Genomic DNA, 56,887 nt, shown 5'->3' on the forward strand with positions numbered 1-56,887 from the left:
TCAAGGAGGGATGGGCCTGGCAGCTCGCCGGGAAGGCAGCCAAAGCGGACCAGGCACTTCACGGCGCAGTCGCCTGTGACAAACGCCTCGGAGCAAAGGACTTCGGAGTCGGTGTTTTTTTCGAAGCCAAAGGACAGTGGAGGCTCGCAGCTAATGCGTACGCCAAAACGCTGAGCATCAGGCCTGATTCAGGGGAGTTGCATTATCGGCTCGGGGTTGCGAGGCAAAAGATCTACGACTGGGCCGGGGCAGCTGAAGCGTTCCGAGCCGGGATCCAAGTCAGCCCGCGGTCAGCAAAGCTGTACTGGAGGCTTGGTCTGTCCCTCGAACGGCTGGGAGACCTGCAGGGGGCGGAAGCAGCCTATGGCCGCGTACTCGCCGACCCGGCACCGGCAAGCAAATACTGGAAATACCGGCTCGGGCACGTGCTCAGGCTCCAGGGGCAATATGAGGAAGCCTGTATTGCCTATTTCCTGTCCGTTGAGGACGGCAGCATGCCTCGCCCTGCGGAAGAGAACGCACATCGATACCTGACCAAGGCCTTGGAACGGGACCTGGCCGCGTTGAAGGCAGCACAATCCGGGCAGCTTCTCTTCGAGTTCGGCCAGCGAGCCGAACAGTACGGTTGCCACTCTGTCGCGGCTGATGCATATCTAGCCTCCGTTGAACGGACCAGTACCTATTCTTCCGAGCGGTACTTCAGGTTGGGCTGCGCCTTGATGCGGGCAGGGAACTACCAGGATGCGTGCGCCGCCTTCGCCGAGATCCGGCAGTTCAAGCGCGCTCACGGTGTTGACACGGCGCAGTACATGAAACAAAGGCAGCACCAGCTGGGGATGGCCTACACGGAGTACATGGAGACGCTGGAGATACGCAACCGGACGATTATGTATGAAAGCTCCCACGGAGCCGCTGCCTCCGGTAACCCCCTTCAGCTTTACCGTGCGGTCGTCCGCGACGCCCGCTTCGCTGGTTTCACACACGTCTGGGTAATGAACGACGACGAGGCCTTCCCCGCCGAGTTCAGAGGCAATCCGGACCTGATAGTCGTCCAGCGGGACAGTGACCTATACCTGCGCTACTTGGCGACCGCCGGTTATCTAATAAATGACAATACCTTTCCTCCGTATTTCATTCGCCGCCCAGAGCAGAAGTATCTGAATACCTGGCACGGCACACCGCTCAAAACGCTGGGACGCGACATTAAGGGTGGTGTGCTACAACACAAGAACGCCGCGAGAAACTTCCTTCATGCAACACACATGATTGCTCCCAATGACTTCACCGCCGACTGTTTATTGGATCGATACGATATCGCCGGCCTTTACAGCGGAAGATTGGCTGTCACCGGATATCCCAGGATTGATGCCACCCTCGGCGCCGGCAGCACACAGCGGGACGAACTAAGGCAGCGTCTGGGAATACCGGCCGATAAGAAAGTCGTTCTCTATGCGCCCACCTGGCGCGGAGACCTGGCAGACCGGAAGCTGGATAATAAGCGTCTGCTCAATGACATAGAGGCTCTTCGGTCGGAAAAGTGGCATTTGCTCTACCGCGGCCACGTCATGACAAGCGATCAGGCCAGCGGCAAGCTCCTGGCAGCCCATACGGTTCCGGCTGCGATCGACACCAATGATTTGCTGGCTGTCGTGGATGTGCTGATCACGGACTATTCGAGCATCTTTTTCGATTTTATTCCTACCGGCCGGCCCATCATCTACTACGCCTATGACCGTGAGGAGTACGACGCGGAACGAGGCCTGTACTTTGACATGGATGCCCTGCCGGGCCACGTCTGTTACAACGCCGAATCGGTGATTGAACACGTGACGCACGGATTGACCATTGGATCCTCTGCCAACGATGACGAAGTATGGGCCGCTGCGAAACAGAAGTTCTGTCCTCGCGAAGACGGCCAGGCTACCTCGAGAGTTCTGGAGTATTTCTTCTTTGAGGCCACCGGCTTCGATGTGCCGAACAAGCAGGACGCCAAGCGAAACGTGCTGCTGTTCCAAGGTTCCTTCCTCCCGAACGGCATCACATCCTCATACCTGAATCTGGCCTCGCACATAGACCGGGAAGAAAACAACGTATATGTGGTTGTTGATCCAGAGGCGTTGGCCTCGCAGCCAGCCCGTCTCGAAAAATTTGCGCAGAACCCGGAGCATGTCCGGGTGCTGGCACGGGTGGGAACCCACGTCCTGACGCCCGAGGAGCGCTGGGTGGTCGACAAGCTGAACACACAGCATGCCGTCGATAGCCAGGAGATGTGGGACATCATCGACCGGGCTTTTGCTCGGGAATTTCTCCGCGTGTTCGGATCGGCGTCATTCGATTCGGTGATCTGCTTCGAAGGATATGCACGTTTTTGGGTCGCACTTCTCGGGAGCGCACCGTTGGAATCCGCCAAAAAGTCGGTATACCTCCACAACGATATGTACCGAGAGTGGAAAAATCGTTTTGAATATCTTGAGGCGAATTTTCGTCTGTACGGCAAGTTCGACTCGCTGATCTCGGTGACAAAGAGCGTGGCAGAAGAAAACACACGCCAACTGGCTGGGCATTTCAACCTCGATCCGGCCGCCTTCACGTTCTGCAACAACCTGGTGAACCCATATGAAACCTTACGCATGGCTGAGGAACCTCTGGACCGGGATATTGCAAACTGGGTTCGGGAAGGCGATGCGCTGTTTGTAACCCTGGGGCGGCTGTCACCTGAAAAGGGGCATGCAAAGCTGATCCGCGCTTTCGCCGCAGTGGCCGCCGAACATCCGGAGGCCAAACTTGCAATCCTCGGCGACGGGCCGTTGCAGGACAGGCTGCAGCAGTTGATTGACAGCCTGGGTATCAGCCGGCAGGTTCTGCTCGCGGGCCGGCGTGCTAACCCCTTCGCGGTCCTCAAGAACGCCGATTGTTTTGTCTTCTCGTCAGACTACGAAGGCCAGGGGCTGGTTGTCCTGGAGGCACTGATCCTGGACCGTCCGGTGATTTCTACAGACGTGGTGGGTCCGCGCAGTGTGCTTGAGGGTGGCTATGGCCTCTTGGTGAAGAACAGCATTGAAGGTTTGGCGGATGGATTCAGGCGGTTCTTCAGGGGAGAGGTGCCGCATCACCCCTTCGACTATGAGGTGTACCAGAAAGAGGCCCTGGAGAAGTTCGCTACGGAAGCCCTCTAAGGATGCGCTGCCGTAGCGGTGCTCGTTCAGGCCCGGGAAGCCTGCTCTTCGTCCATCGGCGCCATGTGTTTTGCTGCTGTTCCCGGCTTCATGAGCGGGCTTATCCGGATATTGGCATCGCCGTGCTGTTCCGCCCAGAGCCTCGCCTCGGACTCGGAAGGGAACTGCACTACAAATACCTCGTCGCCGGATTCCACCACCGCAGCGAACGGGCCACCGTGGACGCCGTCTGCGGTTGTACTCCAATACGGAGATTTTGTGACAGTGCTGGCATCGGGCTTGTAGAACGGCCTCGCACGGGAAAGATGCGGCCGCTCCCAGGCCACATCCCGCCGGGTGACACGAGCGGGTATCCCGGCGGCGACGCAGTTGTTAGGAATCCTGCCTGTGACCAGGGAGCCGAAGCCGACAACACTTCCGTCACCCACCTGTGCACCGCTCAGCAGGACAGCACGTTTGGCCACCCAGACATGGTTGCCGATGGCGATGTCCTTGGACCAATTGACACGCTGTTCGGTGGCAACATCAAAAATCGCATGCCCGTCATCGGCCCGGATCTCGTTATCGCTTGCCAGCATGACATCGTTTCCGATCAGAACGGAGGTACCTTCGACAGCGGAAATGACGCAGGTATTCGTGGTGGTCAGATCCTGACCCAGACTGACCAGGGAATCCTGTCCGATGCGGATAAAGGCCGAGAACACTCCGAATCGGTTCCCTGCCATTTGAAGGGTGCCGTTATCGCAGTCGAAGGCAACATTGAGTTTTCCCAGCCTGACTTCGGACGCGATTTCGAAGCGGTTGCCGGACCCGGTGAATTCGATCCGGACATTGGGGACTTCGCGCCCCCCATAAATAATCTGGTTGCCATTCTCGTCACTGTACGGCGCGAGCGTATTCAGGATTACCATGGCCCGATCATAGTCCGCCCGCAGGCTTAGTCAACAGCAGGTACAAAGGAATATGCAGAAGCCTTGTGTATGCCAAAGCCTGAATGCGGCCGCCTCAGCCACTTCGGTCTCAGCACTTTAGGGAAAGGGATCCGGTTCAATGATAAATCGGGTATATGTCGTTATGTTCGGAGTGCTTCCGGGGAGGCCGACGGGCCTTGCCATGTCAGTCCTTCGCCGGGCAGAAGCATTTGCGGAAGCCGGTATTCAAACGCAGATTCTTGTCGACCATTTTTCAGCTGATTTCGATGCGGAAGTGCAGGAGCTGGGGCGCCGGGGAAGGATCGGAAAAGACATCTCTGTCCGGTACATGTATCACGACCTTGCCGGCCACGATAATTACCCTGCCGATGTCCACTACGAGAGCCCGCTGGGGACGCAGGGGTGGACCTACGTTTCCCCGGAGGAGAAGCCGGACATGCTGGTGGGAAGATTCGGTGGCGAGTACCGGCATCGGGTGTTGCTTCGGGATGACCGCGTGCTCTTCGTCGACCACCTAAACGCCGGAGTCTGGGACCGAAGGGTCTGGCACGACAGGGCGGGCGCTGCCTGCAAAGTGGAGCACATTGGTACAGCGGGAAAGCCGAGGGTGGTGCAGTATCTGGATCGTAACGGAACGTGCTATTTGGAGGAATCCCGCGAAGAAGCAACGCAGCGGGTCCTCGGATGTGAACTGTATCCGCGGTCGGCACGCAGTTTTATGTACCGGGACATGGTCCAGGTGTTCCGGTTCTGGATGCAGTCGCATGTGTTGTCCGGAGAGTCAGAGCCCGTCATAATTTCGGAGTACGGCGTGAGGCGTAAAGCTCTCGATGCCTTGGTGGACGAAAACAACGCCCGCGTTATCTATACGCTGCATAACAACCATTTTTCATTTCCGCACCGTTACGGGAGCCGGGTGCGGCCTGAAATGGCCGACCTGATGAACCATCTCAGCGACGGCCGGGATCTGGTTGTTCTCACTGCGGAACAACGCCAGGATATTTGGAAGCAGTTTGGCATGATGTCGTCGGTCCATGTCATACCCCATTTCGTTCCGCCCGTATCGCGCTTTCGCGAGCGTGACCCCAACCTTGTGGTTATGGTGGGGCGTTTTCATAAGATCAAGGGACAGCTGGCGGCCATCCGTGCCTTCCAGCGGATCGTGCATGCCGTCCCGGACGCCAAGCTGGTGTTTTACGGCCGCGGTGCCGAGGAGGGGGAGATGCGCAAGCAAATCGCGGACCTGGGCCTGGCCGGATCTGTATCGATCGCCGGCTTCACGGCAGACGCACAAGACGCCTTCCTCAGCGCGGCGGTGTCCATAGTCGCCTCGGACTATGAGGGGTTTTGTTTGTCCTTGGCCGAGAGTATGGCTGCAGGATGCATTCCCGTTGCGTACGACATCAAGTACGGACCGAGGGAGATGATCGATAACGGTATCAACGGATTTCTGGTTGAAGCCGGAAACGAGCGGGAGCTGTCGGATGCCGTGATTTTGGGTCTGTCGAATAAGTCCATGGCGCTGCGCATGGCGGATGAAGCCAGGCGTATTCAGGAGACATTGTCCAAAGACAGGTTCATGGGCGAATGGGCTGCGGTTTTGCAGGGAGTGGCTGGTAGGTAGGGCACAGGCATCAGCGCACAGCGTTTGAGAAGCGGTCACTGCTCACCAGTGCCTTGATGGCCTCGACACTCCGTTTCGCCGCTGTCCCGTCTCCGTACGGGTTGATGGCCTCAGCCATCGAATCGTAGTGCTCACGGTTGTGCAGCAGCCAGCCGACTTCGCTGACGATCCTGTCCTCACCGGTGCCAATGAGTCTTGCCACGCCTGCCTCCACCGCTTCAGGCCGTTCCGTGTTGTCCCGCATGACAAGCACGGGTGTTCCGAGGCTGGGAGCCTCTTCCTGTACTCCGCCGGAATCCGTCAGGATGATGTCGGCCCTCGACAGCAGCCGGATGAACTCTCCGTATGCCAGCGGCTCCGTGACAAGGACGTTGCCCAACGACACCAAATAGGGAAGCACTGCACCGCGCACCAGGGGATTGCTGTGGAGGGGTAGGACAATCGTCAGGTCCGGCTCTGCTGCGGCGATACGGGCGAGAGCCCGGCCGATGCTGTTCATGGCCGCACCCTGGTTTTCCCTCCGGTGGGTTGTGACAAGCATGACCCGCCGGCTGGAGGCCGCCAGGGACTCCAACAGTGGATTGGTGAAACGTACCTTTTTCTCGACCGTAGCCAGCAGTGCATCTATCACGGTGTTTCCGGTGACAACAATGTCGTCCGGGGGGATGTTCTCCGCCAGGAGGTTTGCACGGCTGCTCTCCGTCGGGGCCAGGTGGAGGGCGGCCAGCTGCGAGGTGATCTTCCGGTTGCCCTCCTCCGGGAACGGGGACAGGGGGTTACCGCTGCGAAGGCCCGCTTCAACATGGACCACTGGAATACCCCGGTGGAAAGCCGCCAGTGCCGCGCCGGTGGAAGTAGTTGTGTCGCCTTGGACCACCACGGCATCAGGCCGGTTCACGGCGAAGAGCTTATCGAGCCCGGTCACGGTGCGGCAAAGTATGTCATTGAGCGACTGCCCGGGCTCAAAAATATTGAGGTCGTGGTCGGGAATAATCCCAAAAACCGCGTTCACCTGATCCAACATCGAGCGATGTTGTCCGGTCACGGTTATGAAACATTCCAAGGCGCGGGCGCGCTTTAGTTCGGCAATGATTGGAGCGATCTTTATCGCCTCGGGACGGGTACCGTAGATTGGCATGATGACTGGCAAGGAGACCCCCGGCTACAACTCGCGCGCGAATTTGCCTTAGTTTATCCCAAATTCTTTCCTCGGCGTTTTCGAAATATCTCTAAAATCGTCTCTAATTACTTGGAAAGGGGCCGCTATATACCTAGGACATAAGGACGCCTTACGCGCGTCGTGTCGAGTGGATGTCCGAACGGCTGGCTGGTGACGAATGTGCCGGTGACAGACCGTTCAGCAGCCACGGAACGCAGCCGCTGCCGCAGCACCAACCGGCAGCAAATCGTTATCGGCTTCTGTCAGTGCCCTGCGGTAGGCTTCCTAATGACATAGACGGTTAGCGGCAATGACGGCGAAGACCGGACGGGACGGGCGCTAATGAGCGGCACCAGCACCACCAAAGGCACCTACGCAAGCAGGAATCGGGATTACTTTGCAGACTAAAATCACCGCCAACGCGCAAGCGCTGAAGCGATGGTTGAGCAACGCAGAGGTCTCCCTGGGCAACCACAGCGACCGCCTCAACGCCATCAATATCTTCCCCGTGGCCGACGGCGACACCGGCACCAACCTCTACCTGACGCTCCGTGCCGCATCCAAGGCCGCCGCAGAGAAAGACACTGCCGACATCGGTGCCCTGCTGGAAACCGCTGGCCGGGCCGCCATGGAATCGGCACGCGGCAACTCCGGAACCCTGTTTTCCGTCTTCCTGACCTCCATGGCGGAACCCCTGGCCGGCGCAACCCGGCTCTCCGCACCTCTCCTCGCCACCGCCCTGCAGCGTGCACAGCTGCGCTCCTGGTCCGTGCTCAGCGATCCGGTGCCTGGCACCATGCTCTCCGTCCTGGAAGCAGCCGCCCACGCCGCCTCGGACAGCGAAGCAGCCGTCACCGGCGACGACAGCAATGCCGGGCTCGCTCTGACCCTGCACGCCATCATGGACGCGGCCCTGGCCGCCGTCATCCATACCGAGAGCCAGCTCGATGCGCTCACCCGTGCCCGCGTCGTCGACGCCGGCGGTGTCGGCTTCCTGCTGGTGCTGGACGCCCTGCGCGCCGCCGCCCTCGGGGAGGAGCTGCAGGAAGAGCTGCTGGACGGGCTGCACGGCTACGACGTCCAGGACCCGCACATCCACGCCCACATGCCCCGCATGGAAGGCGTGGAAGTCATGTGCACCATCACTCTGAGCCCGCTGGATGCCGCAACCCTGCGGCTGCAGCTGGACGAGCTGGGCGACTCGGTCATCATGAGCGCCGTCAGCCCGGTAGGGGATGGCTACCGCTGGCGCATCCACGTCCACACGCCCGACGCCGGCGCCGCCATTGATCTGCTGCGCAGCCTGGGGGATCCCGTGAACCTGACGATTACGGAGTTGTCCGCGGACGGCCACGAGACCAATGAAATCCCCGAGGCCCATGGACTCTAGGCTTCCCGGCGAACTCGACTTTCCGCTGGACCGCCGGATCGGCAAGGTTACGGCCAATGCCATGGAGAAGCAGCTTGGCCTGAAGACCGTTGGCGATCTGCTCCACCATTTCCCGCGCCGGTACCTGGAGCGCGGCGAGCTCACACCCATCGCCGAAATACCGTTCGACGAAGACGTCACCCTGATAGCCCGGGTGCAGAGCAACAACCGCCGGCAGATGCGGGCCCGCAAGGGGACAATCGTCGAGGTGGTCGTCACCGACGACACCGACGGCAGCCTCGGGCAGCTGCACCTGACGTTTTTCAACGGATTCAATGCTTCCAAGGAACTCACCGTCGGCACCCGGGCCATGTTCTCCGGCAAGGTGGGCGCCTACCGGGGGCAGCTGCAGCTGACCAATCCCAGCTATGTTCTCCTGGATGAAGACTCGGTGGACGAGGAGGAGGCCAAACGGCCCATCCCCGTTTACCGGGCCTCGGCCAGGGTGGCCAGCCCGACCATCGCGAAGTCCGTGTCGATGCTGCTGGACAACATGGAAGCCGTCAGGCTGCGCGATCCGATCCCGGCGGCAATCCGGCAGCGGGACCGTCTTCCCGACATCACGGATGCCTACAACAAGATCCACCGGCCGAACACTATGGAGGAGGCCTACGCCGCCCGGCACAGGTTCCGGTACCAGGAGGCCCTGGTCCTGCAGACGGCGCTCGCCCGACGTCGTGCCCTCACCGCCGAAGAGGAGGCCACCGCGCGCCCGGCCGTCCCGGGCGGCCTGCTGGACCGCTTCGACGCCTCCCTTCCCTTTACCCTCACCAACGGGCAGGCCGAGATCGGACGGGACCTGTCCGCCGAACTCGCCGGCGACCATCCCATGAACCGCCTCCTGCAGGGCGAGGTGGGCTCCGGCAAGACGCTCGTTGCGCTGCGCGCCATGCTGCAGGTCATCGACGCCGGGGGACAGGCCGCCCTGCTGGCACCCACCGAAGTCCTGGCCTCCCAGCACTACGAGTCCATCAGCGCGATGCTCGGCCCGCTGGGCCGCGGCGGACAGCTGGACGGAGACCCGGACGGCACCAAGGTGGTGCTGCTGACCGGGTCGATGAACACCGCCGGGCGCCGCACCGCGATGCTGGACGCCGCCAGCGGTGCCGCCGGCATCATCATCGGCACCCACGCCCTGCTGTCGGAGCACGTCTCCTTTGCCGACCTGGGCCTGGTGGTGGTGGACGAACAGCATCGGTTCGGCGTCGAGCAGCGCGATGTGCTGCGTACCAAGGGCCACAGCACCCCGCACCTGCTGGTCATGACGGCCACCCCCATTCCCCGAACCGTCGCGATGACCGTCTTCGGTGACTTGGAAGTCTCTACCCTCACCGAGCTGCCGGCCGGACGCGCCCCCATCTCCACCTACGTCTCGCCGCTGGCCGAGAAGCCCCAGTGGGAGCAGCGGATCTGGGCCCGCGCCCGTGAAGAGATCGACGCCGGCCGGCAGGTCTATGTGGTCTGCCCCAAGATCGGTGCCAAGGAAGAAGAGCCCGGCAGCGACCTGGCCCTGTTCGACCCGAAGGAAGCCGCCGCGGGACAGGAACGCGCCCAGCGGCAGGAGCTGACGTCCGTCACGGAGCTGACCGAGTACCTCACCACCGTCCCGGCGCTCGCCGGCAAGGTCATCGCTCCCCTGCACGGACGGCTGGACCCGAACGACAAGCACGAGACCATGGCCGCCTTCAACCGCGGCGACATTGACGTGCTGGTCTCCACCACCGTCATCGAGGTGGGTGTGGACGTGCCCAACGCCTCGCTCATGGTGATTATGGACGCGGACCGGTTCGGCATCTCCCAGCTGCACCAGCTGCGCGGCCGGGTGGGCCGCGGCGGGCTGCCCGGCACCTGCCTGCTCGTCACGCAGCTGGAGCCGGGGCATCCGAGCCGTGAGCGGCTGGAGGCCGTGGCCGCCACCACCGACGGCTTCGAACTGTCCCGCAAGGACCTCGAGCTGCGCCGCGAGGGGGACATCCTCGGCGCCAGCCAGTCCGGTGGCCGGTCCACTCTGAAGCTGCTGCGCGCGGTCCAGGATGAGAAGCTCATCGAAAAGGCCCGCGCCGACGCCGTCGCGCTGGTGGCCGAGGATCCGGATCTGCGCGAGTACCCGGCCCTGGACGAAGCGATCGAGGCGTCCCTGAACCCCGAAGCTGAAGCGTTCCTGGAACGCGGCTAGCTGTACTCAGCCCCGCCCCCGGGCCGGTCCCGCTCCGGGCAGCGGATAAAGTGAAGGCATGAGCCGCATTATTGCCGGGGCTGCCGGCGGAACCACCTTGTTCAGCGTTCCCGGGGACGGAACCCGTCCCACCACGGACCGGGTGAAGGAAGCCCTCTTCTCCCGCCTGGAGTCCTACGGCATCCTGCAGGAAGCCCGCGTGCTGGACCTGTTCGCCGGGTCCGGGGCGCTGGGCGTGGAGAGCGCCAGCCGCGGAGCGACCGCCGTCGACCTGGTGGAACTCGCCGACAAGCCCGCCGCCACCTGCCGGCAGAACGCCGAGCTCGTCAACAAGATCCTGGCCCGGACCTGCGTGAACGTGCACCGGGCCAAGGCCGAAACCTTCCTGCTGCGCGTCCCTGCGGATGTGCGCTGGGACGTGGTCTTCATTGACCCTCCCTACGCCTTCACCGAAGCAGAACTGGCCACGGTGCTCACGCCGCTGGCGGGACACCTTGCCGTCAACGCCGTGGTGGTGCTGGAACGCTCCACGCGTTCGCCCGAGCCGGTCTGGCCCGAGGGCATGGAGCGCTTCAGTGAACGTAAATACGGCGAGACCACGCTGTGGTTTGCCGAGCCGTCCGACGATGACGCAGAGTCCGGCGAGGACGAAGCGGAAGCCGCGCAGGCCTAGCCGGCAAACACGTCCAGGTCCTCGCCGGTCAGTACCGCCGCCGGGTGCGGACCGGCGGCCAGGAGTTGCTGAGTCCACTCGGCGGGCCAGGGGAACGGTGTTGCCGCGAGCACGATGTTGCCGGGGTACCGGCCGGTGAACATGTCGCGCTGCGCCAGCGCCGCAACCTCGCCGTCCGTCCCGAGCGCCGCTTGCACTTCCCGCACCTGCCGGCGCGCGAAGGCCAGCGGCGGATCGTCGCCGACGTTGACCAGCAGTACGCCGGCGGGGGAGAGCAGCGCCGCCAGCTCGGCGTAGAAGTCCGACGTCGCCAGGTGCGCGGGTGCATCGGGGCCGGCAAAGATGTCCAGCACGACGGCGTCGAAGGACTGGCCGGCAAAACGGTCCAGCGATTCGCGGGCATCGCCGATCACCGTCTCCAGGGATGTCCCCTCCGGCAGCGGAAGATGGGCCAGGACAAAGTCGAGCAGCTCGCGTTCCAGTTCCACCGCCACCTGTTCGGACCCCGGGCGGGTGGCCTGCAGGTAGCGGGTGAGGGTCAGCGCTCCGGCGCCCAGATGCAGGGCGCGCAGAGGCTGCCCGGCCGGTGCGGCCAGATCCAGGACGTTGCCGATCCGGCGCAGGTACTCGTAGGAGATTTCCTGCGGACGGGCCATATCCACGTGGGACTGCTCCGCTCCGCCGATGCTCAGCACATAGGCGCCGGGGGTGAAGCCGTCCTCGCTGATGGTGGCGTGGGCGCCGATGCCCCGCAGCAGCCGGGACGCATTCACAGCACACCGCCCAGCCGCGCAAGGCGCTCGGAGGCCGAGTCCAGGACCTCGGTTTTCTTGCAGAACGCGAATCTCAGCAGGGACCGGGTCCGCCGGGCTCCTTCGGCGTGGCAGAACACGGCGACGGGAATGGCCGCCACCCCGATCAGTTCCGGCAGCCGGCGGGCCAGCTCCGTGGCGTCGGTGATGCCCAGGGGCGAGGTGTCGGCAGTGACGAAGTACGTTCCGGAGGACGGCAGGACGTTCATCCCGGCGGCTCTGAGGCCGGCGCCGAGCAGGTCCCGCTTGGCCTGCAGCACCGCAGCGGCGCCGGTGAAGTAGTCGTCATCCAGTCCGAGGCCGACGGCGACGGCGGACTGGAACGGGGTGCCGGAGGTGTAGCTCAGGAAGGTCTTGACCGTGCGGACCGCGGACACCAGCGGTGCCGGGCCCGTGAGCCAGCCGATCTTCCATCCCGTGACGGAGAAGGTCTTCCCGGCCGAGGAAATGGTCAGGGTCCGGTCCGCGGCACCGGGCAGCGTTGCTACCGGGATGTGGACGGGCCCGAAGGTCAGGTGTTCGTAGACCTCGTCGGTGACGATCACGGCGTTGTGCTTTTCCGCCAGGTCCACGATCTGCTGCAGCACGCTGCGGGGGAGGACCGCTCCGGTGGGGTTGTGCGGGTTGTTGACCAGGACCACGCGGGTGCGGTCGGTGAACGCTGCCTCGAGGGCGCCGTCGGCGGGCAGGAAGTGCGGTGCCTCCAGGGCGACGGTGGTGTGTGTGGCGCCGCTGAGCCCGATGACCGCGCCGTAGGAATCGTAGAACGGCTCGAAGGTCAGCACCTCGTCGCCGGGGCCGGTCAGGGCCAGCAGGGCCGAGGCAATGGCCTCCGTGGCGCCGGTGCTGACAATGACCTCGGTGTCCGGGTCCACCCGCAGGCCGTAGAACCGCTCCTGGTGCGCCGCGACCGCATGGCGCAGCACCGGCAGGCCCTGACCGGGCGCGTACTGGTTGGCGCCGGAGGCAATGGCGGCCCGCGCGGCGTCGAGCATTTCGGCTGGGCCGTCTTCGTCGGGGAAGCCCTGCCCCAGGTTGATGGCGCCGTGCCGTCCGGCCAGGGCCGTGATCTCCTCGAAAATGGTCACGCCGAGGTTGCCGTCCGCTGCGAGCAGGTTGGCTCCTGCCGCTGTCCGCTGCCACGGCTGGGCTGCGGCTGTTCCGGTGCCGGTCTGCGCGCGGAGCAGGGACGCGGCTGTGCTGTTACTCATGCAACAAGTATTACCCGCCGGCACCCGGTAGATTCGACCTATGCGACGCGCTGTATGCCCCGGCTCCTTTGACCCCATCCACAACGGCCACGTGGAGGTCATTGCCCGTGCGGCAAGCCTCTTCGACGAAGTCATCGTGGCGGTGTCCACCAACTACGCCAAGAAATACCGGTTCAGTGCCGAGGAGCGGCTGGCCCTGGCGGCCGAAACCTTGGGCTCGCTGCGCGGCGTGTCCGTGGTTCCCATGGGGGAGGGGCTGCTGGCCGAGTTCTGCCGGGACCACGGCGCGTCCGCTGTGGTGAAAGGGCTGCGGTCCGTGCAGGACTATCAGTACGAACTGCCGATGGCCGTGATGAACCGACAGCTCACCGGCGTCGAAACCGTGTTCCTCGCCGCCGAAAGCCGGTACACCCACCTCTCGTCCTCCCTGATCAAGGAAGTGGCGGCACTGGGCGGGGATGTTTCAGAGTACGTGCCCGCCGCGGTCCTGAAGCAGCTGCAGGCAGGCTAGATCGGATTCGCGCAGGCCGGGCGGACCAATCCGGCCGCCACGCCGCCGGTTTCCTCCACGAAGCGGCCCAGCCAGTCTCCCGGCCCCAGGTCCGGCTGTGATTCCACCATGGTGACGTTCACCGAGCTGCACTGTTCGAGGTTCAGCTCCGCGCGGGTGACGTGGTAGCGGGACGTCACCACAATGATGTCCGTCCAGCCGCGGTCCTTCGCCAGGCGGGCGACGGCCCGTGCCTCGCCGCGGGTGGTCATCGGCTCCGGATTGAAGCAAACGATCAGCGGGTTCCGGTTGCCGGTGCAGACCGCATCGGTGCGGATGTTGCCGGGCGTGAACGTGGCGGACAGGGCCAGCACCGGCGCGTAGCCCTGCTTCACCAGGTCCAGTCCCACGGGCAGGCGTTCGCTGCCGGCACCGGCCAGGACGACGACGGCATCTGCGCGGGCGGGGTCGGCGGCACTGGCGGAGGGGTAGACAAACAGGATCGACGCGACCAGCAGCCAGACGGCAAAAAGGCACGCGGCCGCCGTCGTACTGTGCCGAAGGAGCCGGTGCCCCAGGAACCAGCGGAGGATTGTCACGTTCCAACAGTAGGGGACGGCTCCGCGTCCGGCGGGGAAGCGGCTCGGGACGCCGATTAGCCGGATGGCCGCCGGCGGGTAAACTGGGATGTGGAGCGCGTGCCCGCATGGGCTCCCTGGCTGCGGTGCAGCCGCAGTTTGAGAGATTCCGGCAAGTCAGGCTAAGATGATATGTCGGTCTATGTTCTACAGGAGTTCTCATTAGCGAATTTTCGCGGTCCAATCCGGAAACTCCCCTGGCTATCAACGTCAGGGACCTCGGGCGCAGCCCGGGAACGATGCGGACCTTGCATGAACATGTACCGGCACCGAAAGACTTCGGTGTTGCGCTTATCGGCGTTCCGGAAGGATCCAGCCTCGAGCTCGATCTAAGGTTGGAGGCCGTGCACGAAGGGATTTTGGTATCCGGCGTAGCAATTGCCCCCGTAAAGGGCGAATGCGGCAGGTGCCTGAAGCCACTCGCGTATGACCAAGAAGTCGATGTGCAGGAACTCTTCTACTACGAGGACGCTGAGTCCTTCGAAGAAGAAGATGAAGAAGAGCAGCACCGGATCGAGCGAGATGTCATCGATCTTGAACCGGTATTGCGGGACGCAGTGGTTCTTACCATGCCGTTCCAGCCGGTGTGCCGGGAAGACTGCCCAGGCCTTTGCTCCGAATGCGGAGCGCGCCTAGAGGAGGATCCGGGTCACCACCATGAAGTAGTGGATCCTCGCTGGGCAGCCCTCGCCGGGTTGACCGGCACGGCCGCAGAAGATACTGCGGCACCAAGTACAGATTCAGACGAGAGAGAAGAGAGTTAGCCGTGGCTGTTCCGAAGCGGAAAATGTCCCGCGCGAATACACGTGCACGCCGGTCCCAGTGGAAGGCGACCGCGCCCAACCTGGTGAAGACCGTGGAGAACGGCCGCGTCACCTATAGCCTGCCGCACCAGGCTAAGGTCGTCACCGACTCCGCCGGCACTGCGCTGTTCCTTGAATACAAGGGCCGCAAGGTCGCGGACGTCTAAGACCAGTGTTCGGCCCGGTTGTGCGCATCAGTAACGGTGCTGCGGACGGGCACATGAATACTGCTTTTCGGGTTTATCCAAAAAGTGAAGAATACTGAAGAGCTCATGAAGCGTCTCGGTGTCGATATCGACGCCGGGACGCTTCGTCTTGCACTCACGCACCGCTCCTACGCCTACGAGCAGGGCGGCATCCCCACGAACGAGCGCCTGGAATTCCTCGGCGACTCCATTCTGGGGTTCTCGGTAACCGATGCGCTCTACCGGGATAATCCAGACCTTTCCGAGGGCGAGCTGGCCAAGCGCCGCTCCGCCGTCGTCAGCACCCGCGCCCTCGCCGGCATTGCCCGGAACCTGGGCCTGGGCGAGTACATCCTGCTGGGCCAGGGCGAAAAGCTCACCAACGGGCGCGACAAGTCCTCCATCCTTGCCGACACCACCGAAGCGATCATCGGTGCCGTCTACCTGGACCACGGCATTGAAACCGCCCGCAGCATGGTGATGCGCCTCGTGGGGCCGCTGCTGTCCAACGCCGAAGCGCTGGGCGCCGGCACGGACTGGAAGACGAGCATCCAGGAGATCGCCGCCGGCCGGAAAATGGGCGACATCGAATACCGGGTTTCCGGTTCCGGTCCCGATCATTCCCGCAGCTACGTGGCCGTCCTGCATATCGGCGACAAGCCCTTCGGCACCGGCACCGGCCACTCCAAGAAGGAAGCCGAGCAGGAAGCCGCGGCTGCGACCTGGAAGCTGATCAACGCTAAGGAAGCCGGCACCACGGCTGCCGGCGCCTAGGGGCGCCCGGCCATGCCTGAGCTTCCCGAGGTGGAGGTGGTCCGCCGCGGACTGGCCTCCTGGGTCCGCGGCCGCACCATCACCGGCGTTGAAGTGGTGGACCCGCGTTCCGTGCGGCGCCACGCGCCCGGGCCGGCCGACCTCGTCGGCAACCTCGAAGGCGCGGTGGTGGCCGACGTCGTCCGCCGCGGCAAGTTCCTCTGGCTGCCGCTGCTTGAGTCCGGCTCCGGCGTCGCGTCCGGTGCGGCTTCGCCGGGCGGCGCGGCCGACGACGTCGTGCCCTCCTTTGCGCTGATGGCCCACCTCGGGATGAGCGGCCAGCTCCTGATGGAAGACTCCGCACTCCCGGACGAAAAGCACCTGAAGGTGCGGTTCACGCTCAGCCCCGCCGCTGATGCCTCCGGTGCTGCCATGCCGGACGAGCTGCGCTTTGTGGACCAGCGGATCTTCGGCGGCATGTTCCTCACCGATCTGGTCCCGACGCCCGACGGCGAACCCGGCGGCCTGTCCGAGACAGCGCTGCCGCTTGTGGCTGCCGAGGCGGCCCATATTGCCCGTGACCCGCTGGATCCGGCGTTTTCCTTTGACGAGTTCTACCGCCGGCTCCGACTTAGGAAGACCGGCATCAAACGCGCCCTGCTGGACCAGGGCCTGATTTCCGGGGTCGGAAACATTTACGCCGACGAGTCCCTGTGGGCGGCGCGCATGCACTTTGCCCGTGCCACGGACACCATGCGCCGGGCCGACGCGCTGCGGCTGGTGGAGGCCGCCCGCGACGTGATGACCCGCGCCCTGGCGGCCGGCGGCACCAGCTTCGACTCGCTCTACGTCAACGTCAACGGCGCCTCCGGATACTTCTCCCGCTCCCTGAACGCCTACGGCCGCGAGGGGCTGCCCTGCCCGCGCTGCGAGGAGCTGGGACTGCACACCCTGATCCGGCGCGATTCGTTTATGAACCGGTCCTCGTACAGCTGTCCGGTCTGCCAGCCTCGGCCCCGGAACGGTCGCTGGTAGGTTCCCGTTCCACGAGCTGGATCGGATGTTCGTCGAAGTCCTCGACGAATGCAACCAGCAGTCTTCCGTCCAGGAACGGGTGCGGTCCTTGAAGGTCTTTTGCTCCGGCCTCGAGCGCTGCGGCGTAGGCGGCTGCGACGTCGTTCGTCCAGAGCGTGAGGCACGCGCGGTGTCCGGCTGTGACCGGGGTGAGTCCGTGGGCTTCGGCCGCCGGTCCTGGCAGTGCGAGCCCAAGTTCGAAGCCGTCCAATGACATTTCGATTTTGACCGGTGCCGTCCCTGCTCCGGTTGCGCGGAATTCTTCAGTGAAGCCGAGGGCCGCGTAGAAGCGTGCCGCGCGCGCGACGTCGGCGACGAACAGGATGACCTGCGGATTGTAGATTTTCATGGGTTGAGCAGGTCTCCGGCGGCAGCGAGCTTGCGGAGCTCCTCGATATGGGCCTTGAATGCCTTCTGCCCGGCTCTGTTCAGCGCCACCCAGGTGCGGGTGCGGCCGTTCACGGAACCTTTGCGCACGGTGACAAACCCGGCCTGTTCGAGCACCTTGACGTGTTTGCTTAGTACCGAGTCGCTCAGGTCCAGCGCGTCCCGGAGCACGCCGAATTCAGCTTCGCCCACTTCGGCAAGGATCGAACAGATCCGCAGCCGGGTCGGCACATGGATAACCTCGCTGAATCCCTCGCCCATCAGCCGGCGTTCCGCAGCGCGCGTGCCAGCCGGGCATCCATGGCCGGTCCCATCACCAGCGTGAGCATCAGGACAAGCACGGCAGCGCCGTAACCTATCCATGCCAGCTTGAAGGTCATGTACAGAACGACGGCCGCGACGGCGATGAGCGCGAACGCGGCGACATACGTCCAGGCCAGTCCACGGCTGCCGGGATGGGTGTACACATCAATCACCAGGCGGCTGCGGGTCTGAAGCATCGGCAGGACGCTGAAGAGCACTCCGGACACCGCAATGAGGGCGGACGCCCATCCGGCGTCCTTGGAGAAGACCAGGCCGATGACGAACACCCCCATGCCTATGCCCTGGACGGGATAGAGCCATGCGGGCGACCTGACGTGCGGGGCCAGTGCCTGCTTTGACTGGGAGACGGATTCCAGCGCCTGGCGTGCTTCTTCGGCGGAGGGGCGGGCGGCGTGATCCTGTGTCATGCACGGAAGCCTAGACTTTCCGCAACGGAAAGGGAAGGGTTTCCGTTGCGGAAAGTCGAGGTTCTGCGAACAAATAATTACGTAAGTCTTGTATTTATTCTGGAATTACGTAATTCTCTAGCCATGCCCATTGATGACGACGCCCGGCTTCAGGCCCTGGAGGCACGTGTCGCAGCGCTGGAACAGCGCGCGGAAGCTGCCGGTCCGGCGTCGCCCGCCGATGATGCTGACGTGTTCTGGGCCCTCGAAGGGGTGAGGAAGCGCCACCCCGAACCGGGAGCGGTGCTGTTCACCGGCACCGCCACAACTGCCGCCGGCGCCCATTACGAGTACCAGTACGGGCTGGAGACCGGGCATCTGCTCGACGTCGACTGGACCCGGTTCGCCGACACCCTTGCGTCCCTGGGCCATCCCCTCCGCCTGGCTGTGCTGCGTGCGGTGCTCGGCGGAACCGAGACCGTGGCCGGGCTGGTGGAGGAACTGGGGTCTGGGACGTCCGGGCAGATCTATCACCACGTTCACCAGCTGACGGCTGCCGGCTGGCTCGCACCGCATGCCCGGTCCCGCTACCGGATTCCGCCCGCCCGCGTCATTCCACTGCTCGCCATTCTGACCGCTGCCTCCGGAGGTAACTGATATGAACAAACGCAGACGTATTACCGTCGCCGCCCTTTCCGCTTCCGCTGTACTGGCCTGCGGGCTGCTGGCCGCACCGTGGGCGCCGCGCCTGTCGACGCAGGTTTCCGGCGATGCGGCACTGGCCGAAGCTGTCCGGCCGCTGCTGCAGAAACCCGCCGATAAGCTCAGCGTGGCCTACCTGGAAGACGGCACCGTGCGGATCGCCGGATTCGGTGCCGATGAACGGACCGAGTTCGAGATCGGATCGGTGTCCAAAACGTTCACGGCAGCCCTGCTGGCGGACGCCGTCGAGCGCGGCGAGGTGACCCTGGAGACCACCGTTGCCGAGATCCTCGGGCCGGACCTGCGGGACCCGGAGGCCGAAATCGGCACCGTCACCTTGGCCGAGCTGGCCAGCCACCGGTCGGGGCTGCCCCGGCTTGCCACCGACCCCGGTGCGTTGGTTTCGTCGTTTCTGAATTCCGCTCTCCGCCGCGACCCCTACACTGCCCCGCCCGCCGAGGTTATCGAACATGCACAGTCCGCGTCATTGGGAGGGCGGGGCACGGTGGCTTACTCCAACCTCGGTTATGCCTTCCTGGGGCAGCTGCTCGCCAAGGAAGCCGGGATGGACTACGCCGATCTGCTGCAGGAACGGATCCTGGAACCCCTGGGAATGAAGGATACGTACGTTCCGGTCACGGCCGGCAATCTGCGACCCGATGCTCCGACCGGGCGGGCTGCAAGCGGACTGCCGCACGCTGCCTGGACCGCCAACGGCGGGGCGCCGATGGGCGGGATCCGGTCTACCACAGCGGATATGTCGCTTTACCTTCAAGCGCTGCTGGCGGAGACGGCACCGGGTTCCGCGGCACTGGAGCCGCGCTGGGACATGGGCGAGGGCGACGGCGGCGAGGGCGACGGCGGTGGCGAGCGGGTGGGTCTGGCGTGGTTTACGCAGGTCTCCTCATCGAGCGGGCGCGCTGCGACGTGGCACAACGGCCAAACCGGAGGCTTTTCCGCCATGGTGGCGATGGACCGAGAGGCGGGCACGGCGGTACTGATCCTCTCCAACGTGGCTGCCGGGCAGGATGAGGCCGCATTGGCCCTGCTGAAGGAAGGTCTCTGATGGCTCTGGTTCTGACCCTGGTCTCATGGATGCTCGCCCTCTGGCTGGTGGTGCTCTCTTTGTCCGTGGCGCTTCCTGTCTGGAAGCAGGCGGGGAGGCCCTCCGGTCCGAGCCGGAGGTCCCTGCTGGCGGGTTTGTTGGAAGTGGCTTCGATTGCGGGAATTCTGCGTCTGATCTCCCCGTGGAGTTCCGGATCCGTGGTCCTTTGGGTGGTGGCCGTCGTCGCGCTGGCTGCGGCTGTTGCCGGAGCAGTCCTTCACTGGCCGGAGTTGCCGGGTCGGACTTCGAAGTCGGGGGGTGTGGCGGGGGAAGCTGCAGAGACCGAGGCTGCTGAGCCACCGGAAGAGCTTCCGACGTCTGACCCCACCATCCCGGAGAGGCCCGATCAATCCCGGCCAGTGCAACCCTCGGCAGCGCTATCCACGACGGCGGAGCAGCCCCGGCGGCTGCCCCTCCCGGCGCGGGAAGCGCCAGTTGTGCCTATTCCTGGTAAGCCGCTAACTGGTAAGTCGCTAACTGGTAAGTCGCGCCGAAAGTCCAAGGCAGGAAAGAAAGCGAAGAAGGAGCCGGGAAATCTCGCGCTGGCTGGGCAGGCAGCCCTGCTGGTCGCAATCGTCGTAATTTCCTTTCTAGGTGGGTAGGGTTCATGCCGCTCTGAGTGGCCAACTCATCCCACGGGCGCATCGAAAAGAGGACGGAGGAAGAAGCCTCAAAACGGGTAGTGGAACAGGTATTTGTTCCCTAGATCGGAGTCCGCGATCCCGATAGACTCGAACACATGTTCGAATATTCTCCGTCCGAAAGCCATCAGCGGACCGGCAGCCTGACTGCCGGCACCGCGCTGGTGAATGCGTGGGTAGAGGTACTCGCGGAGGACGCGGACGGCCTTCCCGACGGTGATCGAGAGCAGGTGGGGGAGCAGGACGGCGACCTCATTGACCGGATCCGTGCCCTGGAGGAACTCAAAGCCGCAGCTGCTGCGGCGCAGGCTCGGGCAACTGCCTTGTTTGATGCTTCGCAACGCCGGAAGCAGGTCGAGGCCGGAGTGCGGCGTGAGGAACTGGGCCGCGGTGTTGCCTCCCAGATTGCCTTGGTACGGAGGGAATCGCCTAACCGCGGCGGGCGGCTGCTGGGCTTCGCGAAGGTGCTGACCTCCGAGATGCCGTGCACGCTGCAGGCCCTGACCTTGGGGAGGATCAGCGAGTGGCGGGCAACGCTGCTGGTCCGCGAAACCGCCTGCCTGAGCTTCGAGGGCCGGCGGCGGGTGGATGAAGAAGTCGCCGGAGATCCCGACGTCCTGGAAACCCTGGGAGACCGCCAAATCATTTCCCGAGCCAGAGGCGCCGCCTATCGGCTCGATCCGCGAGCAGCGGTCAAGCGTGCAGCCAAGGCTGAATCGGAGCGTTTTGTCTCCTGCCGTCCCGCACCGGACACCATGACCTATCTGACCGGACTCCTGCCCGTCGCCCAGGGGGTGGGCGTCTTTGCCGCGCTGTCCCGAGAAGCGGACCGGCTGCGTGCGTCCGGAGACGGCCGGGGCCGGGGCCAGATTATGGCGGACACCCTCGTCGAGCGCGTCACCGGGCAGGCAGATGCAGAACGGATGAAGGTGGAAGTGCAGCTGGTGATGTCGGACCGGACACTGCTGGGCGGAGACTCAGAGCCTGCCCTGGTCCCCGGATACGGCCCCGTTCCGGCCCAGTGGGCGAGGGATCTGATCAGGGGTCGTCGTCCCGGGCGGGAAGCCGGGCGGGATACCCGTGGCGCCAAACCGGAAGAGGGCCCAGGGCGGAAAACAAAGCAAGACGAGCAGGAAGAACGCTGGATCCGCCGGCTCTACACCGAACCGACTACCGGTCAATTAGTCGCAATGGATTCCCGGGCGCGCTTGTTCCCGGCTTCGCTGGGACGGTTTATTGCGGCACGCGACCAGACCTGCCGAATGCCGTGGTGCGGGGCACCGATCCGGCATCTTGACCATATTCGTCCGCATCAGGACGGCGGTCCCACCAGCATGGTGAATGGGCAGGGACTCTGCGAGGCGTGCAACCAGGCCAAGGAAGCACCAGGCTGGAAAGCGCGAACGGCCGACCCTCCAGGGCAGAGCGGACCGCACACCGTTGAGACCACCACCCCAACGGGGCACACCTATAGGTCTACCGCGCCGCCGCTGCCTGGAGCAGGAGCAGGAGCCGTATCCGGAGCCAGAGCCGGAACCGGTGTTGCGGACAGGATGGGTACCGGTGCCGGTATTGAAGATCCGTCCAGCACGGGAACATGGCCGGTCAAACACACAGGATCTCCAACGACGCTCCTGGAAGGATGCATTGTGGACCTGATCTGGGCTGCGTGATGGGCGCCGTGGTGCAGGGAGTGTTCCGGCCAATGTGCCCTACCCGGGGTCTCCTGGATACCGCGCCGGCCATTCCGCTCAGTGCCGTCCATGATGAAAGACGTGCGGAAGCAAAACCCTACCGCCCGGCCAGCTCTGCAAGAATCCCGTCGGTAAAGGGAGGCCACACTTCCGCAGCCCAGGGACCGAAATCGCGGTCGGTGAGGCAGACCGCTGCAGCACGAGCTTCCGGATCCACCCAAAGGAAGGTTCCGGACTGGCCGAAGTGCCCGAACGTGGCCGGCGAGCTGTTGGCACCGGTCCAATGCGGAGACTTGTGGGCACGGATCTCGAAGCCGAGTCCCCAGTCGTTTTCCTTCTGCCGGCCGAAACCGGGAAGCACTCCGGCGAGACCGGGAAAGACCACATGCGTGGCCTCCGTGAGCCGGCCCGGATCGGTGAGTGTGGGAGCCTGCAGCTCCGCGGCAAACCGGCACAGGTCTGCAGCCGTGGAGATACCACCGGCAGCAGGGGAGCCCTCCAGAGCGGTGGAAGACATACCCAGCGGTACCAGCACGCCTTCCTGCAGATATTCACCGAACGATATGCCCGTTGCCTGCTCCAGCGTCTCGCCGAGTACCTCGAAACCCGCGTTGGAATACAGGCGCCGCGTGCCGGGGGGATAGCGGACCGTGCGCTCGCCGAAATCGTAGCCGCCGGAATGTGCGAGCAGATGCCGGACGGTGGAGCCCTCGGGACCCGCAGGCTGATCGAGCTCCAACGCGCCCTCGTCCAGGGACACCAGCACGGCATAGGCGCTCAGCAGCTTGGTGACGGAAGCCAGCGGAAAACGGCGGTCCTGCTCACCGGCGGTCCCCAGCATCTCGCCGCCGGCGGACACGACGGCGGCAGCAGCATTGTCTACCGGCCAGGACTCGATTTTCTGCAGGCTTTTCACGGGCATCATCCTAGGAGATGGGGGAGTAGTGCCGGGCAAGCCGGAGCATGCCGTCTTCAATCGACACTTCCGGAGTCCAGTCCAGGACTTCACGGGTTTCACGCTGGTCAAACCAGTGCGACGTCGACAGCTGCTCGGCCAGGAAACGCGTCATGGGCGGTTCGTCGTGAACCAGACCGCGCCTCCCCGCCTTCAGCCAGACCCGTTCGATCAGGCTTCCGGCACCGCGGGCAACCCTGCCCGGAACGCTCCAGCCCGGTGCGGACACTCCCGTGGCCGCACAGATACCGGCAATCAGTTCGCCGACCGGACGCGGCTGGCCGTTGGTCACCACCAGGGCACGGCCGGACGCGGCATCCATCCGCTCCAGGCCGCGGACAATGGCAGCCGCCGCATTGTCGATATAGGTGGTGTCGATCAGGGCAGCACCGGCATCGAGCAGCGGAAGCCGCCCGGACCGGGCGCGGTCAATCACACGTTCGACCAGCTGCGTATCGCCCGGACCCCAGACAATGTGCGGCCGGATGGCAGCGACGCGGAACCCGGTGGAATTCAGCCCCAGCGCAATCAGCTCGGCCTCGGCCTTGGAGGCGGCATAAAAACCGCGGGCACGGGCCGGGTCCGCAGTGCCGGCACCTGCACCGGCAATCGGTTCACCGAAGTGCGCCACGGACGGAGAGGACACGAAGACGACGTCGCGGACGCCGGCAGCCTGTGCAGCCTGCAGCAGGACCTGCGTACCGGTGATGTTGGTTTCCTCGAACTCCCGCCATTCGCCGGTGAAGGAGACCTTGGCGGCGAGATGAATCACCGCGTCCATCCCGTCGACGGCACGGGCGGCGGCAGCGGGATCGGCAACGGACCCGGCCACGGAGTCCCGGCCCGGAACTCCCGGCCGGCGCTGGAAGGTGCGGACCTTGTGGCCCTTGGCCTCCAGCAGGTCCGCAACGGCGCCGCCCAGCAGGCCGCTCGCTCCGGTAACCAGGACATTGCGCGGAGCCAGGGCACTCACCGCTTGCCCTTACCCAGGCGCGGCACCGGACCGCCGGCGAGCAGGCGGGACGCCCAGCCGGCCAGTGCGGTGCGGTCGATCTTGGAATTGTGCCGGATGTCGGTGGGCATCTGCGGCAGCACGAGCACTGCCGCCAGATCGAGCCCGACCAGCCCGGCCACGCGGGACCGCACGGCTGCGGTCAGCCTCGGAGACGCGGTTCCGGCCCGGCGTGCGGGGGGATCGGTCTCCACCACGGCCACGGGAACCTGCGCTCCGGCAGGTCCGACGCCGACCAGCGCCGCCCGGCCCACGCCGTCGACCGCCTCGGCAGCCTGTTCCGCGGCTACCGGAGTCCGGATGCCGTCCGCCGTGGAGAGGATGTGGCCCAGGCGCCCCTCCACCCACAGCCGGCCGTCGTCGTCGAAATGCCCGACGTCGCCGGTGCGGTGCCAGCCGTCAATGGACGCACTGTGGCTCTCGGTGATCCAGAGCCGGTCGTAGCGGTCCTTGACGTGCGGGGCGCTGACCAGGATTTCGCCGGTACGGTTCGGGACGGTCAGCGGTTCGCTGCCCACGGACCCGTCCGGGAAGACTTCGGCAATGGCCACCTCGGCGCGGGACACCGCTGTGCCGACACAGACACCGTTGCCGGACCCGGCGGCACGGATGCCTTCGAGGCTGATGTCGGTGACGGGCAGCGCCTCGGTCATGCCGTACGGCGTGTGCAGGGACGCCTTCGGCACCAGGTCCTGCACCTGGGCCAGCAGCGGCTCGGCAATCGGTGCACCGGCCGAAAGCAGCAGTTCCACCTGGGCCAGCGCGGCCCGCTGCGGAGCGTCGAGCTCTCCGGAGGTCGCCAGCACATTCGTCAGCGCTGCGGGGGAGGCGAAGATCGTGGTGGCATCCACGGCCACCGCTGCATCGGCCAGGGCTGCGGCAGTGAGCGTGCGGGGCGAGGTGACGTCCATGTCCGGCGTCACCGACGTCGCGCCCAGCGCCGGTCCCAGCAGGGCAAACGGCGCGAAGCCGGCCACCAGGGAGGTTCCGGCACGCAGGTTATAGGTGTCCTTGATGGCATCACGCATGGCGGCCAGCTGCCGGTGCGTGTACACCACGCCCTTGGCCGGACCGGTGGATCCGGACGTGAAGAGCACGGCGGCGTCGGCATCGGGATCTGCGGGGTGCCAGGGCACCTCGGATCCGGCGCCGTCGGCGATGAGCTCCTCCACGGTGTGCTTCACGCCGAGCACCCGCCGGCGGGTCGGGGACAGCTCGGAAACACTGATCCGCGTGCCGGGCCAGCCGAAGGCCCGGGCGCCGATGAGCGCGCGGTCGATGCCGATCAGGAACGACGGTCCGGCACCCTTGATGGCCCGGCCGAGGCCCTTGGTGCCCAGCCCGGCGTCGGCCACCACAATCACGGCGTTCAGGCGCAGGCAGGCGTAGATCAGCGAGGTCAGTTCAATGCCGGGCGGCACCAGCAGGTTCACCCGGGTTCCCGGCCGCACACCGGCGGCCGCAAGTCCCGCGGCGAGGGCGTTCACGCGTTCGGCAAGCCCGGCCCAGGACAGGGTGCGCGGTCCGGCGGCCGCGCAGTCGCCGCCTAGCGGTGCCATGTCGACGACGGCGGGACTGGTATCGCCCGCACGCTCGTCCAGCTCGGCGAGCATGGGCCGGAACGGCTCAGTGCGCCGGAGCGCGGAATCCGCAGGCTTTTCGACGGCGGTCTGCAGCCAGGCGAAGACGGGGGAGGCAATGTCGACGTCTTCGGGCAGCAGGTGCCCGGCGCCTTCGAACCGGTGCACGGAGGAGGCCGGCAGCCGCTCCAGCAGGTCGCGGAGGTAGCGGTCGGAGAAGACGGGATCTTTAGGTCCCCAGAGGACCAGCGAGGGAACATTTAGCCGGCGGATGCCCTCGGCGACGGAGTTCAGTGTGCGCCAGCTGGGGTGGGTCTCGACGGCGGGAATGTCGGCAACGAAGTTCGCGACCCCCTGCCGGCGGGCCGCGCCGCGGTACGGCAGCGCGAAGGCCTCCCGGACGGGAGCCGGCAGGGCAGGCTGCGCCAGGGAATGCGTGACCCGGATAAAGGCGTCGGTGCTGCGCGTGCCCCAGGGATGGACGGCCGGGTGCAGGGCCAGCTTCAGCGCCGGCGGCAGCGAGTAGCCGGCCGGGTGGACGGCGGTGTTGGTCAGTACGACGCCGGCGAGCTGGCGGCGGTGCCGCAGCGCCCAGCCCAGGGAGATCAGGCCGCCCCAGTCGTGACCCACGGTAACCACCGGGCCGGTGATCCCGAGCGCGTCCGTCAGGTTGCCGAGGTCGGTGATCCGGTCCTCGAGCCGCCGGAAGGCGCCGGTGCGTTCGGAGAAGCCCATATCCAGCTGGTCCACGGCCACCACGCGCCACGGCTTGTCGGCGGACGCTCCGGCGGCCAACAGGGTGCGCCAGAGGTAGGACCAGGTGGGGTTGCCGTGCACGCAGAGCAGGGTTCCGGCCGGTTCGACCCCGGCCGCGGCCAGGTCAGGGCCGTTGTCGAGCACATGCCACTTGCGGACCGTGCCCGGAAGCTCGACAGCGGCAGTGGAGGGAACGTGGACAAACGAGGACCAGGCGGGGGAAACGCCGGGCCAAAGCTCCTCTACCACGCAATCTCCATCATGGTGGTGTTCAGACCGGAGCCCACGCCCATGCACAGCACCCGGTCTCCGGGGTTCAGGGAACGGGATTCCTGGGCCAGGGTCATCGGCAGGGACGCCGGCCCCACATTGCCCCAGTTCGGAAACGTGATCGGCACCTTTTTGCGGTCCAGGTCCACTGCCTTGATGATGGCGTTGGTGTAGGAGTTGGACACCTGGTGGGTCACGTAGCGGTCCATCCCGGTCCAGTCCCAGCCGTTGCCGTGGGCTTCGTGCCAGGCGTCGACGACGAGTTCCAGTCCGCCGTCCAGCAAACCCTTGGTGTCGGTGTACATGCCGTCGATGCCGCCCACGCACAGTTCGTGGTGCTGGGTGCCGGCACGCGAGACGCCGCCGAGGATGCGGTGCGAGCCCGGGTGCCGGTCGGCACGGCCGATGACGGCGGCCGCGGCGCCGGAGCCGAGGGTGAGGGTCGCGAATTCGCGCAGGTAGTCGTCGCGGGTGGAATCGGAGGCGTTCAGCCGATCGAACGTGGCTTCCTGCACGCCCTGGGAGTCCTCGCCCGCCACGATCAGGGCATAGTTGATCTGCCCGGAGTCGATCATGTTGGACGCCAAGGTCATGCCGTTGACGAAGCCCAGGCAGGCGTTGGCCAGATCGAAGTTCATGGCGGAGGAGGGGAGCCCCAGGCCGTTGTGGATCTTGACGGCGACGGAGGGTTCAAGGTTCCGGCGGGTCACGGAGGTGTTGATGAGCAGCCCGATTTCGGACGCCTCGACGCCGGCTTCGGCCAGGGCCTTGGCGCCGGCCTCGGTGGCGCCGTCGTCGAACGCGGTGCCGGCGGCCCACCACCGCCGCTCGCTCACGCCCGCCACCCGCTCGAGCATGCGCTTGGAGAGCCGCAGCCGCTTGAGCGAGGGCTCGAGGCGCTCGTCGAATTCACTGGAACTCATGACCACCGGGGCTTCAACGCTGTTCACGCTGAGGATGGCGGAGTTGGAGTGCTGGAAGTTGAAGTTCCCGGTCAAAATGCCTGCCTTGTCTGCTGCTGAACTTATCGCGCTGGCGGCCGCCGTGAAGCCTGCATCCACGCCCTAAAATCATATGACTCTTCTAGAAGCCTACTTACCGGCCCCGCGATTCCGGAGGCAAAAGCCGGATTACGCTCTCCGAGTAGAGCGGAATTTTGACGCTAACCGCGTAGATTTAAGGAATCAACCCCGGTAGGAGAGATTAACCCCCGTGCATCTGAAGACCCTGACCATGCGAGGATTCAAGTCCTTCGCATCGGCCACCACCTTTGAATTCGAACCCGGTGTTACGGCGGTGGTTGGCCCCAACGGGTCCGGAAAATCCAACGTGGTGGATGCCCTGGCCTGGGTGATGGGCGAGCAGGGCGCCAAGACCCTGCGCGGCGGCAAAATGGAAGACGTTATTTTCGCCGGCACCTCCGGGGCCTCGGGCCGCGCGGCGCTGGGCCGGGCCCAGGTCTCGCTGACCATCGACAACGCCGACGGCGCGCTGCCGATCGAATACTCCGAGGTCACCATCTCGCGCACGCTGTTCCGTGCCGGCGGGTCCGAGTATGCCATCAACGGCAGCCCGTGCCGCCTGCTGGACATCCAGGAACTGCTTTCGGATTCCGGGCTGGGCCGCGAGATGCACGTCATCGTCGGCCAGGGGCAGCTGGACAAGGTGCTGCACGCCGGGGCGGAGGAGCGCCGCGGGTTCATCGAAGAGGCCGCGGGCATCCTGAAACACCGCCGGCGCAAGGAAAAAACGCTGCGCAAGCTCGACGCCATGCAGGCAAACCTGGCCCGGGTGACGGATCTCACGGCGGAGCTCCGCCGCCAGCTCGGACCGCTGGGCAAGCAGGCCGCCGTCGCCCGCCGGGCCAAGACCGTGCAGCAGGATGCCCGGGACGCCCGGTCACGCCTGCTGGCCGATGACCTGGCCACCCTGACTGCTGCCTGGCAGAAAGAGGCTGCGGACGAGAACGCCCTGAAGGCACGCCGGGCCGAGGTCGACGCCGCCGTTGCCGACGGGCGCCGGCGCCAGGCTGCGCTGGAGGCCCTGGCCGCCGAAGCGGCACCGCAGCTGAACAAAGCCCGCGACACCTGGTACGAGCTGTCCTCGCTGCAGGAGCGGTTCCGTTCCCTCGCCGCCCTCGCGGCCGAACGCGCCCGGTTGCTGGGCACGGCGGAACCGGACGCCGGCAGCGGACGGGACCCGGAACAGCTGCAGGCCTCGGCAGACCGGATCCGCGCCGAAGCGGCGGCCCTGGAAGCCGACATCGAAGACCGGCGGGCACGGCTTGAAGACGCCGTGGAGATCCGGGAGGCCGCCGAAGCGGACGCCGCCGCCGAAGAGAAGCGGTATGCCGGACTGCTGCGGGCTGCCGCGGACCGGCGCGAGGGCCTGGCCCGGCTGACCGGCTCGGTGGAAGCCGCCCGCTCACGGGTGGCCTCGTCCTGCTCCGAGGTGGGCAGGCTGCGGGCTTCGATCAGCGCCGCCGAGGAACGCCGTGCCCGTGCACAGGAGGAGTTCGAGAAGCTGGAAGGCTCCGCCGCCGGCGCCGAGGCGGGCGAAGCGGACCTGGATGCCGAGTACGAAGAAGCGCAGGCAGCTGCGGAGGAAGCCGAACGGGCGCTGCAGCAGCTGCAGCAGGCCCGGCAGGAAGCACTCCGGGAGGCGGAGAACCTGGCCGCCCGCCGGGAGGCGCTCGCCGTCGGCCTGGACCGGCGGAACGGTACTGCCTTCCTGCGGGAAGCCGGTCTGGACGGGGTGCTGGCGCCGCTGGCGGACCTGGTCAGCGTCAAGCCGGGTTATGAACGGACGGTCGCTGCAGCCCTGGGCACGGCAGCGGACGCCCTGGCCGCCGCGGACCTCGGCGCCGCCGCGCAGGCACTGCAGCACCTGAAGGACGCGGGGGAGGGACAGGCGGACCTGCTGCTGTCCGGGATGTCCGCCCCGGTCCGGGAGTTGCCCGCCGAGCTCCCGCCCGGCGCGGTGCCGGTGCTGTCCCTGGTGAGTGCCGATGCCACGGTGCAGGATGCGCTGAACGCGCTGCTGGGCTCTGCCGTCGCCGTAGCCGACCTGGAATCGGCCGTGAGCCTGCTGGCGGCCGCTCCGGATGCCACGGCAGTGACGGCCGACGGCGATGTCCTCACCGCGTTCAGCGTCCGCGGCGGATCCGTTTCGGCCCCGGGTTTGCTCGAAATCTCCGCAGCGGTGGAGGACACCGACGCCCGGCTGGCGGCGGCACGGACCCGTACGGAGGAAGCCGGAGCCGGCATCGGGGCTGCCGCCGCACGGGTGAAGGCCTGCCGGGTACGGACGGACGCGGCGCTTGCGGCCCTGCACGAGTCCGATGCGCGGCTCGCTGCGGTTGCCGAACGGCTCGGCACCCTGGGCTCCGCCCTGCGCGCAGCCTCGGGGGAAGCTGAACGGCTTTCGTCCCTGATGGCGGCAGCCGAAGCCAACGTGGTGGCGGAAGAAGCGAACCTGGCCGCCGTAGCGGAGCGTCTGGCTGCCGCCGGCGAGGACCACCGACCCGACGAGGAACCGTCCGCCGACCGCCGGGACGCCCTGGCGCTCGCCGCAGCCTCCGCACGCCGGGCCGAAACGGATGCCCGGCTCGGCCTGCGCTCGGCCGAGGAGCAGCTCAAGGCCGTCGCCGGCCGTGCCGAATCCCTCGAACGCGCCGCCCAGGCCGAACGCCGGGCCCGCGCTTCCGCCGCGGAACGGGCGCGGCGCCGGGCAGCGGAACATGCCCGGGCCGTGGCCGTCGGTGCGGCAGCGGACGCCGTGCTGGCCCACCTGCAGGTGTCCCTGGCGCTGGCGGCCGAGGAACGGACCCGGGCCGAGGAGACCCGGACCGCCCGGGACGCCGAACTGGCCGCCGTCCGCAGCGCGACCAATGAGGCCGCCGCCGAACTGGCCCGGCTCACGGATTCGGTTCACCGCGACGAGCTCGCCCGCGCACAGCAGCGCCTGCGGATCGAGGCACTGGAAACCCGCGCCCTGGAGGAGCTGGGCATAACGCCCGAGCACCTGGTGGCGAACTTCGGGCCGGACCAACCCGTTCCGGTACCGGCCGAGCCGGTCAGCGGCGACAAGTGGGCTGCCCTGCGGACCCCGGTGGACGAGGACGGCAATCCGCTCCTGGACGGCATCCCGTACGTGCGGGCAGAGCAGGAGAAACGGCTGAAACGTGCCGAACGGGATCTTGCCGCGCTGGGGAAGGTCAATCCCCTGGCGCTGGAGGAATTCGCGGCCTTGGAGGAACGCCACCAGTTCCTGTCCACGCAGCTGGAAGACCTCAAGGCCACCCGGAAGGACCTGCTGAACATCATTGCCGATGTCGACCGACGCGTGGAGGAGGTCTTCACAGCTGCCTTCCGGGACACCGCCGAGCAGTTCCGGCAGGTGTTCGGCCGGCTGTTCCCGGGAGGGGAAGGCCGCCTGGTGCTGACCGATCCGGACAACATGCTGACCACGGGGATCGAGGTCCATGCCCGGCCCGCCGGCAAGAAAATCAAACGGCTTTCACTGCTCTCCGGCGGTGAGCGGTCGCTGACCGCGGTGGCCCTGCTGGTGGCCATCTTCAAGGCCCGGCCCTCGCCGTTCTACGTGATGGACGAGGTGGAGGCGGCCCTGGATGACACGAACCTCGGCCGGCTGATCGGCATCTTCGAGGAGCTGCGCGAGTCCAGCCAGCTGATTGTCATCACCCACCAGAAACGCACCATGGAGGTGGCGGACGCGCTCTACGGCGTCACGATGCGCGGCGACGGCGTGTCCACGGTGATCAGCCAGCGGATCGAGCGGAAAACGGACGCCGGCGCACAGCAGGGTTAGGCCGCGTACCGCTGAACGAAGTTGCGCAGCACCCGCGGCGGCACGTGCACGGCCGAGCCGCGGGCCGCCTCCATCACGGACTCCGCCTCGTCTGGCTCAAAGTAGCCGGCGTGCCGGTACACGGAGATCCGCGTCAGCAGCCCGGCCACATCCAGTTCGGGATGGAACTGAGTGGCGTAGAGGTTGGACTTCACCCGGAACATCTGCACCGGGCAGGTCGCCGATCCGGCGAGCTTCACCGCGTGCGGCGGCAGCTCGGCCACGGCTTCCTTATGCCCCACGTAGGCGGCGAAGCTGTCCGGCACGCCGTCCAGGAGGGGATCCCGGCGGCCTTCGGGTGTCAGCCGGACCTCGACCGGGCCCACGGGCTCGCCGTAGCGCCGGTCCACCGTTGCCCCCTGGTGCCGTCCCAGCGTGCCCACCCCGTAGCAGGCGCCGAAGAACGGGAAGTCGCGGTCCACGACGTCGTCGAGCAGCTTGGCCATTTCCGATTCCACCCGCACCTGGACCGGGGACTTGGTTTCCTCCGGGTCGCTGGAGTTGAACGGGCCGCCGCCCACAATCACGCCGCTGTAGGAATCCAGGTCCACCGGCGGCAGCGGGGCGGCTTCGAGGCGTACCCGGTGCAGCTGTTCCTCGGCGAGCCCGCCGAAACGCAGGAACGAGGCGTATTCCTCGTCGGCGGCATCGTCTTCGGCCCGGGTGGCCAGGAGCAGGAAAGGCTTCATTCCTCGATGGTAGTGGGGGCGGGAGCCGGTTTGCGGGCAGGCAGGGTTTCGCGCGCCGCCAGCCAGGCGAGGAAGCCCAGCAGGCCGATGGCGCCGGTGACGCCGAATGCCCACGAGTAACCAAGCGAATCGGCGAGCATGCCGGCGAGGATAGGTCCGGCAATCGCACCGGTATCGCTGGCCATCTGGAAGGTGGCCAGGACCTTGCCGCCGCTGCGTCCGTTGCCGATGATGTCACCCACCGCCGCCTGCTGGGCGGGATTGAGCAGCCCGGTGCCCATGCCCGCAATGACGGAGATGATCAGGAACTCCGGAACGCTGGAGCTGAAGCCCATCAGCCCGGTGGCCACGGCGTTCACGGCCATGCCGATGAGGACCAGGGGTTTGCGGCCCCAGCTGTCGGCCAGCCGGCCGGAGAAGGTCAGGACGACGGCGGTGCCCGCGGCGAACGCGGTCAGGGATATACCCGCCACCTCCGGTCCGGCGGATAGCGCCGCGGCGGCGAACAGGGGGACCAGGGCATTGCGTACCCCGAAGGAGGACCAGCCGTTGGCGAAGGAGGAGGCCAGCGCCGCCCGGTAGGAGGAATCGCGCAGGGCCTCCCGCACGGTCAGCACCGGCTTGGCAGCAGCCTGCGTGTCCTCGGTTCCGGGGGCGGGCCGGGCATCCTTCAGCCGGAAGTAGACGACGCCGGCGGCCAGCACCAGGGCGGCGGCGTAGACCAGGAACGGTACGCGCAGTCCCAGGCCCGCCAGCAGGCCGCCGAGCAGCGGTCCGCCGATGTTGCCCAGCAGGAACGAGGAGGCATAGGCGCCGGAGACCCGGCCGCGGACCTCCGGAGGTGCCAGCCGGATGATCAGGGCCATGGCCGAGATGGTGAACATGGTGGAGCCGATGCCGCCCAGGCCGCGGAAGACCAGCAGCTGCCAGTAACTCTGTGCAAAGGCACACGCGGCGGTGGACAGGGCCACGATCAGCAGCCCGGCAATGTAGACCGGGCGCTCGCCGAGCTTTTCCAGCAGCATGCCGCCGGCCGGGGCGAACACCAGCCGGGTGAACGCAAACGCGCTGACAATCACGGCGGAAGCCGTGACGCCGACGTCGAAACTCTGCGCGAACTGCGGCAGTACCGGCGCCACCAGGCCAAAGCCAAGGGCTATGACGAAGGCGGCCGCGATAAGGACCTGGATTTCCTGCGGGATTGGGATTCTGGGGGAGCGCACCATGATAAGGCGATTCTCTCAGATTCCCGGGGAGCGAATGAGCAGCGTGTGAGAAGCTTGGGAGCGTGAATGAGACCCTTTCGATAGTGATCTATGTCCTTGTTGCGATCGCCGTTGTCGGCTTCTCCGCGACACTGCTGGTACGGACCCGGCGGACCCCCAAGAGCATGTACCCCACCCGCCGGGACGCCAACGATCCGGTCACCGGAACGGGCGGCGGCACCGACACCCTCGAGGCGCCGCCGGGGGAGACCGACGTCGTCGTCCCGGATGACCTGCGCGACCTGGAGGAAGCCCCCGCCCCGCAGGCACCGGGCATCGAGACGCCCGAACCCGTGCAGGGCCGGCTGGCCCGGCTGCGTGCCCGGCTGGCCAAATCCAACAACGCGCTGGGCAAGGCGCTGCTGGCGCTGCTCTCCCGCGACACCATCGACGAAGACGTCTGGGACGAGATCGAGGAAACCCTCCTCCTCGCCGATCTGGGCACCGAACCCACCATGGAACTCGTGGACGCCCTGCGCCAGCGGGTCAAGGTGTCCGGCAGCCAGGATCCCCAGGAAGTCCACGCGATGCTGCGCGAGGAACTGATCAAGCTGGTGGATCCGACCATGGACCGCTCCCTGGCCGTGACCCGCCACGCCGACACCCCCGCCATCGTGATGGTGGTGGGCGTCAACGGCGTCGGCAAGACCACCACCGTGGGCAAGCTGGCCCGCGTCCTCGTGGCCGAGGACAAGGATGTGCTGCTGGGTGCGGCGGACACCTTCCGCGCCGCCGCCGCCGAGCAGCTCGCCACCTGGGGACAGCGCGTGGGTGTGCCCACCGTCCGCTCAGAGATTGACGGCGCCGATCCCGCCTCCGTGGCGTTCGAAGCGGTCAAGGCCGGCATCGAAGGCGACGTGGACGTGGTCCTGATCGACACCGCCGGGCGACTGCAGAACAAGGTCGGCCTGATGGACGAGCTCGGCAAGGTCAAGCGCGTCATTGAGAAGCAGGCAGCCGTGGACGAGGTCCTGCTGGTCCTGGATGCCACCACCGGCCAGAACGGCCTGACCCAGGCGAAGGTCTTCGCCGAGGTCGTCAACATCTCCGGCATTGTCCTGACCAAGCTGGACGGCACCGCCAAGGGCGGGATCGTTGTCGCGATCCAGCGCACCCTGGATGTGCCGGTGAAGCTGGTGGGACTGGGTGAGGGTGCGGATGACCTGGCCCCGTTCGAGGCCGAGAGCTTCGTGGATGCCCTGCTGAGCTAGCAGCGAGCAGCAAAAAGGGCCCCGTACTCAGTACGGGGCCCTTTTTTGTGGGCGGAAAGCCCGGCCGGCGGGTTAGAACGTGAAGTTCAGGACCGTGACAGTTCCGGCGGTGAGCGGGAACGTCTGGGTGGCGGAACCGTACTCAAAACCGGGGACGGTCAGCCGTTCGGCGGCAGGCACGCCCTCCGCAGGCCGGCCGTCGATCATGGTGCTGTCCTGGGAGGAGTACGACGTGCCGGTCATCTGCGTCATGGTCCCGGTGAGGGCCTTGCCCGGCAGCTGCAGGCTGACGTTGGTCGGGGCGTCGGTTTCCGGGTTGTTGTTGTTCACTACCGCCACGCTGACGCTTCCGTCCGCGTGCCGCACCGCGTACGGGTAGGAAAGACCGCCGCCGGCGGTATCGAGTTTCAGGAAGTCGCCCGGCTCCATTTCCGCGACCATCGACATTCCGTAGTAGTTGGACCGTTCATCGACCATCCCGTTGGGCTGCAGGTAGGCCCCGCCTACGCAGATGGCGGACATGGGCGGACCGCCCTGGCAGGTGATCAGCGAACTGTGGAAGCTGACCCTGGAGATGCCCATCTGCGCGGCGCTCAGGGCATAGTCGGCGCTCCACACCGCCGACGCGTGGGTCTTGGTGGTTTCGTTGCTGCCCGGGCAGGCGGAGACACCCGTTTCCGGGATCCAGGCCTGCAGCCCTGCTTCCTGGGCGGGCTTCAGGCCGACGCCGCGGAATTCGTTGGCGTGGTCGTGGATGTACCTGTTCGTCAGGTTGCCCATCACCGGTTCGCCCAGGGGATCCGAGCCCTCGCAGGAGGAGAGCGGGTAGTGGTGGTAGGAGAGAATCCGCTCCTGCGGCAGGGGGGTCTTGGCGAACGCCGCCCACCAGGACGACTCGTAGGTGCCCGGGCCGATAATGGGCACGGAGGGTGCGACGGCGTGCATTGCCTCGGCGTAGGCCTTCAGCTCCACCAGGTAGGCTTCGATGCCGTAGTCGGATCCGCGCAGACCGGTCTTGGCGAACCCGTTGGGCTCGTTGCCTACGGTGACGCCGACAAGGCGCTCGCCGAAGATGGCCGCCGCGTGCTTGGTCATGTCCGCGGCACGTGCCGGATCGTAATTGCCCAGGTCCACAGTGAGGGCAATCTGTCCGTCCACCGCCTCGAGGAGGGTGTTGACCCGCTCCAGGTCCGCCGGGGTTACGGCCCGCACGGGGTGCGCCTTATCCCCGGACAGGTTGCCGGGAATGGCTTCGCCGGCGGAGGTCCAGAAGAACCGGCGGTCCACGGCATTGCCGCCGAAACGCAGCAGCGGCCGGCCCAGCCCGGAGAGGGACTGCACCATCTCGGGGTTGTCACCGGACAGTGACGGATCGGCAAGGTCGGTGGCTTCCAGGGAAAGCCCGATCAGGCCGGAGGGCAGCGAGGTGCCGGTGGTTTCCGCCGCCACGTTGATGCTCAGCGGCTCCACCGGATTCAGCGGAGAGCCGGCAGGCGGTCCTGCCTGTTCGTAGAACTTAAACGCCGGAGCGGGCGGCAGGGTCGGCTTCGCTTCGACGGTGAACGGCGTGCCGCTGGGGGCCGCCGCGGCCGGAGCGGCGTCCTTGTCGTCCAGCAGGAGCGGCGCGGCTACTGCGGCGGAAGCGATAACCGCCACGCCTGCGACGGCGGCGAGCACCTTTGTGCGGCGTCGGACGGGTTTTTTCGAATCCGGGGTGTCATGGTCTGGGCTCGCGTGTGGCACGGGGGATGGTCCTTAGGGGTTTGAGACAGTGCCCTCATCCTAGCGACCCGGCAGGGCGGTTCCCTGCGGCCGCACCGCGGGGGGAAACCTGGCCGAAATGTGTCCGTCACGATTCTTTAACTTCAACCCCGGGTTTGTAACCTCCCGGCAACACCACCGGGCCGGGCCGGAAATCTGGCCCCGGCAGAGTTCCTTGTGCGGGAGATGCCCGCCACTTGTGAAGGGACGTGAAGATGGATCTGTCAGCAGGTCACGTCTGGGTAATGATTTCAGCAGCGCTCGTGCTGCTTATGACGCCGGGCGTGGCATTTTTCTACGGCGGCATGACCCGCGCCAAGGCAGCGCTGAACATGATGATGATGAGCTTCGTCTCGATCGGAATCATCGGCGTGGTCTGGGTCCTCTGGGGCTTCTCCATGACCGGCGGGAACGGCGTCGCGGGGCTGTTCGGCAACCCCTTCACCTCTTTCGGGCTGAAAGACATCCTCGGCAGCGAGGACCTCATCACCGCCGGTTACGGGGCAACATTCGCCATCATCACCGTGGCCCTGATCAGCGGCGCAGTTGCTGACCGGACCAAGTTCGGCGCCTGGGCGGTCTTCGTGCCAATCTGGGTGACCCTGGTCTACTGCCCGCTGGCCTTTATGGTCTGGGGCGGCGGCCTCCTCGGTGCCGAGGGCGCGGTGGGTTCGGTGGTGGGTGAAGCCATCGACTTCGCCGGCGGCACCGTGGTGCACATCAACGCCGGCGTGGCCGGCCTGGTGCTGGCCCTGATCCTCGGCCGGCGCAAGGGCTTCGGGAAGGATCCCAACCAGCGCCCGCACAACATCCCGTTCGTGATGCTCGGCGCCGCCCTGCTGTGGTTCGGCTGGTTCGGGTTCAACGGCGGCGCCGCCGGCACTGCCGAAGAAGCGGGCCTGATCTGGATCAACACCCTCGCAGCACCGGCCGCCGCCATGCTCGGCTGGCTGCTGACGGAACGCGTGCGCGACGGGCGGGCCACATCGCTGGGAGCGGCCTCCGGCGTCGTCGCGGGACTCGTTGCCATCACCCCGGCCTGCGCCAACGTCAGCCCGCTGGCCGCCGTGGGACTCGGCCTGGTCTCCGGCGTCCTGTCCGCCCTGGCCATCGGGCTGAAATACCGGCTCGGCTATGACGATTCGCTCGACGTCGTCGGCGTGCACCTCGTGGCCGGCCTGGCGGGCACCCTCGCCCTCGGATTCATCGCCCTGCCGGTCGACGGCGCCGGCGGGGGACTGTTCTACGGCGGCGGGTTGGGCCAGCTCGGGGCCCAGGCAGCAGCTGCGGCAGTGGCCATCGTCTTCTCGGGTGTCCTCACACTGCTGATCGGGCTCGCGATCCACAAGACCATGGGCTTCCGGATCTCCGAAGAAGACGAGGTCAACGGCGTGGACCTGAGCGAACACGCCGAAACCGCGTACGAATTCGGCGGACTGGGCACCGGCGGTTCCTTCAGCCCCTTCCAGGACACGGCACGCACCACCACCCCTAAGGAGACGGTCAACTCATGAAACTCGTAACCGCTATTGTCCGGCCGGAGAAGCTCGACGCGGTCCGGGGCAGCCTGGAAAGCTACGGGGTCCAGGGACTGACCGTCAGCTCCGCCAACGGATACGGCCGCCAGCGCGGACACACCGAGGTCTACCGGGGCGCGGAATACACCGTGGACCTGCTGCCCAAGGTGCGGGTGGAGATCCTGGTGGCCAACGACTGGGTCAACGACATCGTGGACGTGCTGGTCTCCACGGCCAACACCGGCCGCGCCGGCGACGGCAAGGTCTGGGTGGTGAACGTGGAGGAAGCCCTCCGGGTCCGGACGGGGGAGCGCGGGGACTCCGCCCTCTAGGTCCTTCGGACGCAGGAGGAACTACCGCCCGGCTGGTGCTCCAGCCGGGCGGTCCTTGTGAACAGCGGGGTGCAGGAGGGCCAAATAGCCGGAGCGGCTTGGTACCCTTAACAGCTGGGCCTGCCAACATGGCGAAGAACTGACGAAAGAAGTGCGCGGCGCGTGTTCAATTCACTGTCTGACCGGTTGACTTCAACCTTCAAGAACCTCCGCGGCAAGGGCCGGCTGACCGAGGCCGATGTCGACGCCACCGTACGCGAGATCCGCCGCGCCCTGCTGGACGCCGACGTCGCCGTTCCCGTGGTGCGTGCGTTCACTGCCTCCGTCAAGGAACGCGCCCTCGGCCTGGAGGTTTCCCAGGCGCTGAACCCGGGCCAGCAGGTCGTCAAGATTGTCAACGAGGAGCTCAAGGGCATCCTCGGCGGCGAGACCCGGCGGCTGCGCCTGGCCAAGAACCCGCCCACGGTCATCATGCTCGCGGGCCTGCAGGGTGCCGGTAAGACCACCCTCGCCGGCAAGCTCTCCAAGCACCTGAAGTCCCAGGGCCACAGCCCGCTGCTGGTCGCAGCGGACCTGCAGCGCCCCAACGCCGTCCGCCAGCTGCAGGTCAACGGCGAACGCGCCGGCGTGCCCGTCTACGCTCCGCACCCGGGCGTCTCCTCCGAGTTCGAGTCCGCCACCGGCGATCCGGTCGCCGTCGCCCGCCAGGGCATCGAGGAAGCACGCACCAAGCTGTACGACGTCGTTATTGTCGACACCGCCGGCCGCCTGGGCGTGGACGCCGAACTGATGCAGCAGGCCGCGGACATCCGCGCCGCGATCAACCCGGACGAAGTCCTGTTCGTGATTGACGCCATGATCGGCCAGGACGCCGTCAACACGGCCCAGGCCTTCAACGAGGGCGTGAACTTCACGGGCGTGGTCCTCACCAAGCTCGACGGCGACGCCCGCGGCGGTGCCGCACTGTCCGTGGCCTCGGTGACCGGCAAGCCGATCATGTTCGCCTCCACCGGCGAGGGCCTGACCGACTTCGAGGTCTTCCACCCGGACCGCATGGCCAGCCGCATCCTGGACCTCGGCGACGTCCTCACCCTGATCGAGCAGGCCGAGCAGAGCTGGGACAAGGACGAAGCGTCCCGGATGGCGAAGAAGTTCGCCGACCAGGAAGACTTCACCCTCGATGACTTCCTCGCCCAGATGCAGCAGATCCGCAAAATGGGCTCCATGAAGAAAATGCTCATGATGATGCCCGGCGCCGCCGGCATGCGTGAGCAGCTGGAAAACTTCGACGAACGCGAAATCGACCGGGTCGAAGCAATCGTCCGCTCCATGACCCCGCACGAGCGGGTTGCACCCAAGATCATCAACGGCTCCCGCCGTGCCCGCATCGCCCGCGGTTCCGGCGTGCACGTCTCCGAGGTCAACGGCCTGCTGGAACGTTTCGCGCAGGCGCAGAAGATGATGAAGAAAATGGCAGCAGGCGGCGGCATTCCGGGCATGCCCGGCATGGCAGGCCCCGGCGGCTTCGGCGGTGCGCGCAAGAAGCAGCAGGCAGCCAAGGGCAAGAAGAAGGCCAAGTCCGGCAACCCGGCCAAGGCAGCCCAGGAACGCGCGGCAGCAGAGGCCCGGGCCGCCGGTGCCCGCAAGGCACTCCCCACCGGCAGCGCCTTCGGCGCCCAGGACGCGGATTTCGATCCCGCGTCGCTGAACCTGCCCAAGGGCTTTGATAAGTTCCTCGGCAAGTAAGGACCAGCCATCCACCACGCAGCGCCGGACCCCTCGTCCGGCGTTGCGTGGTTAACGGCCGATGCGTGCTTCCACGGCACCGCGGAACCCAGGCACCAAAGGAAGGGACCAGCATGGCGGCACAGGGCCTGAGCGGCTTTTACGGGTCGGTCTTCCGGCGCAGCATTACGGCACGCGTCCTGGTCCGCACCACTGACGGCCGCGTACTGCTGCTGCGCAGCGGCGACGCCTGGGAGCTGCCCGGCGGTGTGGTGAAAAGCGGGGAAGATCCCCGCTCGGCCGCCCGCCGCATTGCCCGCGCCACCCTGGATCCGGAGTTCGACGTCGGCCGCGTCCTGGTGCTGGACTATGTGCAGGGAGTCCAGGGGCAGGGCGACTCCATCGCCTTCCTGTTCGACGGCGGTACTGTGACCACCTCCGTCACGGCCTTCACCGGAGCCGGCGGGGAGCGGGAGGCCCGTTTTGTTCCCCTGGAGGACTGCGGTGAGGGCCTGGACGAGGAGCGCCGGCACGCCGCGCTCCAGGCCCTGGAACTGGGCACCATCGTAGAGCTGGTGGACGGCGAGGCTGCCGCCCCGGCGCCGCTGGCAGCACCGTCGCTCCGCAGGATGATGCCCCCGGTTGAGGGCTTCTCCGGAATTCTTGGACGCTAGGAGTGGGTTTGCCTCGGGAACGTGTGGTGTTTGTGCACGGCGCCGGCAGTTTCGGTGCGGCCGCCTGGCCCCGGCAGCACGGGCTTGCCCTGGACTATGACTGCCTGTTCCTGAAGCGCCACGGCTATGACGCCGTCGCCGAGCCGCTGCCGCCGGACCTGGAAGCTGACATTGCCATCATCTGCGATGCGCTGGACGGCGGCGGACACCTGGTGGCGCACTCGGCCGGTGCGGTTCCGGCCATGCTGGCTGCACTGCGGAATCCGGCAAAGGTCCACTCCCTGGTTTTGTGCGAGCCTGCCGTGTTCTCCCTGACCCGGGACCTGCCGGCCACCGCTGCCCACCGTAACCTGCAGCAGCCCCTCTTTGATGACGCGCCGCTGGACATTGTTCCGGGCGTTCCCACGCTGGTCCTCACCGGCGGATGGGAGCCGGTGTACGAGGAGGTGGCGGATTTCCTGGTCTCCACCGGAGCCGAACACCGGCAGGTCGGCGGGAACCACCGGCCGCAGGACACGGACGCCGGCAGGCAGGCGATCCGGGAGTTCCTCGCCCGGGGCCACCGAACGGGGGACAGTTGATGCGCGGACCGTCCATCCGGAACGCCGGCCCCGGCGATCTTCCCGTGCTGCCCGGGCTGGAAGCTGCCTCCGACACCTTGCTGGACGGGCTGCTGCCCGCAGCCTCCGGGGAGCTGCCGCCGCCCGCCACGGTTCAGGACCTCGCCGCTTCCCTCCACCTCCTGGTGGGCGGCGATCCGCCCGTCGGCTTCGCCCGCCTCGAGGAGGTTGACGGCCAGGCCCACCTGGAGCAGCTTTCCGTACATCCCGATGCTGCCGGAGCCGGACTGGGCCGGGCGCTGGTTGAGGCCGCTCTCGGCTGGGCGCGGCAGCAGGGCTACACGTCCATGACACTGTGCACGTTTGCCGGGGTTCCGTTCAATGCCCCGTTCTACGCCAGCTGCGGCTTCGAGGTTGTGGCGGAGCCCGACGGCGAACTGGCGGCGGTGCGGGAGCACGAAATCAGTCTGGGCCTGGATGCTCTGGGGGAGCGGGTCGCCATGCGCCGGGACCTGCTCAACCGACGAGGCCCGGCGTCCCGGCCGTCGTCGTCCGGGGCGTCCTAAGAGTAGGATTCCGCCAGCCCCAGGGGCAGCTCAGCCCGCCAGTACTGCCGGGCCAGCAGCACCCCGAGGACCATGAGAACGATGCCGATGGCCAGGAGGATCACCAGGGTAGCGGGGTGGTCGTAGGCCAGGGCCGAAAACGAGGCGCCGACGAATGCTCCTCCGATTCCTCCGAGCCACAGGTCGAAGCGCCAGCGGAACGTGAGCCAGCGCCAGATTTCGCGCTGCGGCTCGTCCAGCCGGAGGTTATCGGCGGCGGCCAGCGCCAGATAGTGCTGCTTCTTGTGGTGGGAGACGAGAAGGGTGCCGGCGATTGCCGCGGCGAGGCCGCCGTAGAGCACCAGATTGACCCAGACCTGATCCCGCGTGGCGTCGCTGACGGTCACAGGCCATCCGCCCCCGAGGGACAGTATGACGGGAACGGGAATGAGGACGATCCAGAAGGCCAGCGCCACACCCAGCCACGCCAGGTGGGCCCGCGGGGAGAGATAGGTGTTGGCGGAGACGACCGTTCCGCGCGCCGGACCTTGGGCGAGGGCTATGCCCACGCCGCCGCGCAGGACCCGTCCGGTGCAGATGAAGCACATCGCGAGCAGGAACAGAACCCCGGGGACGGAGGAGAGGACGCTGAGTTCGTCGATCTCGGAAGAGGAGGCGGGGACGAACGTTTCCAGAACCGGGACGTCATCATCCCACCAGGACGGATTGTAGGTATGGGAGAAGACGAACAGGTTCAGGGCCACCATAGCCGCGCCGAGCACCGCCAAGACGACGCCGATGCCGGTGACGACCCCCAGCACCCTGCGCTTTGTCCTTCCGCCGGATGGTTTGCGTTTCCTTTGGACCGTTGACGAGCCCATCCCCGCTTCATTTCGCTTTGCACCCAGCATGCGGTTTCCCCCGTTGATATTTGTCCGCGGCCCATTGCCGAGCCGACCGTAACAGGCATGAGGTCGCCGGACAATGGCCACTTTGCACTGTTTCCGCAGCCTCCCTGCGGCTGGACACTTTGGGATTAGATGAAGCTTCAAGTAAACTCATTGCATGAACCTTCAAGTAAATGCCCGGGACCTGCTGCCCGCCGCTCTCGCCATGGGCACCGTGATGCTCAAGGTCGGCGACCTGGCGAACGTCTCCGCCTACTACCGCGCCGCCCTCGGTCTGGACGTGGTGGCGGAGTCCGACGGCGGCATGTACCTGGGCCGCGGGAGCGTTCCCCTGGTGCATCTGGCCCCGGCACCGGACCTGCAGGTCGCTTCCCGCGGGGAGGCAGGCCTGTTCCATACCGCCATACTCTTTGAAACCCAGGCTGACCTCGCCGCTGCGGTTGCCTCGGCGGCCCGGCATGACCCGTCGGCCTTTGCCGGCTCCGCGGACCACCTCGTCAGCGAGGCGTTCTACTTCACCGACCCCGAAGGCAACGGCATCGAGCTCTACTATGACAAGCCCCGGGACACCTGGGGCTGGGACGAGACCGTGGCCGGCCGGGAGGTGCGGATGGCGTCGCTGCCGCTGTCTCCGCAGGCCTACTTCCGTGACCACCTCACCGAAGCGGCACTGGGCGGACTCCGGGCTGCCGATGCCGCCGTCGGGCACGTCCACCTGCAGGTGGGGGACACGGAAACCGCCGCCGCTTTCTATATCGACACGCTCGGGTTCGAACGGACGGCCGGTTTCCACGGGCAGGCACTCTTTGTTTCCGCGGGCGGCTACCACCACCACATGGCGATGAACGTCTGGAACAGCCGCGGTGCCGGACCGCGCAGGGACACGCTGGGCCTGGGGGAGGTGCTCATCAGCGTTCCCGCAGCCGACGACGTCGCCGGGCTGGCGGACCGTCTTCGGCACGCCGGGGTTTTCAGCCACTCCACCGGGGCGGAGCTGCGTTTCGAGGACCCGTGGCGCAACCGGCTGCGTGTTGCCGTTGCCTGAAAATCCGCGGATATCCGCCGCGGCCGCACGAGTCGCCAAACATGGACTCATCTGGCACAATGGTCAGGTACTCGATCTGCGCGGACCCTCTCTCCGTGCATGCATCTTGTCCTTTTGAACCCCAACGTTATGGCCCGCCCCACGGGAGCAGAAGTACGGGTTCGCCCCATTTCAGATCAGGAGTGACCACAAAAGTGGCCGTAAAGATTCGCCTTAAGCGCCTTGGCAAGAAGTTCTCAGCACACTACCGCGTCGTTGTCATGGATTCCCGTGCCAAGCGCGATGGCCGTGCCATCGAAGAAATCGGACTGTACCGTCCGACCGAAGAGCCTTCGTACATCGACATCAAGTCGGACCGTGCGCAGTACTGGCTCGGCGTCGGTGCCCAGCCCACCGAGCAGGTCGCAGCACTGCTGAAGATCACCGGTGACTGGCAGAAGTTCAAGAACATCGAAGGCCAGGAAGGTACCCTGCGTACCAAGGCCCCGAAGGAGCCCTTCGTGGTTCCCGAAAAGAAGTCCGTGATTGTCCCCGAGGCCATCACCCCCAAGGCTAAGAAGGAAGAGGCCCCCGAGGCCTCCACCGAGGCTGAGGCAGAGTAACTTGCTCGCTGAAGCGCTGGAGCACCTCGTGCGCGGAATCGTTGACAGTCCCGAGGACGTCAAGGTTTCCGCCAAGAGCAACCGCCGCGGGGAAACCCTCGAGGTTCGGGTTCACCAGGACGACCTCGGCCGGGTCATCGGCAGGCAGGGACGGACGGCACGCGCACTGCGCACTGTCATCGCCGCCCTCGCCAACGGTGAGCAGGTCCGAGTGGACGTAGTGGACACGGACCGGCGCCGCTGATCTGAAAATGATCACCGACGGCGCAGCGGAAGCGAACAGTTCTTCACTGCAGTACCGGAAGTAGAGCAGTAACAGCAGTACACAGGATCCGGCCCCGACACCAGATAATGGTGAAGGGGCCGGATTTTTTTCAGGCGCCGGCCAACCCGGGCGACGAAAACCCCCACAGAGGAGATTCCATGCAGTTACAGGTGGCACGCATCGGCAAGCCGCACGGCATCCGCGGCGAAGTAACCGTCCAGGTGCTGACCGACGCACCGGAGGACCGCTTTGTCCCGGGCACCGAACTTACCGTCGAGCCGGCGGCAAAGGGCCCGCTGACGGTGATCAGCGCCCGGTGGAACAAGGACATCCTGCTGCTGGGGTTCGAGGAAATCACGGACCGCAACGGTGCGGAGGAACTGCGCGGCGTCAAGCTATTCATCGACACCGAAACGGTGGAGGAGGACGACGACGACGAAGGCTGGTACGAGCACGAACTGGTGGGCCTGAAGGCACGGGTGGGCGACGACGTCGTCGGCACCGTCAGCGGCCTGCGTACCCTCACGGTCCAGGACCTGCTCGTGGTCGAGGACACCCGCGGCGAGGAGATCCTCGTGCCGTTCGTCGAGGCGATCGTCCCCGAAGTGAACATCGAGGACGGCTACGTGCTGCTCACCCCGCCGGAGGGCCTCTTCGAGCTGAACAAGCCCGAGGACAAAAAGGACGCAGCGCCGGCCGACACGAAGGAAGCCGGACAGTAAGTGCGTATCGACGTCGTCAGCATCTTCCCGGAGTACCTCGCCGCCCTGGAACTGTCCCTGATCGGCAAGGCCCGGCAGGAAGGCCTGCTGGACCTGGCCGTCCATGACCTGCGGGACTTCACCACCGACCGGCACCGGACCGTCGACGACACCCCGTACGGCGGGGGAGCGGGCATGGTTATGAAGCCCGAACCGTGGGCGCAGGCGCTGGGCGCGGTGGCCGGAGACGGCGACGAGCGGCCGGTCCTGATTGTCCCCTCGCCGGCCGGTGCCGTCTTCACCCAGGCCATGGCCTACGAGCTGGCCGAGGAAAAGCACCTGGTCTTTGCCTGCGGCCGCTACGAGGGAATCGACGAGCGGGTCCTGGAATGGGCCGGGGAACGCTTCGATGTCCGTCCCGTCAGCCTCGGCGACTACGTGCTCAACGGCGGCGAAGTGGCGGTGCTGGCCATGGTGGAAGCCGTGGGCCGGCTGGTGCCCGGCGTCGTCGGGAATCCCGAATCCCTGGTGGAGGAATCCCACTCGGACGGACTGCTGGAATACCCGGTGTACACCAAACCCTCCGCCTGGCGCGAGCGTGCGGTACCGGAGGTCCTGCTCAGCGGAAACCACGGGAAGATCGCCCGGTTCCGGCGGGATGAACAGCTGCAGCGGACCGCAGCCCGCCGGCCGGATCTGATCGAAAAGCTCGACGCCGCCACTCTGGACAAGGCCGACCGGGCCACCCTGGCGGCGCTGGGCTACGAGATCCGCGACGGCAGAGTCCACCCGCCGGTCTGATCCGGCGCCGGATTGGTGCCGTTGAAGTGCGTGTGGCAAAATAGGGAGTTGTGTCATCTGGGTCCGTACCTGCCACAGGGGGAACGCGGCCAACAGATATGTACACACCGGCATTCCATCCTCGGTCCTGCCGGTCTTTTTAGCTTCGACAGCATCCGTGCAGCCTTCGGGCGCATTCTTGCTGCCGTTACCAAAGTGAATGACCTGTGGCGTTCACCAGGAGTGATACACAATGCACATCCTAGATTCTGTTGACGCAGCTTCCCTGCGTACGGACATCCCCGAGTTCCGCGCCGGTGACACCGTCAAGGTTCACGTAAACATCATCGAAGGCAAGAACACCCGTGTTCAGGTCTTCCAGGGCTTCGTGCTCAAGCGCCAGGGTGATGGCCTCCGCGCGACCTTCACGGTCCGCAAGGTCAGCTTCGGCGTCGGCGTGGAGCGTACCTTCCCGGTACACTCCCCGGTCATCGACAAGCTCGAGGTTGTCTCCAAGGGCGACGTCCGCCGCGCGAAGCTGTACTACATGCGCGATCTGCGCGGCAAGGCAGCCAAGATCAAGGAAAAGCGCGACTTCCGTCCCGCCAAGTAACTTACTTGACTGCAGCATCCGCCTCCGGGGGTCCCCCCGCGAAGCACGCGAAACGCCGGCCCCGGTTTGTGGGCTGGCGTTTTGTGCTATGTGCTCTCGCCGCCGCCGTGATCCTCGCCGCACTCGTCCGGGCTTTCCTGTTCGATGTCTTCTACATCCCCTCGGACTCCATGCAGCCGCTGCTGGAACCCGGTGACCGGATCCTCGTGTCCCGCACCGCCTACGATACGGCGGAGATCCAGCGCGGCGACGTGGTGGTGTTCGACGGCCGGGGCTCGCTGGCCCCGCTGCACAGCGGACGCCCGGCCCTGGCCGACGCCGCCGTCACGGTCGGGCGCTGGCTCGGTCTGGCCGGCAGCGACACCGTCTACGTCAAACGTGTCATCGGCGTGGCGGGGGACCATGTGAGTTGCTGCTCCGACGGGGATCCCCGGATTACGGTCAACGGAACTCCGGTGGATGAGCCGTACGTTTATCCAGGTGACACTCCAAGCGACTCCGCGTTCGACGTCGTCGTCCCGGAAGGCAGGCTGTGGCTGCTCGGGGACCACCGCTCAGTCTCGGCGGATTCCCGTTCACTGCTGGGAGCTCCCGGCGGCGGCCTGATTTCCACCGAACGGGTGATCGGACAGGCCCAGCGGATTCTTTGGCCGCTCGAACGCGGTACCAATATTGACCGGCTATCCTTAGGAGCCGAGTGGAACACGGAGAAATAAGAGGAAACGCAATGTCGCAGCAACCGGACCAGTCCCCTGACGGGACGCCCGGCTCCGGGGAACGGCGGAACCACGCAGCGAACGCGCCGAAGGAGAAAAAGCGCGGCTTCGGTGCCTGGCTCAGGGAAGTCCTCACCATCGTGGTCATAGCACTGGTGCTGTCCTTCCTGATCAAGACGTTCCTTTTCCGGGCGTTTTACATTCCCTCCGGATCCATGGAGGAGACACTGGAAATCAACGACCGCATCTTTGTGAACCTCCTGGTCCCCGAGCCCATGGACCTGAACCGCGGCGACGTCGTCGTCTTCAAGGACACCAAGGGATGGCTGCCGGAGACCCCCGAGAAGGCAGCCAACCCGGTCCGTGAGGCACTGACCTTTGTGGGGCTGCTGCCGGACGAGTCCCAGCAGCACCTGGTCAAGCGGGTCATCGGCACCGAAGGCGACCACGTGGTCTGCTGCGACTCCGAGGGCCGGATCACCGTCAACGGCGAACCCCTGGACGAGCCCTACCTGTACCCCGGCGCCACTCCCTCCGACATCCCCTTCGACGTGGTTGTCCCCGAAGGGAAGGTCTGGGTGATGGGCGACCACCGCAACGCCTCCGCGGATTCGCGCGAGCACCAGTACGGTGACGGCGGCGGCTTCGTGGACGTGGCGGACATTGAGGGTAAGGCCGTCGTCACGGCGTGGCCCCTGAACCGCGTCGGCGGGGTCAGCAGCTATCCGGAGGTCTTCGAGGACGTCCCCGAACCGAGCAGCGGCCAGTGAGTTCCACCGCCAAGGCCCCCACCCTGCGGCTCGAACGTACGTTCACCGCCTCCGGTCACCGGATCCTTGCCGGGTGCGACGAAGTCGGCCGCGGCGCCCTGGCCGGACCGGTGTCGGTGGGCCTGGTGGCCGTGGACCTGGCCAGCGCACGGTCCCTCAAGGGCGTGCGCGACAGCAAGCTGCTTTCCGTGGCGGACCGGAATGCGCTGGTTCCGCAGATCAAGAAGTGGGCCCTCGCCTGGGGCGTCGGCCATGCGACCGCCGCCGAGATCGACCTGCACGGGCTGACGGCTGCCCTTCGGCTTGCCGGCACCCGCGCGTGGGACCAGGTGTGCCTGACGGTGCGCCCCGACGTTGTGCTGCTGGACGGCAATTACAACTGGCTCTCGCCCGAGCGGCAGGGCAGCCTCTTCGACGACTTCGAGGAACCGGCGGGCGGTCCTGCGGCGGCGGCCGGCGAAGGCTGCACCGCGCCCGTGCACACCCGGATCAAGGCGGACATGCAGTGCCTGAGCGTGGCAGCCGCCAGCGTGCTGGCGAAGGTTGAACGCGACGCCATGATGGTAGAGTTTGCCGCTTCGAACCCGCATTATTCATGGGAGATCAACAAGGGCTACGCAACCGGGTCTCACCGCGCAGCCATCGACGTCCACGGCCCCACGCCGCTGCACCGTATGTCCTGGCGGCTGGGTTCGAAGCCCCGCCCGGGCGAACCGGTGCTGGAGCCGGGGGACGACTTAAGCACAGTTGGGGGATGATAGGAATATGAGCGCCGAAGACCTTGAGAACTATGAAACGGACATGGAGCTCCAGCTGTACCGGGAGTACCGCGACGTCGTAGGCCTCTTCAGCTACGTGGTGGAAACCGAACGCCGTTTCTACCTGGCCAACCACGTCGATCTGCAGGCCCGGTCCGCCGACGGCGAGATCTACTTCGACCTCACACTGCAGGACGCCTGGGTCTGGGATGTCTACCGGTCCGCACGGTTCGTGAAGAGCGTGCGCGTCATAACCTTCAAGGACGTCAATGTGGAGGAACTGACCCGCAACGACGACCTCACTCTGCCCAAGGCGGACGAGCTCTAGCGTTTATCCCGCGTTCACGGGCACGGACGGAAGCCGGGTTTTTGCTTCCTCCCAGCTGCCCGAGGGGTGCCGGGGAACCTCGGCGGCGAGGCTGGACATCCAGCCCTCCACCATCTTTCCCCGGTGGTTCAGCAGGTACGGAACGGCGACGGGCCGCGGGAAACCGCAGCGCCAGACCGTCTTATAACTGCCGACGTTTCCCGCGTTCGCTTTCCACGTCACCACGTCCCAGTCCAGGTCCTCGAAGGCGTGGACCGCTGCCAGCCGGACGGCACGGGACATCAGGCCGCGGCCGCGGTATTCCGGCGAGGTGACGAAACCCAGGGAGCCCGAAGCGGCCCCTTCGAAGCGCAGGTCAATGGTTCCCGCATAGCGGCCGCCGACGTCGAGGGCCCAGGATACCGCGTTGTCCTGCGGAGCCGAGATGGTCTCCAGATACTCCTGCGCCATCTCCGGGGTGTAATCCACCGGAACGGTGGTCCACCTGAGGGTCAGCGGGTCAACACAGCGGGCACGGACGGCGTCGCGGTCAGCAGCTGTGTGCGGGCGAAGCAGGAGCGTGTCGTCGCGGAGCAGGGGAATCTCGAAAGCCATGCGCGACAGCCTAACCCACGGCTCCCGGCCTAGACTTTTCCCATGCCTGAATCCGAGCGGCCCGGTTTTGACGCAAATCTCCGCCTTTACGCGCAGATGGAGCCCGACGGCGCATCGCTGGCCCACCTGCTGTCCCTGCAGGACGCGCTGCCCGCAGGTACCCGGCGGGTGCCGCGCCGGCAGCTGCATGCAACACTGATCCACTTCGGGAAGGTGATGGACGTCTACCGGGTCATCAGCGCAGAGACCGGCATTTCCCGTTCCGCCTATGACCAGCTTCTCGGCGGGTATATTGCCCGGACCGAGGCACTGCTGCCGCCTTCAGCCTTCCGGCTCGACCCGCTGGGGACCGCAGGGTTCGGGGCGAGGGGCTCAACCCTGGTGGTGGAATATCAGCCTTCCCCGGAACTTACTGCGCTGCATGGGGAGCTGTACGCGGTGCTGGTGGATTTCCTGGCCGCATGCGGCGTTTCCGATAGTGCGGCCTTTATGGCGTCGGACCCGAACTTTATGTTTGCCGCGGCCCTGCGTCCGCACATCACCCTGGCCCGCGGGTACCTTGGTGCCGTTCCGCCGCTGCGGCTGGAAGCGGTAACCCTGACACCGATGCCGGTGGTGTACCCCGGACACTGAAGCTATCCGGGGTACACCGACCGGTTAGGGCCTAGGCCTTCCGGCGGCGGGCAATCACCACCAGTCCGGCTCCGAGAGCGAGAACGGCGGCACCGGCTACGGCGAGCCAGGTTCCGCTTGCGCCCGTGTGGGCGAGCCCTGCATCAGGTACACGCTGGTCCGTGGTGCCTGCAACAGAGACGCGGGGGTCAGTGGTGCCTGCAGCAGGAGGGGTGGTGTCCGTTCCGGGCGGCGGCACTGCACCTGCCGGGGTGCTGGTCGACGCCGGGGTGGCCGTGGGTTTCGGGGTCACCTTTTCCGAGGGCTTGTCCGTGGGGGTTTCCGACGGGGTGTCCGAGGGCTTGTCCGTGGGGGTTTCCGACGGGGTGTCCGAGGGCTTGTCCGACGGGGTCTCCGACGGCTTGTCCGAAGGTGTGGGTTCCGGGGTGGGCTTTTCGGAGGGCTTGTCCGTGGGGGTCTCCGACGGCTTGTCCGAAGGTGTGGGTTCCGGGGTGGGCTTTTCCGACGGGGTCTTCGAGGGGGTGTCCGAAGGTGTGGGTTCCGGGGTGGGCTTTTCGGTGGGCTTGTCCGACGGGGTCTCGCACTCCGGGACTGTCATCAGATCGTCAAGTTCCTGATGCTTGTCGTCCTTCAACATCGGATCCCCGGGGAAGGTGGAGTCCGGGTAGCGGAGCGTCTTGGGCCAGTCGTACGTTCCCTTGAACTCCAGTACATCCTGCTGGATGGCCCAGCCGGGCCCGCATACCTCGGACGGAACCAGAGCCGATACGTCCGTGAACCACTGGTGTCCGGGCTGCTTCGCCAGGAAGTTCTGTTCGCCCGAGTTCTCCCAGGCGGCAGGCTTCTTCGGGTCCAGCTTCTGGTACAGGTAGACACCTGTTTCCGTCACGGAGGCCCCGGTCGAAGGGGAATGGCTCGGCGGTTCCGTGGTGAGGGGACCCCCGGTTGCTGGCATGGCGGTGGCCAAGGCCGGCCCGCCGGTGGCAATCGACAGCCCTGCGATGGCTGCAAATCCGGCCACGAGAGCTGGTGTATTTCTCTTGCGGTTTTGCATGATTTCCTTTATCAGAATCGAATTACGCGTTTGCGTCGCTATCCTGACCGGCGTATCTCAGTATTTCCTTCAGGAATTACGCAGGCTCCGGGCAAGACCCGCACAAAATTCCGCTCGGACTCCTCGACACCGGGGGAGCCTCGGGCCTGGGGGATGTTCCCGGAGCATCAAAAACGCTAAGGTCCTGCCATCGACTAGCGAGGGGACAGCGTGATGGATACTGCCGGACGGGTTGCCCTGGTTACCGGAGCGTCCGGCGGGATCGGAGCGGCTGTGGTCCGCCGCCTCGCCTCGGACGGCTATTCGGTGGGTGTGCACTACGCGCGGAACAACGTGACCGCAGACAGGGTCGTTGCCGACGCTGCCGCCGCCGGAGGAAACGGCCTGGCCGTGAGCGGGGACGTGGGGGACGAAGCGGACATGGCCGCCGCGTTCGACGCCGTTGAGACAGCCTTCGGCGGAATAGACGTGGTCGTCAATGCCGCGGGCATCATGCTCCTTGCCCCTATCGCGGATCTGAACCTGGCGGATCTGGACCGGATGCACCACACAAACATCCGGGGAACGTTCGTGGTCTCGCAGCAGGCGGCCCGCCGGATCCGTTCCGGTGGAGCGATCATTAACTTCTCGACCACCGTTACGCGCACCCAATACCCCGGCTACGGCGCCTACGTTGCCAGCAAGGCCGCGGTGGAAGGGATGACGCTCATCCTCGCGCGGGAGCTGAAGGGGCGGAACATTACGGTCAACGCGGTGGCGCCCGGGCCGACGGCGACTGCGTTGTTCCTGGACGGGAAGGACGACGCCACCATCACGCGCCTCGCGGAGGCACCGCCGCTCGAACGCCTGGGCGAACCCGGGGACATCGCGGAAACGGTGGCTTTCCTTGCCGGACCTGGCCGCTGGGTCAACGGCCAGGTCATCTTTGCCAACGGCGGATTGGCCTGACCGCCGCGCCGGCGAACAGGGGCGGCAAACAGTCGGCAGCAGGGAGTTCCGGGTACCTCTAGGTTCTTCCTCCACAGGTAGGCATCAGGGCCCGGTCACGCCGCCATTCTCAACATGGCAGTGTCCCGCCGTGTCGGTTCCGCCCGCGGCAAGCCAATGTGGCGGGCATGAGAGCGAAAGATATTCTGGGAAGCCGGGGAGAAGAGCTGGCGGCGCGGTACCTGACAGAAGCCGGGCTGCGCATCATTGACCGGAACTGGCGGTGTCCGGAGGGTGAAATCGACCTGGTCGCGGTGGACGGGGCCACCCTGGTGGTGGTCGAAGTGAAGACCCGCTCCTCCTTGGACTTCGGGCACCCCTTCGAAGCAATCAATCAGGACAAAGTAGCCCGCCTTTATCTGTTGGCGGGGGCTTGGGCCAGGGCCAACAGTCGATACTTCACCCACCGCCGGATCGACGCGGTTTCGGTACTGGACGATGGCACCAATCCGCCCGTCGTGGAGCATCTGAGGGGAATTTCCTGATGGCGCTCGGACGAACCTACGGGATCGGACTCGTCGGCCTGCAGGGAAGGATCGTCGAGGTGGAGGCGGACATCGGCCAGTCCCTGCCGTCCTTCGTCCTGCTGGGGCTGCCCGATGCCTCCCTGAACGAAGCCCGGGACCGGGTGAAGTCAGCGGCGAAGAACGCGGGACTGCCACTGAGCCGCCGCCGGATCACCGTGAATCTGATGCCCGCAGACGTACCCAAGCACGGCTCCGGTTTTGACCTGGCCATTGCCGTCGCCGCACTTTGCGCCGGCGGCGTGCTGAGAAATCCGGGCCGGTGCGTTTTCCTGGCTGAACTCGGGTTGGACAGCAGGCTCCGCCCGATCCGGGGTGTCCTCCCGGCCGTCATGGCGGCGGTTGCCGCCGGATACACGGACATAGCCGTGGCAACGGAGAATGCCGAAGAAGCGGCCCTGGTTCCCGCGGCACGCGTCCGCGGTTACTCCTGCCTTGCTGCGGTGGCTGCGGACCTCGGAGCAGACCCCGAACAACTGAGTTTTCCGCCGCCGGTGACGCTTGGCGGAAAAGATGATGCGGAAGAAGAGGCCCCGGGCGGCAGGCCCAGGGTTCCCGACCTCGCAGACGTAGCAGGGCAGGCAGAAGCCCGGTTCGCCGTCGAGGTGGCCGCAGCCGGGGCGCACCACCTGCTGATGACAGGGCCGCCCGGAGCGGGAAAAACCATGCTGGCGGAGCGGCTGCCAGGGATTCTTCCGGATCTTCCCGACGACCAGGCAATGGAAGTCACCGCCATCCATTCCCTGGCCTGGCAGGGACATCCGTGCCGTTCCCTGCTCCGCAGGCCGCCCTTCGAGAGCCCGCACCACACCGCCTCCACAGCAGCGGTGATCGGCGGCGGTTCAGGGATCCCGCGTCCGGGGGCCGCGTCCCGCGCCCACCGCGGCGTGCTGTTCCTGGATGAAGCGCCTGAGTATGAACGGCGGGTCCTGGATGGGCTGCGCCAGCCGCTGGAGAGCGGGAAGCTGGTCCTGCACCGGGCGGCTGGAACTGCGGTGTACCCGGCACGCTTCCAGCTGGTCCTGGCGGCGAACCCCTGCCCCTGCGGATTGGCTGCGGGCAAAGGAATTGACTGCACCTGTACGCCGCAGCAGCGGCGCCGTTACTTCAGCCGGCTGTCCGGACCGCTGCTAGACCGGGTGGACCTGCAGCTTTCCGTGCAGCGGGTTTCCCTGGGCGACTATTTCGGCGGAGAGAGCACGGAAGCCAGTGTCACCGTGGCGGCTCGCGTGCAGGAGGCACGGAGGCTGCAACGGGACCGGCTGCGGCCGCTGGGCTGCGAAACGAATGCCGAGGTTCCGGGCACCCTGCTCCGGGAGAGCCTGCGGCCTCCGACCAAGGCGACTGCCGCGCTGGACCGGGCAATGGAACGGCAGCTGCTGACGGCGCGGGGCTATGACCGCGTCCTGCGGGTGGCCTGGACTGTCGCCGATCTCGGCGGGCACGGAACCCCGGACGCCAACGACGTCGGTCAGGCTCTCTCGTTCCGGCGGCAGGGCGCAGCAGCATGAGCGTCGATGAGGTGCTGACGGCACGGGCTGCGTTGTCCAGACTCTTCGAACCCTCGGACACGGTGGGCCTCGCCCTTGTGGCAGCCGCCGGCCCGGTTCAGGCGCTGCGGATCGCCACCGGGGAACAGACGGCGTCGCCGGCACTGGCCGCCGAAACAGCCGCATACCTGTCTTCGTCGGGCAGCGGCCAGGGCAGCGCCCTGGCAGAGGGGCTTAAACGGTGGGCGCCCCGGGTGGCGGATCTGGCTCCGGGCCGGGACCTGGACGCGATACGGCGGCTGGGCGGTGAACTTCTCGTGCCGGAGGATTCCCGCTGGCCGGAGTCCCTGCGCCATTTGGAACTAGGCATGCCGTTGTGTCTGTGGATGCGTGGAACGCTGGCGCGGGGCCTGCCGGTATTGGAGCGGACGGTGGCGGTGGTCGGTTCCCGCGATGCCACCGGATACGGCTTATCCATTGCGGGGGACATCTCCGCCGGACTGGCTAACCGCGGGTACACGGTGGTTTCGGGGGGAGCCTACGGAATTGATGCCCAGGCCCACCGCGCAGCCCTCGCTGCTGCTCCTTCCGAGGAGACCGCCACCATCGCCGTGATGGCGTGCGGTGCAGACCGGTTCTACCCGGCCGGCAATGACGACCTGCTGCGCACCGTCGCTGCCCGCGGGCTGCTGCTGTCCGAGGTTCCGCCCGGGTCGGCACCCACCCGCTGGAGATTCCTGCAGCGCAACCGGATCATTGCCGCCCTGAGCGCCGTCACCGTGGTGGTCGAGGCACGGTGGCGGTCCGGTGCCCTGAACACCGCCCATCACGCCGCCGGGTTGGGACGGGAAGTCGGCGCCGTGCCGGGCTCGGTGTACTCGGCCAACTCCGCCGGCTGCCACCGCCTGCTGCGTGACGGGAGCGCGGTCTGTGTGACTGACGCGCAGGAAGTTGCCGAACTGGCGCAGCCGCTGGGCACCACAGCAGCGGACAGCACAGCGGCTGCGGATGCCGAGCAGACCGGTTCCGCGCGGGAGGGGGCCGCTACGCAGGCGGATGCACGCACCGGGGAGCCGGGAGGGGACGGTGGCAAGGGCGGAAACCGTCGGGCCGTTCAGGACGGACTGGCCGTGGAAGACCTGCTCCTGCTGGACGCGCTCCCGGTGCGCAGCGGAACGACCATCGACAAGCTGGCCACCGTCGCGGGCCTGTCCCCGCCGGGGGTGCGCGCCGGACTGGCCCGGCTGGAACTCGAAGGCCTGGCGGTACGGACCGGCGCGGACTTATGGCGCCGCGGCCGGCACTAGCCAACCCACCCTGCACAACCCGCTTCACCGCACCAGAAAGGAAACACCATCATGACCACGCATAAAATCGTCACCTCCCCGATAGGGGTGCTCACCCTCGTCGCCCTGGACGGCGTCCTGACGTCCGTCCGGCTCGGACCGCCGCCCGTACCGGCCGGGGGAGGGACACCGTACGGGATGGCAGCAGAGGACGGCTTTGAAGACATCGAACGCCAACTCACCGAGTACTTCGAGGGCACACGGTGCTGCTTCGCCGTGGACACCAACCCGCAGGGCACCGAGTTCCAGCGCAGGGTATGGGAGCAGGTAGCGGGCATTGGCTACGGATCGACGGCAAGTTACAAGGAACTGGCGGTCCAGCTTGGTGATGCGGCCAAGGCCCGCAGCGTAGGCGCCGCCCTGGCCCACAACCCTTTGAATCTGGTGGTTCCCACCCACCGCGTCGTCGGGTCCCGCGGCGCGTTGACCGGATACTCCGGCGGAGTCGACGCCAAGCGGTACCTGCTCGACATGGAGCAGGCGCCGCAGACAGAGCAGCTGCGCCGTACCTGCCGGCGTGCCGACAGCGTGCCTGCTTGAACGGCGGAGGCAAAGAGAGAACAGTGAAGAGGTGACATCAAAAGCAACAGGCACGGGCTGGCCGGCGGAATTCCGCTCTGCCCTCGAAGGGTTCTGCCGGTACCTGACGGCAGAGCGCGGCCGGTCGGAACATACGGT

56 protein-coding genes (2 of these 56 only partly in view) are annotated in these 56,887 nt (G+C 66.3%); 38 read left to right on the forward strand and 18 right to left on the reverse strand.

What is annotated here, in order from left to right:
* Positions 1-3,176 carry the 3' portion of a CDP-glycerol glycerophosphotransferase family protein gene (locus NNX37_RS06865; RefSeq protein ID WP_255791583.1) on the forward strand. 628 nt of this gene lie to the left of the window's left edge, so 3,176 of the gene's 3,804 nt are visible here — the last part of the coding sequence; its start codon lies beyond the left edge, outside the window; it ends in the stop codon at positions 3,174-3,176.
* A 26-nt stretch (positions 3,177-3,202) separates the two neighbouring features.
* Here NNX37_RS06865 and NNX37_RS06870 read toward each other — a convergent pair whose 3' ends face one another.
* Positions 3,203-4,087, reverse strand: coding sequence for an acyltransferase (locus NNX37_RS06870; RefSeq protein WP_255791584.1), 885 nt, complete (start codon positions 4,085-4,087; stop codon positions 3,203-3,205).
* A gap of 202 nt (positions 4,088-4,289) precedes the next feature.
* Here NNX37_RS06870 and NNX37_RS06875 point away from each other — a divergent pair, with 202 nt between their 5' ends.
* A complete protein-coding gene (locus NNX37_RS06875) occupies positions 4,290-5,732 on the forward strand; it encodes a glycosyltransferase (protein ID WP_255791585.1) in 1,443 nt (480 codons plus the stop codon).
* Between the two features lie 10 nt (positions 5,733-5,742).
* Here NNX37_RS06875 and wecB read toward each other — a convergent pair whose 3' ends face one another.
* On the reverse strand, positions 5,743-6,882 hold the full coding sequence (gene wecB, locus NNX37_RS06880) for a non-hydrolyzing UDP-N-acetylglucosamine 2-epimerase (RefSeq protein WP_255791586.1): 1,140 nt from the start codon (positions 6,880-6,882) through the stop codon (positions 5,743-5,745).
* Between the two features lie 439 nt (positions 6,883-7,321).
* Here wecB and NNX37_RS06885 point away from each other — a divergent pair, with 439 nt between their 5' ends.
* Genes NNX37_RS06885 through rsmD form a run of 3 tightly spaced genes read left to right on the forward strand, consistent with a single transcriptional unit; the run spans position 7,322 to position 11,169 of the window.
* Entirely contained in the window at positions 7,322-8,281 is a 960-nt protein-coding gene (locus tag NNX37_RS06885) for a DAK2 domain-containing protein (RefSeq protein ID WP_255791644.1), read from the forward strand.
* Entirely contained in the window at positions 8,271-10,496 is a 2,226-nt protein-coding gene (locus NNX37_RS06890) for an ATP-dependent DNA helicase RecG (protein ID WP_255791587.1), read from the forward strand. Before NNX37_RS06885 ends, NNX37_RS06890 begins: the two co-directional genes overlap by 11 nt.
* A gap of 58 nt (positions 10,497-10,554) precedes the next feature.
* Positions 10,555-11,169, forward strand: a complete 615-nt coding sequence (gene rsmD / locus NNX37_RS06895; RefSeq protein WP_255791588.1) for a 16S rRNA (guanine(966)-N(2))-methyltransferase RsmD — start codon at positions 10,555-10,557, stop codon at positions 11,167-11,169.
* Here the strand turns inward: rsmD and NNX37_RS06900 are convergent.
* The gene (locus tag NNX37_RS06900; RefSeq protein ID WP_255791589.1) at positions 11,166-11,942 is read right to left on the reverse strand and encodes a spermidine synthase; all 777 of its coding nucleotides are present in this window, start codon (positions 11,940-11,942) and stop codon (positions 11,166-11,168) included. The two genes, rsmD and NNX37_RS06900, sit on opposite strands and share 4 nt — an antisense overlap.
* Positions 11,939-13,192, reverse strand: coding sequence for an aminotransferase class I/II-fold pyridoxal phosphate-dependent enzyme (locus tag NNX37_RS06905; RefSeq protein ID WP_255791590.1), 1,254 nt, complete (start codon positions 13,190-13,192; stop codon positions 11,939-11,941). Before NNX37_RS06905 ends, NNX37_RS06900 begins: the two co-directional genes overlap by 4 nt.
* A 40-nt stretch (positions 13,193-13,232) precedes the next feature.
* On the opposite strand from NNX37_RS06905, the gene coaD reads away from it, so the two are divergent.
* On the forward strand, positions 13,233-13,703 hold the full coding sequence (gene coaD, locus NNX37_RS06910; RefSeq protein ID WP_255791591.1) for a pantetheine-phosphate adenylyltransferase: 471 nt from the start codon (positions 13,233-13,235) through the stop codon (positions 13,701-13,703).
* On the opposite strand, the gene NNX37_RS06915 is transcribed toward coaD, so the two are convergent.
* Positions 13,700-14,281, reverse strand: a complete 582-nt coding sequence (locus tag NNX37_RS06915) for a YdcF family protein (RefSeq protein ID WP_255791592.1) — start codon at positions 14,279-14,281, stop codon at positions 13,700-13,702. The genes coaD and NNX37_RS06915 overlap by 4 nt on opposite strands.
* 236 nt (positions 14,282-14,517) lie before the next feature.
* Between NNX37_RS06915 and NNX37_RS06920 the strand changes: the two genes are divergently transcribed.
* From NNX37_RS06920 to mutM, 4 genes are all read left to right on the forward strand, one after another.
* Entirely contained in the window at positions 14,518-15,084 is a 567-nt protein-coding gene (locus NNX37_RS06920; RefSeq protein ID WP_255791645.1) for a YceD family protein, read from the forward strand.
* A 2-nt stretch (positions 15,085-15,086) separates the two neighbouring features.
* The gene (gene rpmF, locus NNX37_RS06925) at positions 15,087-15,290 is read left to right on the forward strand and encodes a 50S ribosomal protein L32 (protein WP_146364453.1); all 204 of its coding nucleotides are present in this window, start codon (positions 15,087-15,089) and stop codon (positions 15,288-15,290) included.
* A gap of 84 nt (positions 15,291-15,374) precedes the next feature.
* Positions 15,375-16,082 carry a ribonuclease III gene (gene rnc, locus NNX37_RS06930; RefSeq protein WP_255791593.1) on the forward strand — a complete coding sequence of 236 codons (708 nt, stop codon included), beginning with the start codon at positions 15,375-15,377 and terminating at the stop codon, positions 16,080-16,082.
* A gap of 12 nt (positions 16,083-16,094) precedes the next feature.
* The gene (mutM, locus tag NNX37_RS06935; protein ID WP_255791594.1) at positions 16,095-17,096 is read left to right on the forward strand and encodes a bifunctional DNA-formamidopyrimidine glycosylase/DNA-(apurinic or apyrimidinic site) lyase; all 1,002 of its coding nucleotides are present in this window, start codon (positions 16,095-16,097) and stop codon (positions 17,094-17,096) included.
* Here mutM and NNX37_RS06940 read toward each other — a convergent pair.
* The 3 genes from NNX37_RS06940 to NNX37_RS06950 are packed head-to-tail and all read right to left on the reverse strand — an operon-like array spanning position 17,032 to position 18,253.
* On the reverse strand, positions 17,032-17,484 hold the full coding sequence (locus tag NNX37_RS06940) for a VOC family protein (RefSeq protein WP_255791595.1): 453 nt from the start codon (positions 17,482-17,484) through the stop codon (positions 17,032-17,034). The genes mutM and NNX37_RS06940 overlap by 65 nt on opposite strands.
* Positions 17,481-17,783: a transcriptional regulator gene (locus tag NNX37_RS06945; protein ID WP_255791596.1), complete on the reverse strand. Its 303-nt coding sequence runs from the start codon at positions 17,781-17,783 to the stop codon at positions 17,481-17,483. Before NNX37_RS06945 ends, NNX37_RS06940 begins: the two co-directional genes overlap by 4 nt.
* Entirely contained in the window at positions 17,783-18,253 is a 471-nt protein-coding gene (locus NNX37_RS06950) for a hypothetical protein (protein ID WP_255791597.1), read from the reverse strand. Before NNX37_RS06950 ends, NNX37_RS06945 begins: the two co-directional genes overlap by 1 nt.
* 123 nt (positions 18,254-18,376) lie before the next feature.
* Here NNX37_RS06950 and NNX37_RS06955 point away from each other — a divergent pair, with 123 nt between their 5' ends.
* The 3 genes from NNX37_RS06955 to NNX37_RS06965 all read left to right on the forward strand — a co-directional run bounded on the left by NNX37_RS06955 (position 18,377) and on the right by NNX37_RS06965 (position 22,353).
* A complete protein-coding gene (locus tag NNX37_RS06955; RefSeq protein WP_255791598.1) occupies positions 18,377-18,889 on the forward strand; it encodes a winged helix-turn-helix domain-containing protein in 513 nt (170 codons plus the stop codon).
* A 1-nt stretch (position 18,890) separates the two neighbouring features.
* Positions 18,891-20,000 carry a serine hydrolase domain-containing protein gene (locus NNX37_RS06960; protein ID WP_255791599.1) on the forward strand — a complete coding sequence of 370 codons (1,110 nt, stop codon included), beginning with the start codon at positions 18,891-18,893 and terminating at the stop codon, positions 19,998-20,000.
* 778 nt (positions 20,001-20,778) lie between these two features.
* Positions 20,779-22,353, forward strand: coding sequence for an HNH endonuclease (locus tag NNX37_RS06965; protein WP_255791600.1), 1,575 nt, complete (start codon positions 20,779-20,781; stop codon positions 22,351-22,353).
* A gap of 118 nt (positions 22,354-22,471) precedes the next feature.
* Here the strand turns inward: NNX37_RS06965 and NNX37_RS06970 are convergent, their stop codons facing one another.
* From NNX37_RS06970 to NNX37_RS06985, 4 genes are read right to left on the reverse strand one after another with little or no spacing between them, the layout of a single operon-like run.
* Entirely contained in the window at positions 22,472-23,290 is an 819-nt protein-coding gene (locus NNX37_RS06970) for a serine hydrolase domain-containing protein (RefSeq protein WP_255791601.1), read from the reverse strand.
* Between the two features lie 10 nt (positions 23,291-23,300).
* Positions 23,301-24,302 carry an NAD-dependent epimerase/dehydratase family protein gene (locus tag NNX37_RS06975; RefSeq protein WP_255791602.1) on the reverse strand — a complete coding sequence of 334 codons (1,002 nt, stop codon included), beginning with the start codon at positions 24,300-24,302 and terminating at the stop codon, positions 23,301-23,303.
* Positions 24,299-26,926 carry an alpha/beta fold hydrolase gene (locus NNX37_RS06980; protein WP_255791603.1) on the reverse strand — a complete coding sequence of 876 codons (2,628 nt, stop codon included), beginning with the start codon at positions 26,924-26,926 and terminating at the stop codon, positions 24,299-24,301. The genes NNX37_RS06975 and NNX37_RS06980 overlap by 4 nt, the downstream gene beginning before the upstream one ends.
* Positions 26,920-27,945 (reverse strand): 3-oxoacyl-ACP synthase III, encoded by a 1,026-nt coding sequence (locus NNX37_RS06985; protein WP_255791604.1) that lies wholly within the window; start codon positions 27,943-27,945, stop codon positions 26,920-26,922. The genes NNX37_RS06980 and NNX37_RS06985 overlap by 7 nt, the downstream gene beginning before the upstream one ends.
* 214 nt (positions 27,946-28,159) lie before the next feature.
* Here NNX37_RS06985 and smc point away from each other — a divergent pair, with 214 nt between their 5' ends.
* A complete protein-coding gene (gene smc, locus NNX37_RS06990; RefSeq protein ID WP_255791605.1) occupies positions 28,160-31,777 on the forward strand; it encodes a chromosome segregation protein SMC in 3,618 nt (1,205 codons plus the stop codon).
* Here smc and NNX37_RS06995 read toward each other — a convergent pair.
* Both NNX37_RS06995 and NNX37_RS07000 read right to left on the reverse strand, forming a co-directional pair.
* Positions 31,774-32,505, reverse strand: coding sequence for a glutamine amidotransferase (locus NNX37_RS06995; protein ID WP_255791606.1), 732 nt, complete (start codon positions 32,503-32,505; stop codon positions 31,774-31,776). The two genes, smc and NNX37_RS06995, sit on opposite strands and share 4 nt — an antisense overlap.
* Entirely contained in the window at positions 32,502-33,731 is a 1,230-nt protein-coding gene (locus tag NNX37_RS07000; RefSeq protein WP_255791607.1) for an MFS transporter, read from the reverse strand. Before NNX37_RS07000 ends, NNX37_RS06995 begins: the two co-directional genes overlap by 4 nt.
* A 62-nt stretch (positions 33,732-33,793) precedes the next feature.
* On the opposite strand from NNX37_RS07000, the gene ftsY reads away from it, so the two are divergent.
* Positions 33,794-34,981, forward strand: coding sequence for a signal recognition particle-docking protein FtsY (gene ftsY, locus NNX37_RS07005; protein WP_255791608.1), 1,188 nt, complete (start codon positions 33,794-33,796; stop codon positions 34,979-34,981).
* A gap of 72 nt (positions 34,982-35,053) precedes the next feature.
* On the opposite strand, the gene NNX37_RS07010 is transcribed toward ftsY, so the two are convergent.
* On the reverse strand, positions 35,054-36,724 hold the full coding sequence (locus NNX37_RS07010) for a hypothetical protein (protein ID WP_255791609.1): 1,671 nt from the start codon (positions 36,722-36,724) through the stop codon (positions 35,054-35,056).
* Positions 36,725-36,957: 233 nt separating this feature from the next.
* On the opposite strand from NNX37_RS07010, the gene NNX37_RS07015 reads away from it, so the two are divergent.
* From NNX37_RS07015 to NNX37_RS07040, 6 genes are all read left to right on the forward strand, one after another.
* The gene (locus NNX37_RS07015) at positions 36,958-38,256 is read left to right on the forward strand and encodes an ammonium transporter (protein ID WP_255791610.1); all 1,299 of its coding nucleotides are present in this window, start codon (positions 36,958-36,960) and stop codon (positions 38,254-38,256) included.
* Complete coding sequence (locus NNX37_RS07020) at positions 38,253-38,591, forward strand: P-II family nitrogen regulator (RefSeq protein WP_146364419.1); 339 nt, start codon at positions 38,253-38,255, stop codon at positions 38,589-38,591. The genes NNX37_RS07015 and NNX37_RS07020 overlap by 4 nt, the downstream gene beginning before the upstream one ends.
* Positions 38,592-38,753: 162 nt before the next feature.
* Complete coding sequence (gene ffh / locus NNX37_RS07025) at positions 38,754-40,337, forward strand: signal recognition particle protein (protein ID WP_255791611.1); 1,584 nt, start codon at positions 38,754-38,756, stop codon at positions 40,335-40,337.
* Positions 40,338-40,450: 113 nt separating this feature from the next.
* Positions 40,451-40,990, forward strand: a complete 540-nt coding sequence (locus NNX37_RS07030; RefSeq protein WP_255791612.1) for an NUDIX domain-containing protein — start codon at positions 40,451-40,453, stop codon at positions 40,988-40,990.
* Between the two features lie 8 nt (positions 40,991-40,998).
* Complete coding sequence (locus NNX37_RS07035) at positions 40,999-41,571, forward strand: alpha/beta fold hydrolase (RefSeq protein ID WP_255791613.1); 573 nt, start codon at positions 40,999-41,001, stop codon at positions 41,569-41,571.
* Positions 41,571-42,116, forward strand: coding sequence for a GNAT family N-acetyltransferase (locus NNX37_RS07040; protein ID WP_255791614.1), 546 nt, complete (start codon positions 41,571-41,573; stop codon positions 42,114-42,116). Before NNX37_RS07035 ends, NNX37_RS07040 begins: the two co-directional genes overlap by 1 nt.
* Here NNX37_RS07040 and NNX37_RS07045 read toward each other — a convergent pair.
* The gene (locus tag NNX37_RS07045) at positions 42,113-42,916 is read right to left on the reverse strand and encodes a hypothetical protein (protein ID WP_255791615.1); all 804 of its coding nucleotides are present in this window, start codon (positions 42,914-42,916) and stop codon (positions 42,113-42,115) included. The two genes, NNX37_RS07040 and NNX37_RS07045, sit on opposite strands and share 4 nt — an antisense overlap.
* Before the next feature lie 244 nt (positions 42,917-43,160).
* On the opposite strand from NNX37_RS07045, the gene NNX37_RS07050 reads away from it, so the two are divergent.
* From NNX37_RS07050 to NNX37_RS07095, 10 genes are all read left to right on the forward strand, one after another.
* Positions 43,161-44,048: a VOC family protein gene (locus NNX37_RS07050; RefSeq protein ID WP_255791616.1), complete on the forward strand. Its 888-nt coding sequence runs from the start codon at positions 43,161-43,163 to the stop codon at positions 44,046-44,048.
* Between the two features lie 194 nt (positions 44,049-44,242).
* Positions 44,243-44,650 carry a 30S ribosomal protein S16 gene (rpsP, locus tag NNX37_RS07055; protein WP_229948989.1) on the forward strand — a complete coding sequence of 136 codons (408 nt, stop codon included), beginning with the start codon at positions 44,243-44,245 and terminating at the stop codon, positions 44,648-44,650.
* A gap of 1 nt (position 44,651) precedes the next feature.
* Complete coding sequence (locus tag NNX37_RS07060; protein ID WP_146364407.1) at positions 44,652-44,894, forward strand: RNA-binding protein; 243 nt, start codon at positions 44,652-44,654, stop codon at positions 44,892-44,894.
* Between the two features lie 179 nt (positions 44,895-45,073).
* Positions 45,074-45,637, forward strand: coding sequence for a ribosome maturation factor RimM (rimM, locus tag NNX37_RS07065; RefSeq protein ID WP_255791617.1), 564 nt, complete (start codon positions 45,074-45,076; stop codon positions 45,635-45,637).
* Positions 45,638-46,417 carry a tRNA (guanosine(37)-N1)-methyltransferase TrmD gene (gene trmD / locus NNX37_RS07070; RefSeq protein ID WP_255791618.1) on the forward strand — a complete coding sequence of 260 codons (780 nt, stop codon included), beginning with the start codon at positions 45,638-45,640 and terminating at the stop codon, positions 46,415-46,417.
* A gap of 232 nt (positions 46,418-46,649) precedes the next feature.
* Complete coding sequence (gene rplS / locus NNX37_RS07075; protein ID WP_146364401.1) at positions 46,650-47,009, forward strand: 50S ribosomal protein L19; 360 nt, start codon at positions 46,650-46,652, stop codon at positions 47,007-47,009.
* Between the two features lie 5 nt (positions 47,010-47,014).
* Positions 47,015-47,725, forward strand: a complete 711-nt coding sequence (gene lepB, locus NNX37_RS07080; RefSeq protein WP_255791619.1) for a signal peptidase I — start codon at positions 47,015-47,017, stop codon at positions 47,723-47,725.
* 11 nt (positions 47,726-47,736) lie between these two features.
* Positions 47,737-48,495 carry a signal peptidase I gene (gene lepB / locus NNX37_RS07085; protein ID WP_255791620.1) on the forward strand — a complete coding sequence of 253 codons (759 nt, stop codon included), beginning with the start codon at positions 47,737-47,739 and terminating at the stop codon, positions 48,493-48,495.
* Positions 48,492-49,253, forward strand: coding sequence for a ribonuclease HII (locus tag NNX37_RS07090; RefSeq protein ID WP_255791621.1), 762 nt, complete (start codon positions 48,492-48,494; stop codon positions 49,251-49,253). Before lepB (NNX37_RS07085) ends, NNX37_RS07090 begins: the two co-directional genes overlap by 4 nt.
* A gap of 7 nt (positions 49,254-49,260) precedes the next feature.
* Positions 49,261-49,581, forward strand: a complete 321-nt coding sequence (locus NNX37_RS07095; protein ID WP_227901490.1) for a DUF2469 domain-containing protein — start codon at positions 49,261-49,263, stop codon at positions 49,579-49,581.
* Between the two features lie 3 nt (positions 49,582-49,584).
* On the opposite strand, the gene NNX37_RS07100 is transcribed toward NNX37_RS07095, so the two are convergent.
* A complete protein-coding gene (locus NNX37_RS07100) occupies positions 49,585-50,175 on the reverse strand; it encodes a GNAT family N-acetyltransferase (RefSeq protein ID WP_255791623.1) in 591 nt (196 codons plus the stop codon).
* A gap of 42 nt (positions 50,176-50,217) precedes the next feature.
* Between NNX37_RS07100 and NNX37_RS07105 the strand changes: the two genes are divergently transcribed.
* Complete coding sequence (locus NNX37_RS07105) at positions 50,218-50,808, forward strand: 2'-5' RNA ligase family protein (protein WP_255791624.1); 591 nt, start codon at positions 50,218-50,220, stop codon at positions 50,806-50,808.
* A 31-nt stretch (positions 50,809-50,839) separates the two neighbouring features.
* Here NNX37_RS07105 and NNX37_RS16505 read toward each other — a convergent pair whose 3' ends face one another.
* Positions 50,840-51,829, reverse strand: coding sequence for an LPXTG cell wall anchor domain-containing protein (locus NNX37_RS16505; RefSeq protein ID WP_255791625.1), 990 nt, complete (start codon positions 51,827-51,829; stop codon positions 50,840-50,842).
* A gap of 246 nt (positions 51,830-52,075) precedes the next feature.
* Here NNX37_RS16505 and NNX37_RS07115 point away from each other — a divergent pair, with 246 nt between their 5' ends.
* From NNX37_RS07115 to NNX37_RS07140, 6 genes are all read left to right on the forward strand, one after another.
* The gene (locus tag NNX37_RS07115; protein ID WP_255791646.1) at positions 52,076-52,810 is read left to right on the forward strand and encodes an SDR family oxidoreductase; all 735 of its coding nucleotides are present in this window, start codon (positions 52,076-52,078) and stop codon (positions 52,808-52,810) included.
* Between the two features lie 158 nt (positions 52,811-52,968).
* Entirely contained in the window at positions 52,969-53,334 is a 366-nt protein-coding gene (locus NNX37_RS07120; RefSeq protein ID WP_255791626.1) for a YraN family protein, read from the forward strand.
* Positions 53,334-54,884: a YifB family Mg chelatase-like AAA ATPase gene (locus NNX37_RS07125; RefSeq protein WP_255791627.1), complete on the forward strand. Its 1,551-nt coding sequence runs from the start codon at positions 53,334-53,336 to the stop codon at positions 54,882-54,884. Before NNX37_RS07120 ends, NNX37_RS07125 begins: the two co-directional genes overlap by 1 nt.
* Positions 54,881-56,170 (forward strand): DNA-processing protein DprA, encoded by a 1,290-nt coding sequence (gene dprA, locus NNX37_RS07130; protein WP_255791628.1) that lies wholly within the window; start codon positions 54,881-54,883, stop codon positions 56,168-56,170. Before NNX37_RS07125 ends, dprA begins: the two co-directional genes overlap by 4 nt.
* Before the next feature lie 51 nt (positions 56,171-56,221).
* On the forward strand, positions 56,222-56,749 hold the full coding sequence (locus NNX37_RS07135; RefSeq protein WP_255791629.1) for a methylated-DNA--[protein]-cysteine S-methyltransferase: 528 nt from the start codon (positions 56,222-56,224) through the stop codon (positions 56,747-56,749).
* Positions 56,750-56,780: 31 nt separating this feature from the next.
* Positions 56,781-56,887 carry the 5' portion of a tyrosine recombinase XerC gene (locus tag NNX37_RS07140; RefSeq protein WP_255791630.1) on the forward strand. The gene runs 832 nt beyond the window's last position, so 107 of the gene's 939 nt are visible here — the first part of the coding sequence; its start codon is at positions 56,781-56,783; the stop codon falls past the right edge of the window.

This window comes from Arthrobacter zhaoxinii, assembly GCF_024385505.1.
Classification (GTDB): Bacteria; Actinomycetota; Actinomycetes; order Actinomycetales; family Micrococcaceae; genus Arthrobacter_B; species Arthrobacter_B zhaoxinii.

What these genes read in the sequence shown, in the direction of transcription:
- NNX37_RS06870 (WP_255791584.1), bottom strand. Translation starts at nt 4,087, where the DNA reads ATGGTAATCCTGAATACGCTCGCGCCGTACAGTGACGAGAATGGCAAC.
- NNX37_RS06875 (WP_255791585.1), top strand. Translation starts at nt 4,290, where the DNA reads ATGTCAGTCCTTCGCCGGGCAGAAGCATTTGCGGAAGCCGGTATTCAA.
- NNX37_RS06890 (WP_255791587.1), top strand. Translation starts at nt 8,271, where the DNA reads ATGGACTCTAGGCTTCCCGGCGAACTCGACTTTCCGCTGGACCGCCGG.
- rsmD (WP_255791588.1), top strand. Translation starts at nt 10,555, where the DNA reads ATGAGCCGCATTATTGCCGGGGCTGCCGGCGGAACCACCTTGTTCAGC.
- NNX37_RS06905 (WP_255791590.1), bottom strand. Translation starts at nt 13,192, where the DNA reads ATGAGTAACAGCACAGCCGCGTCCCTGCTCCGCGCGCAGACCGGCACC.
- coaD (WP_255791591.1), top strand. Translation starts at nt 13,233, where the DNA reads ATGCGACGCGCTGTATGCCCCGGCTCCTTTGACCCCATCCACAACGGC.
- mutM (WP_255791594.1), top strand. Translation starts at nt 16,095, where the DNA reads ATGCCTGAGCTTCCCGAGGTGGAGGTGGTCCGCCGCGGACTGGCCTCC.
- NNX37_RS06940 (WP_255791595.1), bottom strand. Translation starts at nt 17,484, where the DNA reads ATGAAAATCTACAATCCGCAGGTCATCCTGTTCGTCGCCGACGTCGCG.
- NNX37_RS06945 (WP_255791596.1), bottom strand. Translation starts at nt 17,783, where the DNA reads ATGGGCGAGGGATTCAGCGAGGTTATCCATGTGCCGACCCGGCTGCGG.
- NNX37_RS06950 (WP_255791597.1), bottom strand. Translation starts at nt 18,253, where the DNA reads ATGACACAGGATCACGCCGCCCGCCCCTCCGCCGAAGAAGCACGCCAG.
- NNX37_RS06955 (WP_255791598.1), top strand. Translation starts at nt 18,377, where the DNA reads ATGCCCATTGATGACGACGCCCGGCTTCAGGCCCTGGAGGCACGTGTC.
- NNX37_RS06960 (WP_255791599.1), top strand. Translation starts at nt 18,891, where the DNA reads ATGAACAAACGCAGACGTATTACCGTCGCCGCCCTTTCCGCTTCCGCT.
- NNX37_RS06965 (WP_255791600.1), top strand. Translation starts at nt 20,779, where the DNA reads ATGTTCGAATATTCTCCGTCCGAAAGCCATCAGCGGACCGGCAGCCTG.
- NNX37_RS06995 (WP_255791606.1), bottom strand. Translation starts at nt 32,505, where the DNA reads ATGAAGCCTTTCCTGCTCCTGGCCACCCGGGCCGAAGACGATGCCGCC.
- NNX37_RS07000 (WP_255791607.1), bottom strand. Translation starts at nt 33,731, where the DNA reads ATGGTGCGCTCCCCCAGAATCCCAATCCCGCAGGAAATCCAGGTCCTT.
- NNX37_RS07015 (WP_255791610.1), top strand. Translation starts at nt 36,958, where the DNA reads ATGGATCTGTCAGCAGGTCACGTCTGGGTAATGATTTCAGCAGCGCTC.
- NNX37_RS07020 (WP_146364419.1), top strand. Translation starts at nt 38,253, where the DNA reads ATGAAACTCGTAACCGCTATTGTCCGGCCGGAGAAGCTCGACGCGGTC.
- NNX37_RS07030 (WP_255791612.1), top strand. Translation starts at nt 40,451, where the DNA reads ATGGCGGCACAGGGCCTGAGCGGCTTTTACGGGTCGGTCTTCCGGCGC.
- NNX37_RS07040 (WP_255791614.1), top strand. Translation starts at nt 41,571, where the DNA reads ATGCGCGGACCGTCCATCCGGAACGCCGGCCCCGGCGATCTTCCCGTG.
- NNX37_RS07050 (WP_255791616.1), top strand. Translation starts at nt 43,161, where the DNA reads ATGAACCTTCAAGTAAATGCCCGGGACCTGCTGCCCGCCGCTCTCGCC.
- rimM (WP_255791617.1), top strand. Translation starts at nt 45,074, where the DNA reads ATGCAGTTACAGGTGGCACGCATCGGCAAGCCGCACGGCATCCGCGGC.
- rplS (WP_146364401.1), top strand. Translation starts at nt 46,650, where the DNA reads ATGCACATCCTAGATTCTGTTGACGCAGCTTCCCTGCGTACGGACATC.
- lepB (WP_255791620.1), top strand. Translation starts at nt 47,737, where the DNA reads ATGTCGCAGCAACCGGACCAGTCCCCTGACGGGACGCCCGGCTCCGGG.
- NNX37_RS07095 (WP_227901490.1), top strand. Translation starts at nt 49,261, where the DNA reads ATGAGCGCCGAAGACCTTGAGAACTATGAAACGGACATGGAGCTCCAG.
- NNX37_RS07100 (WP_255791623.1), bottom strand. Translation starts at nt 50,175, where the DNA reads ATGGCTTTCGAGATTCCCCTGCTCCGCGACGACACGCTCCTGCTTCGC.
- NNX37_RS07105 (WP_255791624.1), top strand. Translation starts at nt 50,218, where the DNA reads ATGCCTGAATCCGAGCGGCCCGGTTTTGACGCAAATCTCCGCCTTTAC.
- NNX37_RS07115 (WP_255791646.1), top strand. Translation starts at nt 52,076, where the DNA reads ATGGATACTGCCGGACGGGTTGCCCTGGTTACCGGAGCGTCCGGCGGG.
- NNX37_RS07125 (WP_255791627.1), top strand. Translation starts at nt 53,334, where the DNA reads ATGGCGCTCGGACGAACCTACGGGATCGGACTCGTCGGCCTGCAGGGA.
- dprA (WP_255791628.1), top strand. Translation starts at nt 54,881, where the DNA reads ATGAGCGTCGATGAGGTGCTGACGGCACGGGCTGCGTTGTCCAGACTC.
- NNX37_RS07135 (WP_255791629.1), top strand. Translation starts at nt 56,222, where the DNA reads ATGACCACGCATAAAATCGTCACCTCCCCGATAGGGGTGCTCACCCTC.